We start from the raw sequence: 57,671 nt of genomic DNA, 5'->3' as shown, positions 1-57,671 counted from the left end.
TTCACAGGAAGATGACTTAGTAAAGGTGGATGATAGTTTTGCTGGGGATAAGGATAGAGCTTTCGATTCAAAGGTGAATGACATTATTAAAAAGGTTTTAATAAATAGAGAGCAACGAAGCGGCGACTCCATTATGAGAGGGAATGAAGAAATTAATGAGAATAGAGCTGAAAAGGATAATGTATTGGTTTTTGGGAGACCAGGAAGAATACTTCATATAGATGGTGATCCATCTTATATGGAAACATGTTTAAAGGCATATAAGCAATTAAATTTAAATGCTATAGGAGTGGCAATCTCTGAAAGGGAACAGCCTTTAAAAATTTTATCTCTGGTAAAGGCGTATAATCCAGATATAGTTGTGCTAACTGGACATGATGGTGTTCTTAAAGATTCAAAAGGAATGCTTGATTTAAATAATTATAGAAATTCAAAATATTTTATTGATGCTGTAAAAATTTTAAGAAGCTACAACTCAAGTTATGATGAGCTCGTTATTTTTGCAGGAGCTTGTCAATCTTGTTATGAAAGTATTTTAGAAGCAGGAGCTAATTTTGCAAGTTCGCCTAATAGAGTACTTATACATTGTCTAGATCCAGTTTTAGTTTGTGAGAGAATAGCATATACAAGAATCGATGAAATTGTATCTATAAAAGATGTTATAGAAAATACAATAACTGGGATAAAAGGTATTGGAGGGCTACAAACTAGAGGAAAATATAGAGAAGGTTATCCAAAATCGCCGTATATAAATTAATAGAATAAAAGAAAAGGTTTCTGTTAATACTATAGTTGGATGTTTTAGTTTAAATATAGTATATTTTTGTTGACAACACATGGCTTTATATAGTAAAATAATTTGTTATTGAAAAAACATCCTTTTTAGTGTATAATGTATAATAGAAAGAGGGTGTTAAAATGAGTACCAGACTTACATTGAATTCCATCAGAAAAAGCATAGAGGATCACGTAGGTGAGAAAGTTAAGCTAAGAGCTAATGGTGGAAGAAAAAAGATTTTGGAAAATGAAGGAATACTAGAAAGTGTTCACCCAAGTATTTTTGTAGTTAGATTACAAAAAGACACCCAAAGGAAAGTGACATACAGTTATTCAGATGTACTTACAAAAACGGTTCAACTAGATTTTGTTGGTTAAATAAAAAAGCTAGCTAATTAATTAGCTAGCTTTTTTATTTTTAATTAATAATTACAAAAAAAAAGAAAGATGGTGGGTTTCCATCTTTCAACTATGGTATAAAAGGGTATTGAGAATTTATGAGAGGTTATATGGTCAATAACCATCTTTATAATACGACATTTTTTTTATAGTGTCAACACTTTTTATAAAAAAATGTCGAAAAAAATATTATTTTTTTAATTTTACTTAAAAAAATATGTAAACGTTTATAAAAATATGAAATAAAATAAAAATAAATAAAGTAGTAAGAATAAGAATTATCATAATGCTACTGTCATACATATATATTATAGTAGTAGATTATTTAGGAGGGATACATTTGGTTAATTTAGATATTATTAAAGAAAGTCTTGGATTTGAAAAAATTTTAAGTGAAAATTCATTAGATATACCATTTAGAGAAGAATATTTAATACCAGATACTCAGCCGGATGTTCATCAGGTGCTTTCAGTAGATACTAATGTATGCATACTTAATAGAGAAGTTCAAAGTGATAGAGTTTTATTAGAATATCAAGTTGAATGTAATGTTATGTATTTAGCTAGAGAAGAAGAGGGGTTAGGTATAAATAGTGTTGTTTACAAAGACAAGAATTCTAGCTTTATTGATATAGCTGGTGCCGAACATAGTATGATGTGTGATATGGAGTGTAATTTAGAACATATCGATGCGAACATAATCAATGAAAGAAAGATAAGGGTAGAGGGAAAACTTAAAACTAAATATAGGGTTTATAAGGAAGAAAAAATTGATGTTGTAAAAGAGTTAGATGGCTTAGGAGATTTACAGATAAAGAGAAAACCAGAAAGTATAGAAAAAAATATAACTAGCATGGTTTGTTCAATGAATGGGCAATTACCTATAAATATAGGAATGGATAAACCTCAAATAGGAAAAATAATAAAGTGCGGATATATGCTTCATAGACAAGAAATTAAGTTAGGAGAAGATAAAGTACAAGCATCATGTTTAGCTAAAATAAATGTTTTGTATAGAGCATATGATTCTAGAGATGTAATTTCTTTAGAAGAAGATTTATACTTATCAAAAGAAGAAGAAGTTGTTGGTGTAAATGCTGATATGAATTGCAATGGATATTTTGAAATAAAAGATCATGATGCAAGAATATCTCAAAATGATTTAGGAGAAAGCAGAGTAATAGATATAAGTTTAGCAGTTGATGCTAATGTTAGAGTATCTAAATTAGAACTAACAGAAACTGTTGAAGACTTATACTCTCCAACTCTAAATATAATACCTTTAAAAGAAAATTGTAAAGTTAACATGTTAGTTAGTGAAAATTCAAGTGATTCAACAGTAAAAGGTAATATTAATTTGGGAAAAGATGGTGGAGATGCTACTCAAGTAATAGATTATACTGGTAATATTGTCGGCATGGAAAGTTATTTTGCTGATTCTAGAGTGGTTATAAAAGGTAATTTAGCGGTTGATGTAATATATAGAACAACGGATGAGGAAAAGGGACTTAACAAGGTAAGCGGAGAAATACCTTTTGAATTTGCATTAGAGATGCCTAATTCACAATCAGGAATGACCTTTGACACTAAAGCAAATATAGAAGATTTACAATGTAGCATAGAGGCAAATAACATAGCCGTAAAAGCAATGATGTATTTTTATGCTAAATGCTCAGATATGTTTGACAAAGAATATGTAAAAGATGTTGAACAAAATGATGATAAAGTTGAAAAGAGAGCGTCTGTAACAATATATATAGTACAAAAAGGTGATACTCTATGGAATTTAGCAAAGAAATATAAAACAACAATAGATGATTTAGTTAAGCTAAATAACATTGAAAATCCGGATATTTTATATGCCGGTGAAAAAATTATGATTCCTGGAAGAGCGATATTATAAAAAAGGAGTTTTATGGTTTTATACCATAAAACTCTTTTTTATTATGAATAAATATAATATTTGTGGCAAAAATAAGAAATGCATGATTTGAGGTGAATAGTTTTGAAAAGTAATAGCAAAAAAAACTTAATAATAATAGGTGGAGCAGAAGATAAAAAAGGAGAAAAGATTATATTAAATTTTGTAGCAGATAGATTCAAAGAATCTGATGGAATTATGGTAATAGCAACCATAGCTACAGAATCTCCTAGTATAGTCATAGAACAATATAAAAATATATTTTCAAGTATGGGAATAAGAGATATTAAAGAGCTTCGTGTAGTAGAAAGAGAAGAAGCTTTTGATGAAGAAAATATTAATTTAGTAAATAATGCTTCTGTTATATTCTTTACAGGTGGTGATCAACTAAGAATAACTAGTTTAATAGGAGGAACACCTCTTTATGATACCTTGCAAAAAAGGAGCAATGAAGGTTGTTATTTTGTTGGAACATCAGCAGGAGCATCAGTTATGAGTGATGTAATGATTGTTGGTGGTGAAGAAGAAGAATCACCTAAAAAGAGCACATTAAATATGTCAGCAGGATTAGGTCTTATAAAAAACACTCTTATAGACCAGCATTTTGCTCAAAGAGGAAGAATAGGAAGATTATTATCAGGTGTTTGTCAAAATCCAGAAGTATTAGGCATAGGCATAGATGAAGATACTGCCATAGTAATTAATGATGATGAATTAATGGTTATTGGAAGTGGAGCAGTTTATTTTGTTGATGGAAGGAAAATAGAATATACAAATGTATCTGAAAGACAACAAGATGAAGTTTTTAGTATATTTAATGTTAAGTTACATGTATTAACGTCAGGCAAAAAAATGAATTTATTAACTAGGGTGCCTTTTGAGGAGGAAAGAAATAAAAATGAAGATAAATAATCAGCGTATCTTTGAAGGAAGAAACATTTATTCCCATAGAAGTTGTGTGAGATTAGATGTTGATTTAGAGGGATATTGTGAAACACCTACAAAGGATATTGATGGATTTAATGAAAGACTGCTAAATTACGTTCCAGAATTATATACGCATAGATGTGGAATAGATATAGAAGGAGGCTTTGTAGAACGTTTAAAAGAAGGAACATATTTAGCTCATGTTTGCGAACATACGATAATAGGGCTACATAATAAGTTGGGGATAGATGTAAAGTACGGAAAAGCAAGAGAGATTAAAGATGATTTTTATTATATAATCTTTGAATATAAATTAAAGAAAACAGCTATTTTAATTGCTGAATTAGCAGTAGATTTAATGAACGCTATAATAAACAAGAAAGATATTAATTTTGATGAAAGAATAGAAATAATAAAAAGAGTTATTAGAGAAGAGGGCATAGGACCATCAACAAAGGCAATATGTGATGCTGCTAATGATGTTGGTCTTCCTATTATTTCTATAGGTAATGGAAACTTATATCAAATAGGTTATGGGAAAGCTGGAAAAAGATTTAGTGCTACGATTGGTAGCAATACAAAGGGAATAGCCATAGATATAGCTTGTGATAAGATGCTTACAAAAGAATTATTAGATATTCAAAATTTACCTGTAGCTAAAGGAGAAAAAGTTTTTAGTACATTACAGCTTCTTGAAGTGGTAAATAGAATAGGATATCCAGTAGTATTAAAACCTCAATGTGGAAGTAAGGGAACTGGAGTTTTTGTAAATATAAATAATGAAAAAGAGTTATTAAGAGCATATGCTGAATTAATTAAAGAATGCAAAGAAGTAATGATAGAGGAATATAAAGAGGGAAATGATTATAGAGTTATGCTAGTGGATTACAAGGTTGTAGCAGTATCTTTAAGAAAACCACCTTTCATAACAGGAGATGGTGTAAGAAATATTAGAGATTTAATAGATGCCATGAATGCTAATCCTCTAAGAGGTGAAGGACATGAAAAACCTTTGACAAAGGTTAAAGTAGACGAAGAATTAGTTAATAGATTAGAGAAATTAGGATATTCTTTAAATTCAATTTTAGAATATGGCGAAAAACTTATTTTAAGAGGAAATGCTAATCTTTCTACAGGAGGAAGTGCTGAAGATTATACAGACTTAATATGTAAAGAAAACATTGAAATTTGTGAAAGAGCGGCAAAAGCCATTGGGCTTGATATATGTGGTATAGATATTTGCACAAAATCAATATCGGAACCGTTATATGATACTGATGGAATAATATTAGAAGTAAATGCAGCACCAGGAATAAGAATGCATCATTTTCCTACAGTGGGAAAAGAGAGAAATGTAGGTAAAAAGATTTTAGATAACATGTTTAAGAATGGATATGATAATATTCCTGTTATATCAGTTACAGGAACAAATGGAAAGACCACAACAGTTAGATTGATATCCTATATTTTAAAATTAATAGGATTTAATGTGGGATGTACAACAACTTCGGGAGTAAAGATAGGAGATAAATATATACATAAAGGTGATGATACTGGATATGAAAGTGCAAAATCAGTATTATTAAATCCAGAGGTTGACGTTGCTGTTTTAGAAAGTGCAAGGGGAGGATTAGTAAGAAGAGGATTAGCCTATAACTTAGCAGATGTAGGAGTAATAACAAATATAAGAGAAGATCATTTAGGCATAGATGGGATAAATGATTTAGAAGATTTAGCTTTTGTAAAATCATTGGTAGGAGAAGCTGTAAAAGATACCGGTTATTCAGTCATAAATGCAGATGATCAGTGGAGTATAAAAATTTTAGATAGAATAAAGAAACCTAAAATATTATTCTCTATGGATGAAAATAATAAGTACCTTCAAGATAACCTAAAAAATGGAAATCCTATTGTATTTTATAGAGATGAAACCATATATGTGAAGAATAGAGGGAAGGAATACAAAATAGCTTCTGCTGAAGAAATGAAGTTTACTATGAATGGAAAACTAAAGCATAATATAGAAAATGCGATGGCAGCTTGTGCAGCTTTAGTTGGGATAGAGGTCGATTACTGTATTATCTCAAAAGGGTTAAAACAATTTAAGTCTTGTGAAGAAGATAATAGAGGAAGATTTAATATGTTTGATGTTAATGGAGTAAATGTCATTTTAGACTATGGACATAACATAGATGGATATAAGGTTATAATAGAATCACTCAAAAATATTGGATTTAAAAATATAACTGGGATAATAGGAGTTCCTGGAGATAGAGATTTAAATACAATAAAAACAGTTGGAAAATTAAGTGGTGAATTTTTTGATTCTATAGTAATAAAAGAAGATAAAGATTTAAGAGGCAGAGAAAAAGGCGAAGTTGCAAATATTATGCTAGAAGGAGTAAAGGAAGCTTCTAGAAAAAATTTAAAAATTTCAACAATACTATCAGAAGAAGAAGCACTTAGAGAAACTTTAAAAATAGCTAAAAAAGGTGAGACTATAATAATGTTTTTTGAAGATTATGAGCCACTTTATAATATAATAAATGAATTTAAAAATAGTGGAGTAAAAGGGTTGAAAAGTGCTAATTTATAAAAATAATAGGTTTACAGGAGAAATCTTCTATTAGTAATTTAGAAGATTTCTCTTTATTTTAATTAACTCTTTATGTTTTTGAAAGAAAATAATATAATTATAGTTAGCTTTAATTAATGTAAGAAGGGTGATTATATGAAAATGAAGGCTTATGCAAAAATAAATATAGCCTTAGATGCTATTGGAAAAAGAGAAGATAACTATCATTTACTTAGAATGATAATGCAAACAGTAGATTTATATGATGTTATAGATATTGAGAAAAGTAATGATAGTAGTATAAGTATTTCTTGTAATAAGCACTATGTCCCTACAGATGAAAGAAATTTAGCTTATAAAGCAGCGGTGTTATTTAGAGAAAATTTTAATATAAAAGATGGAGTAAAGATTAGCATTAAAAAGAATATACCTGTGGCTGCTGGAATGGCAGGGGGAAGTACTAATGCTGCTGCAGTTTTAGTTATAATGAATAAACTTTTTAATGTTAATGCTAGTTTAGAAGAGTTAAAGGAATTAGGTCTTAAAATAGGTGCAGATGTTCCTTATTGTATTGAGGGTGGAACCGCTTTATGTGAAGGAATTGGAGAAGTTATAACACCTTTAAAACCTTTTGAAAATAAAATTTTAGTTGTACTGAAACCTAACTTTGGTGTTTCTACTAAAGAGGTCTATACAAACTTAGATATAAATAAGATAAGAAAACATGTTAACATAGAAGAACTAATAGAAGCTATGGAAAATGATGATTTAAACTATGTTGCAAAGAATATGAAAAATGTGTTAGAAAACGTAACTTTAAAAAAACATAGTGTATTAAAAGCAATAAAAGAAGATATGAGAAGAAGTGGTGCTTTAGGAGCTATGATGAGCGGAAGTGGACCTACTGTATTTGCTTTCTTTGATGATATGCTAACAGCTCAAAGAGCCTTTGAATTTTTAAAGGGAAAATATAAGTACGCAGATGTGTACATAACAAGAACTATAAACAGTAATAATTTTTAAGAAAATATTTTTTTATTGTATATAAAAATTACTCCTTGGTAATAATCAAGGTATCAGGGGGTGTTTGTTATGAAAAAAGTATTATCAGTTTTATTTTTAGGAATGTTATCTTTATTTATAGTAGGAAGTTCTTTAAATGATAGACAAGCTTTAGGAGTTACAGAAGAAAATATAGTTGAGGATATAAGTGAAAAGTTAATAAGATTTCATGTTTTAGCTAATAGTGATAGTAATATAGACCAAGAATTAAAGCTGAGGGTTAAGGATGAAGTTTTAAAATATATTTCACCTATGTTAAATGAATCAGAAAGTTTAGAAGAATCTAGAGAAATATTAAAAAGAGAAGATAGTAATATTATAAAAATAGCTGAAAACTATATAAAATCACAGGGATTTAATTATACTGTTGAAACAACGTTAACAAGAGAAAATTTCCCTGTTAAGGAATATGGTAATATAGTTTTACCACAAGGTGAGTATGAGGCTTATAGAATACTAATTGGTGAAGGTAAAGGACAAAATTGGTGGTGTGTTATGTTTCCACCATTATGCTTCATAGATGTTACTAAGGGACAAGTTTCCTATGATGAAACAGAGAAAAAGATGAAGGATGTTTTATCAGAAGAAGAATTTAAAAATGTTAATAAAAAAGAAAATGATGTAAATTTTGAATTAAAGATATTTGATTTATTTAAATAAAAGAATTAACATATGATAATAAAGTGATTTTTAGGAGGAAAAAATATGACTAGAGCATTAGCCATGGTTTCAGGTGGATTAGATAGTATATTAGCAGCAAAGTTAATAAAGGATCAAGGTATAGAGGTAATAGGAATCTGTTTTAGATCTTATTTCTTTAATGAAGAAAATGCAAAAAGAATGTGTAAACAAATAGATATGCCTTTAGAGGTAGTAGATTTCTCAGAAGAACATTTTGAGATGGTAAAAGATCCTAAACATGGTAGAGGAAAAAATATGAATCCATGTATAGATTGCCATGCTATGATGATGAGATATTCAGGAGAATTATTAAAAAAATTCGATGCTGATTTCATAATAACTGGTGAAGTTTTAAATCAAAGACCAATGTCTCAAAATAGACAAGCATTAAATACTGTTAAAAAAGAATCAGGATTCAGTGAAAAAATCTTAAGACCTTTATGTGCTTTAAATTTAGAGCCTACAGAAATGGAATTAAGTGGTTTAGTAGATAGAGAAAGATTATTAAAAATATCAGGTAGAAGCAGAAAAACTCAAATGGAGCTTGCTGAAAAGTGGAATATAGTAGATTATCCATCACCAGCAGGTGGATGTAAGTTAACAGAGCCTGGATATGCAATAAGATTAAGTGATTTACTTGATAATCAAGAAGAAGTAGCTAAAGATGAAATCGGACTTCTTAAATATGGTAGACACATGAGAATTTCACCTAAAAATAAAGCTATAGTAGCTAGAAGTGGTGAAGAGTGGAAAGATATAGTTAAGTTTAAAAGAGAAGATGATATTTTAGTAACATCTAAAAACTCTACTGGAGCTCCTGTTATATTAAGAGGAGAATTTAATCAAGAGGATTTAGAGGTTGCTGCTAGAATATGCGGAAGATATTGTAAAGAAAAAGATAGCGAAGCTGTTGAAATAAATTATGAAAAAGATGGAGAGATTAATACAATAACAATAACTCCATTTAAAGATGAAGAGCTTAAAAAGTACATGATAAATCAATAATTGATTTAGTTAGGAAGGATTATTGTTATGAGTAAAAAAGCTATAATATCAATATGTAGTACTCAAGATATCGGAGAGCAAGAAAAAATAGAAGTTGTTACTGTTGGCGAATTTTCTACTGATGGAGATGAATTTATAGCTACTTATGATGAAACTGAGATATCAGGAATGGAAGGAACAAAGACAACTTTAAGAATAAAAGGTGATAAGGTTGTATTACATAGAGAAGGAACAACAAGTACAAAAATGGAGTTTCAAAAAGATAATACAGCAGTAGCTCTATATAACACTCCTTATGGTATGTTAGAGCTTAAGACCGCAACAAAAGAGTTGGACTTAGATGTTAATGAGAGTGGAGGAAATATATCCATAAAATATCATCTAATAGCTGGCGGACAAGAGCCTATAAAAACAAACCTTGATATGAAAATAAAAGTAGAAGATTAGTCTATAAATAGAAAAAAGGCTGTACCAAAGGGTACAGCCTTTTTTTATATAAAGTATTTATTTCTAAAAATAAAAAAAGCTGAAATTAATTTCAACTTGTAAATTCAAATATTAATAATTAATTATGCTAAAGCTGAGCAAAATATAAATAGTAAACGTTCTATAAATAAAAAAATAAAAAAAACAAAAAAAGTACTAGACTTCTACATTAAGTTTTGATAGAATATCTACTATGTTATTAAAACAAGCAATAAAAAACCCATTCTAAATGAGGTAATTATCATTATAAATGAAATAAAGAACGATGTCAAGCATAAATTTACATTAGGAGGAAAAGATATGAGTAAAAATACTAAGTACGTATTCGTAACAGGTGGAGTTGTTTCTTCATTAGGAAAAGGAATAACAGCTGCTTCATTAGGAAGATTATTAAAAAATAGAGGTTTAAGCGTAAGTATTCAAAAATTTGATCCATACCTAAACATTGACCCAGGTACAATGAGTCCATACCAACATGGAGAAGTTTTCGTAACTGATGATGGTGCTGAAACAGATCTAGATTTAGGTCACTATGAAAGATTCATAGATGAAAACTTAACTCAAAACTCAAATGTTACTTCAGGTAGAGTTTACTGGTCAGTAATATCAAAAGAGAGAAAAGGTGAATATTTAGGAGGTACTGTACAGGTTATACCTCACATAACTAACGCTATAAAAGATAGAGTACATAGAGTAGGAAAAGAAAGAGATGTAGATGTAGTAATCACTGAGATCGGTGGAACAATAGGTGATATCGAATCATTACCTTTCTTAGAAGCTATAAGACAAATCAAGTATGATGTAGGTCAAGAGAATGTTTGTTTTATACACGTTACATTAGTACCTTACTTAGGAAAAGCTGGTGAGTTAAAAACTAAACCAACTCAACACTCAGTTAAAGAGTTAAGAAGCATAGGTATTCAACCAGATATAATAGTTTGTAGATCAGAAAAAGAATTATCAGAAGATATCAAGAAGAAAATCGGATTATTCTGTAACATAAATGCAAATGAAGTTATTCAAAACTTAGATGCAGAACATTTATATGCTGTTCCTCTAATGCTACATAAAGAAGGATTAGATAGATTAGTTTGTGAAAAATTAGGTCTTGGATGCAGAGACATAGACAATGCTGAGTGGATAGACATGGTTCACAGAATAACTCACTTAACTCACACAACTAAGATTGCTTTAGTTGGTAAATATGTTGAGTTACATGATGCATACATATCAGTTGTTGAAGCTTTAAATCACGGTGGATTAAGCAATGATACTAACGTTGAAATAGAGTGGATAAATGCTGAAGATGTAACTAAAGAAAATGTTGATGAATTATTAAAAGGAGTAGATGGAGTTCTAGTTCCAGGTGGATTCGGAGACAGAGGAGTAGAAGGAAAGATTGAAGCTATAAGATGGGCTAGAGAAAACAAAAAACCTTTCTTAGGAATATGCTTAGGAATGCAATGTGCTGTTATAGAGTATGCTAGAAACGTATTAGGCTTAGAGGGAGCTCATTCATCAGAGTTAGATCCAGAAACTCCATTCCCAGTAATCGACTTAATGCCTGAGCAAAAGGATGTTGAAGATTTAGGTGGAACAATGAGATTAGGATTATATCCATGTAAATTAGAAGATGATACATTCTGTAAAGATGTTTATGCTTCAGATTTAATCTACGAAAGACATAGACATAGATATGAGTTCAACAATGAGTACAGAGCTCAATTAGTAGAATCAGGATTAACTATAGCTGGTACTTCACCAGATGGAAGATTAGTTGAGTGCGTTGAAGTTAAGGATCATCCATGGTTTGTAGCAGTTCAATATCATCCAGAATTAAAATCAAGACCAAACAGACCACATCCATTATTCGTAGGATTTGTTGGTGCTGCATTAAACAACAAATAATTAAATTTTGATAAAAGGATATCTAACGAAAGTTAGGTATCCTTTTTTGACTAATTAGTGCTAGAAATAAGTGTTAGAAAAATATACTATATATAGATTAGATTTTATGTGATATGATAATAATATAAATATTTAACATAATTAGTTTATATATTTTAAAAAGAACATTCGAAAGTTTCTATATATTAAAGTCTTAAGGCAATCTAAAACAACTTTTCTTTACCTTATTCCACCAATTTAAAAAGCAGGAGGTGCTTAAATTGAATATAGAACAGTATGAAAATATGACTTTAGTCCAATTAAAAGAAAAGGCTAAAGAATTAGGAATAAAAAATATAAGTAAAAAGAAAAAAAGCGAATTAATTGAAGAATTAAAAGCTGAATTTGATAATCAAAATAGCAATACTAAAGTAATACATAAAGATGGTGTTGTTTTAAGAGAAAAAATATCACAAAAAGAGCAAGGTGGAAGTAGAGAAAATATTTCTAATGAAAGAAATTTTAGAAATAATAGTGGCTATAACAATAATAATAACAATTATAATAATAGCAATGATGAAGGTAAAAAAGAGCAATTAAAGGATATGATAAGTTCATCAGATTCAGCTAAAGGAATACTTGAAATACTAGATAATAATAATTTCGGTTTTTTAAGATGTAGAAACTATTTAACAAGTGAAGATGATATATATGTTTCTCCATCACAAATAAGAAGATTTGGATTAAGAACTGGGGATGAAGTCCAAGGTAAGGTTAGAATACCAAAGGAAGGAGAAAAATTTAAGGCACTACTTTATGTGGAGAAGGTAAATGGTGAGAGTCCGGAAAAAGCAGTTGGAAGAAAAAAGTTTGAAGATTTAACACCAATATATCCATCAGAAAGATTAAGACTTGAAACTGATAATGGAAGAGATTTAAGTTCAAGACTTATGGATATAATTTGTCCAATAGGTAAAGGACAAAGGGGAATGATAGTTGCACCACCTAAAGCAGGAAAAACAACTCTTTTAAAAAGAGTAGCTCAAAATATATCAAGAAATAATCCTGAAGTTAAGCTTATAGTACTTTTAATAGATGAGAGACCTGAAGAGGTAACCGATATGAAGAGAAGTATAGATGGGGAAGTAATCTATTCAACTTTTGATGAGGAACCACAAAACCATGCTAAGGTTTCAAGCATAGTATTAGAAAGAGCTAAAAGAATGGTTGAGCAAGGTAGAGATGTAGTTATTTTAATGGATTCTTTAACAAGATTATCTAGAGCATATAACTTAACTGTTACTCCTTCTGGAAGAACTTTATCAGGGGGATTAGACCCAGGAGCACTTATAATGCCTAAAAAATTCTTTGGAGCAGCAAGAAATCTAGAAGAAGGCGGAAGTTTAACTATACTAGCTACTTCATTAGTAGATACAGGTAGTAGAATGGATGATATGATTTTTGAAGAGTTTAAAGGTACTGGAAATATGGAAGTACATTTAGATAGAAAGCTTCAAGAAAGAAGAATATTCCCAGCTATAGATATTTATAAGTCTGGTACTAGAAAAGAAGATTTATTATTTAATGAAGAAGAAAGAGAAGCTTCATATAAAATAAGAAGAGTATTACAAAAAGAAAATAATATAGAAGATGTAGCTGAAAAGCTTATAAACTTATTATCAAAGACAAAGAATAATAAGGAATTTTTACAAGTTGTATTAAAAAGCAATTTGGAATAATTAAATGCTGATATTTAGAAAGTTTTTAGATTACATCAGATTTTTAATAATTTATTAAAGAATAATATTGTTATAATTGATACAAAAAATAAAAGAAGATATTAAAGTTTTTAACTTTAATATCTTCTTTTATTATAAGAATCATTTAGCATATTAGTACAAAGTTTAACTGTCTCTTCTGGAGAGTATGAACTTAATACTTTTAAAATACTATTTCTCATGCTAATTAATTTATTACTATCTTCATTAAATTCATCAATTATAGTATTTAATTCATCTAAGTGATTAATATGGACTGCACAATTACTTTTTGCTAAGAATTCTCTATTTTCACTTTCTTGACCTGGGATTATGAATGGAATTATCATTGGTAAATGACTTAATAATGATTCTGTTGTAGTTAAACCACCAGGTTTTGTAATGATTAAATCAGAGTTTTTCATTATTTTAGGTATTTCAGTTGTATATCCTAAAATATTTAAAATCTTGTTCCCTTTTAGATGTTCATATTCTTTACATAAATGTTCTTTTAATTCAGTGTTGTTTCCACAAACAATAGTTAAATCTAAAGGGTTCTCATTTTTCATTAGAGTTTTTAAAACTTTAGATATATTGTCTAAACCCATACCGCCTCCCATTAAAAGGAGTTTTAATGGTGGTTTAGTAATATGTTCTATATGATTATGGTAATCTGTTTTATAAAAATCTTTTTTAGCAGGTATACCAAAAGGTGAGATTCTTTCACAAGGTATTCCTTTTGAAGCAAGATTTTTCTTTGTGTATTCGCAAGCAACTATGTAATGATCAATTTGTTTAGAAACATAAGTGTAATGACATTTAAAATCAGTAACTACAGAAATGACAGGTACTGTTATAATTTTTTTTCTCTTTAAATGAGAAAGTACACTTACTGCTAAAGGGTGAGTTGTTATTATTAAATCCGGATTAAAGTTATAAATAAATTTAGCTAATTTATTCGCAACCGGTAAAAAGAACATACAAGCAAGACTATTTATAATTCTAATATTGCTAATTTTATATAGTAGACCATAAAGAGTTCCAAGAGAACTTGCACATAAATCGTATCCATTTACTATTGATTTATCAAAGAAACGGTTCTCCTTAAGAAAATCATGTACAAGAATTTCTGTGTCGTCATTCTTTATAAGTTCCATTAAAGAGTTAGCTGCTTGATTATGACCATAACCAGTAGATGTACTTAAAATAAGAACTTTTTTCATCATATTCACTCACTTTTACTAAAAATATATTTACAAAAATAAACTTTTTTTGAAAAATATGCCTTATAAATAAAAATGGGAAAGATTTGAGTCTTTCCCATAAAGAAATTATTTATTAAGATTAAATCTCTTGTTGAACTTATCAACTCTTCCGCCAACATCAACGATTTTTTGTTTTCCTGTGAAGAATGGGTGGCACTTAGAGCATATTTCAACTTTAAGTTCTGGTTTAACTGAACCAGTTGTGAAAGTGTTTCCACATGCACACTTAACCACTGTATCGTGATGGTATTCTGGATGTATGCCTTGTCTCATGTAATTCACCTCTTTCAAAAATAAAAAAATGTTGCTAAACAACTATTTACAAGTATATCATGGGGTTATTTAATCGTCAATAGTTTAAAAGCGTTCTTATTTAAGTTATAATCATATTTAGAATATTATAAGAGGATAAGGAGTTTAAATTTAATATGAGTAAACTATATTTTAGATACGGAGCAATGAATTCAGGCAAATCTACACATCTTATGCAAGTGGCACATAATTATGAAGAAAGAGGTATGGAAGTTATCATAGTTAAGCCATCAACAGATAAAAAAGGTGGGGACAAAGTAGTTTCAAGATTAGGTGTTGAGAGAGTTGTAGATATTTTAATAGATAATAAAGATAATATTATAGAAATGATTGATGAAAGACTTGAAAAGGGGAGAAAAATAGACTGTATAATAGTTGATGAAGTTCAATTCTTAAAAGCTCATCATATCGATGAATTATTTGAGATTGCAGTTGGAAAAGGCATACCAGTAATTTGTTATGGATTAAGAACAGACTTCCAAATGAATGGCTTTGAAGGAAGTGAAAGACTTTTATTATTAGCACATAGTATTGAGGAAATGAAAACTATATGTAGATGTGGAAGAAAAGCTATATTAAATGGAAGAATGGTAAATGGAAAGTTTACATTTGAGGGAGAACAAGTTGCTATAGACTTAGTTGATAATGTAGAATATCAATCATTATGTGGACAATGTTATTTCAATTATAAATATGGTAAGAATTCTAATAATTAGTTAGTGAAAGGATAGGGTTTAAATTATGAGAAAATGCCAAGTTGGCGGTCAAGCAGTATTAGAAGGCGTTATGATGAGGGGCACAAAAGGAACAGCTACAGCAGTTAGAACTCCAGAGGGTGATATAGAGGTTTCTTTTGAAAAGACAATACCATATACAAAGAAAAATAAAATTTTAGGGTTACCTTTTATAAGAGGATTTGTAACTCTTGTAGAATCTTTAATTGTAGGTTTAAAATCTTTAAATTATTCAGCAAGTTTTTTTGATGATACAGAACCTTCAAAATTTGAAGATTGGTTAAATAATAAATTTGGTGAAAAAGCTAATAATGTAATAATGACTCTTACAATTATGCTTTCTTTTATATTTGCTATAATTCTTTTTGTAGCAATACCAACAGGAATTACTTTTTTACTTAAAAAGCTTAGTTTCCCAGGTTGGACTTTAAGTGCTATTGAAGGGATAATAAGTATTAGTATGCTTTTAGGATATATGTATTTAATGGGGAAATTAGAAGATATAGAAAGAGTGTTTCAATATCATGGAGCGGAGCATAAAACTATATTTTGCTATGAAAATGAAGATGAGCTTACAGTTGAAAATGTAAGGAAATATCCTAGATTTCATCCTAGATGTGGAACAAACTTTTTATTCTTAGTTGCTATTGTAAGTATATTTATATTTTCTTTTACTAATTGGGATTCAGTAGTTCAAAGAACAGCTATAAGAATAGCAATGTTACCAGTTGTAGCAGGGATAACATATGAACTTATAAGATGGCTTGGAAAATCACAGGGAAGTTTCGCTAAAATAATAGCAGCACCAGGTTTACAATTACAAAAATTAACTACAAGAGAACCGGATGATTCTCAGATTGAAGTGGCCATAGCTTCTTTAAGGAGGGCTGAAGGATTGAAAGAACCAAATAAAAAAGTTGGAGAATTATTAAATTTAGGAAATGAAACTTTGAAAGAAGTTGGGATTGATACTTACATATTAGATACTCAACTATTATTAGGTAAAGCTCTTGAAAAAGATAAGATTTGGCTTATTACTAATAAAAATGAAGAAGTTAAAAAATCTGATGAGATACATTTTTTAAATTTATTAGAAAAAAGAAAAGAAAAAATGCCTATGCAATATATTTTAGGAACTTGTGAGTTTATGGGATTAGATTTCTATGTAGAAGAGGGAGTATTAATTCCAAGGGGTGATACTGAAATAATTGTAGAAGAAGTATTAAACAATGTAGATGAAGATTCAAATATAAATATATGTGATTTATGTTGTGGAAGTGGGGCTATAGGACTATCTTTAGCTAATTATAGAAAGAATATAAATGTAGATTTAATAGATGTAGATGATATACCAGAAAAGGTTACAAGAAAAAATATAAGAGAGCTAGAACTATCAAAAAGATGTAATTTTATAAAAAGTGACCTTCTAAGTGAAGTTATAAAAAAAGAAAATAAGTATGATATTTTAGTTTCAAATCCACCATATATAAGAACAGAAGTTATAAATACTTTAATGGAGGATGTCAAAGATTATGAACCTCATTTAGCTTTAGATGGGGGAGCGGATGGTTTAATATTTTATAGAAGAATTATTGACGAGTCTTTACAAGTATTAAAGCAAGATGGTATATTAGCTTTTGAAATTGGACATGATCAAGGTGAAGATGTTAAAAATTTGATGACTAAAAAAGGATACTATGATGTTAAAGTGATTAAAGATTTAGCAGGCTTAGATAGATGTGTTATAGGAAGAGTAAATCTTGAAAGATAATATAATAGTGTGTTATAATTGTAAAATATGAAAATCTGTATACGGAGTGATAATAGATGATACTTGATAGATTAAATTTTATTGAAAATAAATACGATGAACTTTCAGTTAAAATAAGTGATCCTTCAATAATGGCTAACCAAAAAGAATGGAGAAAGCTTTGTAAGGAACATGCAGACTTAGAAATAATCGTTAATAAGTACAAAGAGTACAAAGAAGCAACAGAAGACTTAGAAGCTAACAAAGAGATGCTTTCAGAAGAAAGTGATCAAGAAATGAGAGAAATGATCAACGCAGAAATAAAGGATTTAACAGAGAGAAAGAAAGAATTAGAAGACGAAATACAAATTCTTTTATTACCAAAAGATCCTAACGATGACAAGAACGTATTCGTTGAAATCAGAGGTGGTGCTGGTGGAGATGAAGCAGCACTATTTGCAGCTAACCTTTTCAGAATGTATACTAAGTATGCTGAAAAAAATAGATGGAAAGTTGAACTTATGAGTACAAATGAAACTGATATCGGAGGTTTCAAAGAGGTTGTATTCATGATAAAAGGAGCAGGGGCTTACTCAAAGCTTAAGTATGAAAGTGGAGCACACAGAGTTCAAAGGGTTCCAGATACAGAGAGTTCTGGAAGAATACATACTTCAACTGCTACAGTAGCTGTTTTACCAGAAGTTGATGATGTAGAAATCGAAATAAATGACAAAGATATTAAAATAGACGTATTTAGAGCATCAGGTAATGGTGGTCAGTGCGTTAACACAACTGACTCAGCGGTAAGAATAACTCACTTACCTTCAGGATTAGTTGTTTCATGTCAGGATGAGAAATCACAGCTTAAGAATAAAGAAAAAGCTATGAAGGTATTAAGAGCAAGATTATACGAGCAAGCTGAAGCTGAGAGATTAGCTGGTATTGCTGAAGATAGAAAGAGTCAGGTTGGTACTGGAGATAGAAGTGAAAGAATAAGAACTTATAACTATCCTCAAGGAAGAGTAACTGACCACAGAATAAATATGACTTTATATAAATTAGATAGCTTCTTAGAAGGTGATATAGACGAAATATTAAATGCTCTAATCACTGAAGATCAAGCTCAAAAAATGAAAGCAATGGGTAATACTGAATTTTAATATATAAAGCCTTACATGAATAATGTAAGGCTTTAAAAATACATGGTTTTAATATGTTGATTAAAGAGGAATATACTTATGGATATAGATAAAGCTATAAAAAAACAAAAAAAATCATATAAGAGATTCATGTTTGTTATGGTAATACTTCTAATATTATTACCTCTTTTAGTTTGTTTTTTTGAAGTTTATAAGGATTTTCTAATAGTCTATTTAATCTTTTTAGAAGTTTTTATAGTTATTGTTATGATTAAAAATTTTAATAATATAAGGTTAGAATATACTTGCGAAAATGGAATTTTAAGAATAAAACCTAATGTATTATCTAAATATAAACATATATATTGTGATAGAGTAGCTTTAGTTCATACAGAAAATGAATTAGAGGATATGAAAATAATTATAGTCTTCTCTAACAAAGGGAGAAAAGGTAAGTTTGGAAAGCCTGTAGGAGATTATTTCTGTAAGGCTCATCCAGGATTAAGCAATGACTATAAAAAGATGATTAGATTAAATAAACAAACACAATGGTATTACATAATAATAAAAAGAGGGGCTTTAAAGAAATTTAAGCTTTTAGATGATATATATAAAAGTTGTGTTACAGCAACCTATACAAGTGATAGTATTGAAAATATAAAGATTGCTAGAGGTCAGAAGAATTTATAAAAGATGAAGGTGATATTGTTTTATGAAAACAAAAATACAATTCATAAAAGATATAGATAAAGATATAAAACATTTAGAGGAAGCTGCTGAAATTATAAAACTAGGTGGAATAGGTGCTTTCCCAACTGAAACTGTTTATGGCTTAGGTGCAAATGCTTTAGATGGAGAAGCTGTTAAAAAAATTTTTGAGGCGAAAGGAAGACCTCAAGATAATCCTTTAATAATACATATAGCAAAAAAAGAAGATATTAATAAATATGTTGATGAGGTACCAAAGTTTGCCGAAGAGTTAATGGAAAAATATTGGCCGGGTCCTCTAACTATTATCTTAAAGAAAAAAAATATAGTTTCAGATATTACATCAGCAGGGTTAGATACTGTTGGAGTAAGAATGCCAGATAATGATATCGCATTAAAATTAATTGAATTATCAGGAGTTCCTATTGCAGCACCATCAGCTAATATATCAGGAAGACCTAGTCCAACTGATATAGAAAGGTGTGAAGAAGACTTAAATGGAAGAGTTGACTTCATAGTTGGATCTGAAAAAAGTAAAATAGGGGTAGAATCAACAATAGTAGATGCAACAGGAGAACATTTATGTGTTCTAAGACCTGGTGGAATAACTTTAGAAATGTTAAAAGAAATTGATGAAGGTGTATATATAGATAAAGCTATATTAACAACTTTAGATAAAAATACAAAACCTAAAGCCCCTGGAATGAAGTATAAACATTATGCACCAAAGGCTAAAGTTAAGATGGTTCAAGGACCAATAAATAAAATGGTTGAAAAAATCAGAGAAATGGTGCATAATTACATAGACGAAGATTTAAAGGTTGGAATTATGGCAACTGATGAAACAATTTCTATGTATGATGAAGGAATAGTTAAATCACTAGGAACTAGAGAGGATTTAACTTCTGTAACAAAGAACTTGTTTGAAATGCTTAGGTCCTTTGATGATTTAGGAGTAGATGTTATAATAACTGAGGCTTTTGAAGAAAAAGGTTTAGGTGTAGCCATAATGAATAGATTAAAGAAATCTTGTGGGTTTGATATAACAATAGTTTAAGAAAATATATGGAAGGAGCTGGATAAGGATGATGCTTTTGAAAAAAAGGAATTACTTTGAATTTACATTTTTAAAAAATTCTATATTTGTTTTTTTTGAAGGTTTGATATCTTTATTTAGTGTTCTTCCAGTTAATAAAAAAAAGTGCTTTTTTATTTGACTTACTATTTAAATTTTTATTTTAAGTAGTGTTATTAGTCATTGAAAAAGCACTTTTTTTAGAATAATATATTTAAAACAACTATTTATTGGAGGTTAGTGAAATGAAAATAGCAATTGGTTGTGATCATGGTGGATTTAATTTAAAAAACACAGTGATAAAACATTTAAAAGAAAAAGGTATTGAGTTAAAAGATTTTGGCACATATGGCACAGAGTCTTGTGATTATCCAGATATAGCTATACAAGTTGCAGAAGCAGTTGCTTCAAAAGAATTTGATTATGGAATATTAATTTGTGGAACTGGTATAGGAATTTCTATAGCAGCAAACAAAGTTTCAGGAATAAGAGCAGCATTATGTTCTGATACATTTAGTGCACACGCAACAAGACAACATAATAATGCAAATATTTTAGCTATGGGTGAGAGAGTAATAGGCCCAGGATTAGCTTTAGATATAGTTGATGCTTTCTTAGGTGCAGAGTTTGAAGGTGGAAGACATCAAAAGAGAATAGACAAAGTAACTGCTATTGAAGAAAAGTATTCAAAATAATTTAGTAAAAATATTTTATATATAGATTTTAGGAGGAAGATACAATGAGTAAAGTAACAGAAATAACACATCCACTTATATTACATAAGTTAGCGTTCATAAGAGATAAAAATACAGGTTCTAAGGATTTTAGAGAATTAGTAAGTGAAGTTTCTATGCTTATGGCTTATGAAGTAACAAGAAATCTTCCAATGGAAGAAATCGATATAGAAACTCCAGTATGTAAAACTAAATGTAAAGTTTTAGCTGGTAAAAAGGTTGCTATAGTTCCAATATTAAGAGCTGGATTAGGTATGGTAGATGGTATGCTACAACTTATACCTGCTGCAAAAGTAGGGCATATTGGACTATATAGAGATGAAGAAACTCTTCAACCAGTAGAGTACTTCTGTAAATTACCACAAGATATAGCAGAAAGAGATATAATCGTTGTTGATCCAATGTTAGCTACAGGCGGTTCAGCAGCAGATGCTATAACTCTTTTAAAGAAAAGAGGAGCTAAACAAATAAGACTTATGTGCTTAATTTCTTCACCAGAAGGAATAGAATTTGTACAAAAAGCTCATCCAGATGTTGATATATATGTTGCATGTATTGATGAAAAATTAAATGATCATGGATATATAGTTCCTGGATTAGGTGATGCAGGAGATAGACTATTTGGCACAAAATAGTTATAATTTAAATAGCTACTTAATAAATAAGTAGCTATTGATTATTTTTGGAGGTAAATGATTCATGGAAAAGATAAAAGTTTTAACTATCTTTGGAACAAGACCGGAAGCTATAAAAATGGCACCGTTAGTAAAAGAATTAGAAAAAAGAACGGAAATAGAATCAAAGGTTTGTGTAACTGCTCAACATAGAGAAATGTTAGACCAAGTTTTAGAACTATTTGATATAAAACCTGACTTTGATCTAGACATAATGAAAAATCGTCAAACTCTTACTGGAATAACAAACAGAGTTTTAGAAGGATTAGAAAAAGTATTCACTGAAGAAAAACCAGACATGATACTTGTACATGGTGATACAACTACAACTTTTGCTGGTGGATTAGCAGCTTTCTATCAACAAATAAGAGTAGGTCATGTTGAGGCTGGACTTAGAACTTTCGATAAATATTTCCCATTCCCAGAGGAAATGAATAGAAAATTAACAGGTGCTTTAGCTGATTTACACTTTGCTCCTACTAAAGGTTCAAAAGCTAATCTTTTAAGAGAAGGAATAAATGAAAATGACATAAAAATTACAGGTAACACTGTAATCGATGCTATGGAACATACTGTTGAGGATGATTATGTTTTTGAAAATGAAGAATTAAATAACATAGATTTCGAAAACAAAAAAGTTATAATGATAACAGCTCATAGAAGAGAGAACTGGGGAGAAGGCATAGAAAACATCTGTGCAGCATTAAACAAAATAGTTGAAGATAATAAAGATGTTGAATTAGTTTATCTTGTTCACTTAAATCCAGTTGTAAAAGATGTTGTTTACAAAAATCTTGATGGAAAAGAAAGAGTACATCTTTTACCACCACTTGATACAAAAGAAACTCATAACTTAATGAATAAATGCTTCATGGTTATGACTGATTCAGGTGGGTTACAAGAAGAAGCTCCTCACTTAGGAAAACCAGTATTAGTTTTAAGAGATGTAACAGAAAGACCAGAGGCTGTTCAATCAGGTACAGTTAAGTTAGTTGGTACTGATATAGAAAAAATATTAGAAGAAGCTAACTCATTAATAAATGATGAAAAAGCTTATGCAGAAATGAGTAAAGCTATAAATCCATACGGAGATGGTAAAGCTTCAGAGAGAATAGTTTCAGCTATATTAAACTATTTTGGAAAAAGTGATGAAGTTGTAGAAGAATTTATAAGTAAATAAGACTTTGTTAAAAAGTTTAATAAATATAATTTGAATAATTGGAATAAATAGACAGATATTTAGAATAATATAGAAATTTTAATAAGATATTTCTATAGTGAAGCTAAAATATCTGTCTTTTTTTATAAAAAGCCAAAAAATAATTAAAAAGATTGTTTAAAATTTAACAAAATATATTGAAAGCTAGTAAATTTATGGTTATAATTAAATCAGTTAGAAAAAATATAGATTTTTGATAAATTTTTACCTAAATGGGAGGTTTTTGATATGAGAGAGGTAGTTATTGCAAGTGCAGTAAGAACAGCATTAGGATCATTTGGGGGTTCATTAAAGGATGTTCCAGCTGTAGATTTAGGAGCTTTAGTTATTAAAGAAGCTTTAAATAAAGCAGGGGTAAAACCAGAAAATGTTGATGAAGTTTTAATGGGTAATGTAATCCAAGCTGGATTAGGACAAAATACTGCAAGACAAGCAGCTGTAAAAGCTGGTTTACCAGTTGAAGTTCCTGCAATGACAATAAACAAAGTTTGTGGTTCAGGTTTAAGATGTGTAGCTTTAGCGGCTCAAATGATAAAAGCAGGAGATGCTGATGTAATAGTAGCTGGTGGTATGGAAAACATGTCACAAGGACCATACGTTTTAAAAACTGCAAGATTTGGTCAAAGAATGGGCGATGGAAAAATGATAGATACTATGGTTAATGATGCTTTAACAGATGCATTCAATGGATACCATATGGGTATAACTGCTGAAAATATAGCAGAACAATGGGGATTAACTAGAGAAATGCAAGATGAGTTTGCTGCAAACTCTCAAGCAAAAGCAGAAGCTGCTATAAAAGCAGGAAAATTCAAAGATGAAATAGTACCAGTTGTAATACCACAAAGAAAAGGTGATCCAATAGTATTTGATACTGATGAATTCCCAAGATTCGGAACAACAGCTGAAAAGTTAGCTAAATTAAGACCAGCATTCAAAAAGGATGGAACAGTTACAGCTGGTAATGCATCAGGTATCAATGATGGTGCGGCTGCATTAGTTGTTATGAGTGCTGAAAAAGCAAAAGAATTAGGAGTAACTCCAATCTGTAAAATAGTTTCTTATGGTTCAAAAGGATTAGATCCTTCAATAATGGGATATGGACCATTTTATGCTACTAAAAAAGCATTAGAAGGAACTGGATTAACAGTTGCAGACCTTGACTTAATAGAAGCAAACGAAGCTTTCGCAGCTCAAAGCTTAGCAGTAGCTAAAGATTTAGATTTTGACATGAACAAAGTTAACGTAAACGGTGGAGCTATAGCTTTAGGACATCCAGTTGGAGCTTCAGGCGCTAGAATATTAGTTACATTACTTCATGAAATGATGAGAAGAGATGCTAAAACAGGATTAGCAACACTTTGCATAGGTGGAGGAATGGGAACAGCTTTAATCGTAGAAAGATAATAAGTTTACCATTATTATATATATATTTTTTAAGATGCTATCCATTTAATAGGATAGCATCTTTTTATTTTTTTAATTAAAGCAACATATTAATATATAAGAATATATTGAAAAATATGCACAAAAGTAATAATAAAAATTCATCTTACTAAATATATATGTTTTATTTAAATTTTATATAAAAAGTATGAATAATAGGATGAAGAATAGAAAAAAATAGGGTTAAAGTGCAGAAAAATATTAAAAAAGAAAGATTTTTAAAAAAAAATCAAAAAAAATGTGAATAAATATTAAAAAGGTTATTCAAAACCTTTTAAGTTGTATATTTTATTCTAAATAATGGTTTGAAATTTTTTTTATGAAAAAGCTACTAAAATATATGATTTTACATCAAAAACTTTCAAAAAAGGATTTCAAAATCGAAAATAGTAATCGAAATTTAACTCAAGATTATGAGTAATAATTGAAAAATTCAGAAAAATGAAACTAAGTATTCAAAAACATTCAAAAATAATTGGAAAAAGAGTAAATGAGAGTTTTTAAGAGTAAAAATGAAGGAAATGCTTAAAATTACTTTAAAATATCAGAATATTAATAAATTCAACCAAAATTTAAATTTTATTAATATTAAATTCAGGAATATAATTAGTAAAGTAACATTGCGGAACTATGGAGGTTATACGTGAACGCTAAAATCAAAGGTTTAGTTTTTTCAGTAATGAAAACTAATATTTTATTGACGATAATAGCAACCCTGGTAATTAGTTTAGTTAATTTTAGATTTGGGGTGGCTTTTTTAGTTGGAAGTATAGTTGCGACAATTAATTTCACAGTTAATGCAATTGTAATCCATAAGGTTATAAATAAAAGAAGAGGAGCTTTAAAAATACAATTAAGCTTCGTATTAAGAATGATTTTGATTCTTTTATTTACAGTAATATTTATGAAAGATGTTAAGGAATTAGCATTTTATCTAATAGGATTTATTTCACATCAGATATCAATATTTATTTATACTAAAAAGAATAAGGCCTTATCAAAAAATAAATAAATATTTATATACATATATAAATTAATACTAAGATAGAAAGGGAGTGATTCCGTGGATATCTTTGCACCAATGTTTACAGTTAAGGTTGGTAGTTTGACAATTAGTAGTACAATTATTTTTCAATGGGCAGCAATGCTTGTTATAACAATATTTGCTATAGTTTCAACTAAAAATCTTAAAAATAAACCAGGCAAGTTACAAGTTGTTTTAGAGTCACTTTATCAAACAGTTTATAACTTGGTAAAGAGTAACATGGGGGAAAGTTATATTGGCTTTGTACCTTATATAGGAACATTAGCAATATTCCTACTTGTCTTAAACCTTTATGGATTAATAGGGCTTGCACCTCCAACTCAAGATTTAAGTGTTGCAGTAGCATTAACAATTACTTCCTTTGTTGTTGTTCATGCCAATGCATTATACAGATGTCATCTTGGAGGATATATCAAAGGATATTTCAAGCCATATCCAGTAATGTTACCTTTAAACATAATGGAGAGAATTATTTTCCCAGTATCTCTTGCACTACGTTTATTTGGTAATATGCTAGCAGCCACTCTATTAATAGATTTAATGTATTCAGGTCTAGCTCATATAGGATGGATTGCTCAAATAGGTGTGCCAATACTAGCACATGGTTTCTTCGATGTATTTGATGGAACAATACAAATGATAGTATTTACAATGCTAACAATGGTAAATATTAAAATGTTAGCAGATCACTAAGAAAAATTAAAGGAACAAATCAAAATAACTTTAGTTTGATTTAAAAAAGGAGGAATTTTTAATGGATATGAAGTTATTAGCAGCAGGTATAGCTGTATTAGCAGGTATAGGAGCCGGAATAGGTATAGGAATTGCAACAGCAGGAGCAATAGAAGCAACTGCAAGACAACCAGAAGCATCAGATAAAATTCAAAGTTTATTCATCATGGGAGCTGGTCTTTCAGAAGCAACAGCTATATATGGTTTAGTAATTTCAATAATCTTATTATTCGTTGTTTAATATCAAATTGCGTACTTTTTATTAAGAACTTGTAGTAATTAATAAATAAAGATAATAGAGTTAATATAATTGACTCCGAAGGGAGGCTGTGATTGATATATGGAATTAGATTTTATGAGAATATTAGCTACAATCATTAACTTTATAATCTTAATTCTTATACTAAAACATTTTTTCTGGGACAAAATCAAGAGAGCCATCGACGCAAGACAAGAGGCTATAGATGAAACAATCTTAAAAGCTGATGAAGATGCAGAAAAAGCAAGAAGATTAAGATTAGATAATGAAAGAATTCTTAAATCTGCGAAAGAAGAAGGCAGAAAGCTTAGAGAAGAACAGAAAAAAGAAGCTGATAGAATTTATAAAGAAATAGTTGATGATGCTCATAGAGAAGCTGAGGCTATATTAAATAGAGCTAATATTGAAATTCAAAGAGAAGAAGAAAAAGCTAAATACGAATTAAAGCAACAAGTAGTTGATATTTCTGTAATGCTTTCAGAAAAAGCACTTGGAGAATCTATCGATGAAGCTAAACATAGAGAATTAATAAATGACTTTATTGAAAAGGTAGGTATCTAATTATGTATGAATATTTAGATCGTAGATATGCCTTAGCTCTATATGAAGTTGCAGAAGAAAAACATAAAGTTGAAGAATATTTAAATGATTTAAGAGAAATTTGTGATATAGTTTACGGTAATAAAGAACTTTATGAAATCATAAAACATCCTCAAATAAGTACTGTAAGAAAGAAGAAAACTTTCAGAAATATATTTGAAGGAAAAATAGATGATGAATTACTTTCATTTTTAATGGTTCTTATAGAAAAAGATAGAATACTTTATCTAAAAGAAAAATTAAAAGAAATGGAAAAAATTCATTTAGAAAGAAACAATACTTTATTAGCTGAAGTAAAAAGTGTTGTTCAACTAACAGAAGATGAAGTTAAAAGACTTGTAGAAAAGTTAGAAAATAAATACTCAAAGAAAATATTATTAAAGCAAGAGATAGATAAGAGTATCATTGGCGGACTTTTTGTTAGAGTTGGCGATGATGTTATAGATGGTACTGTTAAATCTAGACTTGATGATATGAAACTTATAATGCTTAAGAGAGAATAGAGGTGAGTCTATGCATATTAAACCAGAAGAAATAACTTCTATAATCAAGAATGAAATAAAAAACTACGAAAAAGAGTTAGAAACTGTTGATTCTGGTACTATCATACAGATAGGTGACGGAGTTGCTAGAGTTTACGGATTAGAAGAATGTATGGAAGGTGAACTTCTAGAATTCCCTAATCAAGTTTTCGGTATGGCTATTAACTTAGAACAAGATAACGTTGGTTGTGTTCTTTTAGGATCTGAAGAAGGTATAAAAGAAGGAGACATCGTTAAAAGAACTGGAAAAATAGTTGAAGTACCAGTAGGTGAGGACTTAATAGGTAGAGTTGTTAATTCATTAGGTCAACCTATAGACGGAAAGGGTCCTATAAAAAATGATGGATACAGAGCTATAGAAGTACCAGCACCAGGTATACTTGAAAGAAGTTCTGTTAATGAGCCTCTACAAACAGGTATCAAGGCAATCGACTCAATGATACCAATAGGTAGAGGACAAAGAGAGTTAATTATAGGAGATAGACAAACAGGTAAAACTGCTATAGCTATAGATACTATAATTAACCAAAAAGGTAAAGATGTTATATGTATATATGTTGCTATTGGACAAAAACAATCAACAGTAGCTAATATAGTTAACACTTTAACTGAAGAAGGAGCTATGGACTATTCAATAGTTGTAACAGCATCAGCATCAGAATCAGCTCCATTACAATACATTGCACCATATTCAGGATGTACAATGGGTGAATACTTCATGAATAAAGGTAAACATGTATTAATAATATATGATGATTTAAGTAAGCACGCAGTTGCTTATAGAACAATGTCACTATTAATTAGAAGACCACCAGGAAGAGAAGCTTATCCAGGGGATGTATTCTACATTCATTCAAGATTACTTGAAAGAGCTGCTAAGTTATCAAAAGAAAATGGTGGAGGCTCATTAACAGCACTTCCAATAATAGAAACATTAGCAGGAGACGTAACAGCATACATTCCAACTAACGTTATCTCAATAACAGATGGACAGATATTCTTAGAAACTGAGTTATTCAACGCAGGACAAAGACCAGCTGTTAACCCTGGTATATCAGTTTCAAGGGTTGGAGGAAACGCACAAATAAAAGCAATGAAACAAGTTTCTGGTACATTAAGACTAGAACTTGCTCAATATAGAGAGTTAGCATCATTTGCTCAATTTGGTTCAGACCTTGATAAAGATACTCAAGCAAGACTTGAAAAAGGTAAGAGACTTATCGAGATTTTAAAACAAGACCAATATAAGCCAATGGCAGTTGAAAAACAAATTATGATAATATATGCTGCAGTTAACAATTTCTTATTAGATATTAAAGTCTCAGATATTAAGAGATTTGAGAAGGAATTCTTAGAATTCATGGATACTCATCATAGAGAAATTAGTAAAGCTATATTAGATAAGAAAGTTTTAGATGATGAAATAAAATCTGCTTTAGAAAGCGCTATAGTAGAATTTAAAAAAATATTCTTAATGTAAAATAAGAGCATAGCTTTTTAACTAAAGCTATGCCCACATTTTTAAGAATGGAGGTGGAGCTTAAATGGCAGGTGCAGGACTTTTAGAAATTAAAAGAAGAATAAAAAGTATCAAAAACACAAGAAAAATAACAAAAGCTATGGGACTTGTTGCCACTTCTAAGTTAAGAAAAGCTAGACAAAAGTTAAGTGAAAATAACCAATATTTTAGTAGTCTAGATGAAATTGCTAGAGAATTAATCGGATCATTAAATAGCAATAATAATCCTTTACTTAAATCCAATGATAACCCTAAAAAGTTAATAATATTATTAGCATCAGATTCAGGATTATGTGGTGGATTTAATGGTAATACTGCCGCTTTTGTAAGAGATGAATATGAAAATAATATTGACAACATAGAAGCAATAGTAGTAGGTAAAAAAGGTATCCATTATGTTAAGAAAAACAAGATTTCTACTTTAGCAGAATATGTTGATTTAGGAGATACACCAAACGTTGGTGATGCATCAACTATAGTAAATAGAGCTGTTAAAGAATTTACTGATGGAAATTTTGGAGAAATAAATTTAGTTTATACTAAATTCTTTTCACCTGTTAAACAAGAGGTCGTTGAAGAGAAATTATTACCACTAGATTTAACTGGAGAAAAAGGTAAGGTTTCTTTTGTAATTGAACCTGATGAAGATGAAATAATAGATTCATTAGTTTCATCATACTTAAAAGGTAAATTCATGAATGCTATGTTTAATTCAAAAGCTAGTGAACAAAGTGCTAGAATGCAGGCAATGGACGGAGCAACTAAAAACGCCGATGATTTATTAAACTCATTAGATGCTAAGTACAATAGAATAAGACAAAGTATTATAACTCAAGAGATATCAGAAATTGTTGGTGGAGCAGAAGCACAAAAATAAGGAGGTACTCAAAATGTCTAATAATATAGGTAAAGTAGTTCAGGTTATTGGACCAGTTGTAGATATAAAGTTTGCAAATGATGAACTTCCTAATATATTTAATGCAATACACATTAAAATGGACGATGGAAAAATCTTAGTTTGTGAGGTAGAGCAACACGTAGGAGATGACATAGTTAGAACTATAGCTATGGAAGCTACTGAAGGATTAAGAAGGGGTGTAGAAGCTGTTGATACAGGAGCACCTATATCAGTACCAGTTGGTGAATGCGTATTAGGAAGAATATTTAACGTATTAGGTAAACCACTAGATAGTGGAGCAGAAGTTAATAATGAAGAAAAATATCCAATTCATAGACCAGCTCCATCATTTGAAGAGCAATCAGTTGTTCCTCAAATGTTTGAAACTGGAATAAAGGTTATAGACCTTTTAGCACCTTACCAAAGAGGAGGTAAGATTGGTCTATTCGGAGGAGCCGGTGTTGGTAAAACAGTTCTTATCCAAGAGCTTATCAACAATATAGCTAAAGAGCACGGTGGACTTTCTGTATTTACAGGGGTTGGAGAAAGATCAAGAGAAGGTAATGACCTTTACTACGAAATGAAGGATTCAGGAGTTATAAAAAATACTGCACTAGTATTTGGACAAATGAACGAACCACCTGGAGCAAGAATGAGAGTTGCGTTAACAGGACTTACAATGGCTGAGTACTTCAGAGATCAAGGTCAAGACGTGTTATTATTCATAGATAATATATTCAGATTCTCACAAGCTGGATCAGAGGTTTCAGCTTTATTAGGAAGAATACCATCAGCTGTTGGTTACCAACCAACACTTGCTACAGAGATGGGTGCTCTTCAAGAGAGAATTACATCAACTACTCATGGATCAATCACATCAGTTCAAGCAGTATACGTACCTGCCGATGACTTAACTGACCCAGCTCCAGCTACAACATTCAACCACCTTGATGCTAAAACAGTTTTATCAAGAGGTATAGCTGAGATTGGTATTTACCCAGCAGTTGATCCACTAGATTCTTCATCAAGAATACTAGATCCAAGAATTGTTGGAGAAGAACACTATGAAGTTGCTTCAAAAGTTAAGCATATATTAGAAAGATATAAAGAACTTCAAGATATAATCGCTATCCTTGGTGTTGATGAACTTGCTGACGAAGATAAACTTATCGTTGCTAGAGCAAGAAGAATACAAAAATTCTTATCACAACCATTCACAGTAGCAGAACAATTCACTGGAATGCAAGGTAGATATGTTCCAATAAAAGAAACTATAAGAGGTTTCAAAGAAATATTAGAAGGTAGACATGATAATGTTCCAGAATCAGCTTTCTTATTCGCTGGATCAATAGATGAAGTACTAGAAAAAGCTAAAGAAATAGCCCAATAAAAGGGGTGAATAAAAATGAATAAATTCAAGTTAACTATAACAACACCAGAAAAGGTTCTTATTTCAGGTGAAGTTACAAGAGTTTTATGTAAAAATGCTCTTGGTGAGTTTGAAATATTAGCTGGTCACCAACCTTATATAACAGCTACTACTCCAACAGTTACAAGAGTAGATGATGAAAATGGTGAAAGTAAGTACTTATTTACTTCAACAGGATTAATAAAGGTTCAAGATAATGAAGTTACATTTTGTGTAGATTCTGCAGAATGGCCAGAAGAAATAGATCAAGCAAGAGCTTTAGAGTCTAAGCAAAGAGCAGAGGAAAGATTAAAAAATAAGACTGATGAGATAGATGTAAAGAGAGCTAAATTAGCTTTAGCGAGAGCTATGTCTAGATTAAAGTTAAAAGAAATGTAGATTATTTAAAGCATACAGGAAACTGTATGCTTTTTTTTGGTGTAATAAATGTTTTTATGTAATTTAATAGAACTTTTTTTTATGATTTTAATATATTGATAATATGAAAGGCAATTATTGTATAAAAAAACTATCCCTGACAATAATTAAGAAGAAGGGTGGGGATAGTGATGAATAAAAATATTTTTACAATGATAATGTTTTGTTTCTCGTTTATTTTTTGTCCAAGCATTAGTAATTTAGAAAATGAGATTTATACTAAAGTATCAGAAGAACTTTGTGATATAGAAGAGTATGGAATGAAAATAGAATATTTAATTAATGAAAATATCAATAAAGAATTAAATAATTTATGTAATTCTCTTAAAATTAAAGATTTCATTATTGTAGAAGAAAAAGAAGATAGTTTATATTTAGAAAATTCTAATGATGAAATTAAATTAAATGTTAGTTTAATAAAAGAAAATAAAAAAAATAGAGTTCAAATAGAAATTATTTCTAAGTATAGAGTTGATTTTAATTATATTAAGGAATATTTTCAAGTTATTCATAATAAAAACATATCAAATATAAAGTATTACACTTATATAAAAGGTGATATTAGAGAAAATAATAATATAGATGAAATTGAAGAAAAACTTATAGAATTAATTAATAATAAATATGTAATAGGAATACAAAAGATAAATTTAGAGAATGGAACTACAGGAATAATTAATCTTAAGAGTGATTATCAGTTTAATTACTCCATTATGACATATGAGGAAGATAGGAAGTTGATTTTAGGAACACCTATCATATTCACAACATATTAAAATAATTTTAATGGAGGATAATATGGATAAAATAGTAATACAAGGTGGAAAAAAACTAAATGGAGAAGTAAAGATTAGTACAGCTAAAAATTCAGTTTTACCAATAATTGCAGGTTCTATATTAGCTAATGATATTGTAACTATAAATGAATTACCAATGTTAGAAGATGTGTTTACTATTTGTGATGTTATGGAACAATTAGGTTATGAATTAAATATAGATAAGAAAAATAATAAATTAATTGTACCACCGTTGCAAAGAGAACCTTTAATACCAAATGAGAATTTAGTAAAAAAAATGAGAGCTTCATTTCTTATAATGGGGCCAATGATAGCTAAATATGGAGAATTTAAACTAGCTAGACCAGGTGGATGTAATATTGGTTCAAGACCTATAGAATTGCATTTAAAGGGCCTTAGAGCTTTAGGTGCAGAAGATAAAAATTGTGGTAATGGATTTGTATGTATTCAAGCTAAAAAGTTAATTGGAAATAAGGTGTATTTAGACTTTCCTTCTGTTGGCGCAACAGAGAATATAATGATGGCAGCAACTATGGCTAAGGGAACTACAGTTATTGAAAATGCTGCACAGGAACCAGAAATAATTGATTTAATTAAATTTTTAAATTCTATGGGAGCAAAAATTTATACTGAAAAACCAGGAGAAATAGTAATAGAGGGTGTAGAAGCTTTAACTTCAACAAAATATACACCGATATATGATAGAATAGAAGCAGGTACATTCATGGTTGCAGCAGCAATAACAGGGTCAAAAATAAAATTAAATGGAGTAAATACAGATCATTGTTCAGCAGTAATTTCTAAATTAAGAGAAACTGGAGTAGAATTTTTAAAAATTGATAATGAGCCAAATAGCATAATAGTAAAAGGAAATGAAGATATAAGACCAATTAATATTAAAACAATGCCTTATCCTGGATTTCCTACTGATATGCAATCACAAATGATGAGTTTATTAAGTATAGCAAATGGAAGTAGTATTATAACAGAAAGTGTTTTTGAAAATAGATTCATGAATGTTGATGAATTAAGACGTATGGGTGCCAACATACAAGTTGAAGGAAGAACAGCTTTAGTTGATGGTGTAAAAGCACTTACAGGATGTGAAGTTAGAGCAACAGATTTAAGAGCAGGAGCAGCCTTAGTTTTAGCAGGACTTGTAGCTAAAGGGAAAACAATAGTTACAGACATACACCATATAGATAGAGGTTATGTTGAAATAGAAAATAAGTTCAGAGCTTTAGGCGCTGACATAAATAGAGAGTAAAATCAACAGCATTTGCTGTTGATTTTTTTATTTTTAAATAATTTTAATATGAGTTCGAGATTTTAAAGAATTAGCATATATATAGACTGTATTAATAGTTTTTGGAGGAGTTATGAGGATTAAAAGAAATTTAGAGGTAGTAATTTTTATTGGTTTTGTTATATTAAGTATATTCATTATACCTATATTATTTGGGTTTTTATCAAGTTCTAGTATTGCTGAAAGTAAGGATACAGATATAAAGAAAAATCAAAAGTTAACAGAATTAGTTAATATAAAAGAAGTTGAAGTTTACATATCTAAAGAAAATAAAGTTGAAAAGGTGCCTTTAGAGGATTATGTTTTATCTGTAGTTTCAAGTGAAATGCCTGCTTCTTTCCATGAAGAAGCTTTAAAAGCTCAGGCAGTTTTAGCTAGAACTTTTGTCATAAATAAAATGATTTCTGGATGTAGTAATATTAAGGAAGGAGATATTTGTGATACAACTCATTGTCAGGCGTATTTAGATATTAATAAAAGAAAAGAGTCTTGGGGAGAAAATGGAGAGGAGTATTTAAAAAAGATACAAGAAGCAGTGAAAAAAACTGAGGGTGAAATTTTATCTTATAATCAAGAATTAGTAAGATATCCACAATATTTTTCTACTAGCTCTGGAAATACGGAAGATGCAATTGCTGTATTCTCAGAAGATGTACCATATTTAAAATCAGTTGAGAGTCTTGGAGAAGAGATATCACCAAAGTATGAAAGTGAAGTTAGTATTCCAATAAATGATTTTAAGAATAGAATTAAAGAATCGATTCCTACTAGTAATTTAGGAGATAATATAAAAGAAGAAATAGAAATTTTAAATAGAAATACAGGGGGAACTGTAGATGACATAAAAATAGGGAAGGCTATAATTAAAGGAAAGGACTTTAGAAAAATATTTTCTTTAAATTCAGCCAATTTTACATTAGAGTTTTCAGAGAGTGTAGTAAGTATAAAGTGTTTAGGATATGGTCATGGGGTTGGAATGAGCCAGTGGGGAGCTAATGTAATGGGGAAGAATGGGAAAAAATATGATGAGATATTAGAACATTATTTTAAAGGAAGTAAGATAGAAAAAATTAATAAGGTTTTTATGTATAATTAATTAAAATCAACAAGCAAATATTTATTTGCTTGTTGATTTTTTTATGAAAAAAGATTTTTATATGTGTATTAATTTAGGATAAATGGACAGAATTAGTAACGGAGGTGTTGAAAATGAATAAAAAAGACCAATTTAAGAGATTTATTAAAAAGGATGGATTTTATGTAGTTTTATTTGTTTGCCTATGCTTAATAGCAACGGTTGGAGTAGTGGTAGCAAATAAGAGCGCGAATAACACAGGAGATGAAAGTATAGCAGAAAATAGTATAGAAAATACAGAGGATAATAGTGCTGCAACTGGTAATACATTTGATGATGCAGAGCTAGTTGAAGGAAAAACAGAGGATGTTGGTGATTCAGAAGAACATGCATCTAATGAAGAGAATGTAGAAGAAAAAGCTGAAGGAAACAATACAGATGAATCTGTGGCTACTTCAAACCAAAGCCAAAGTTTTATATCACCAGTTAAAGATGGAGTTATAACAAGAGTATATAACTTAGAGCCTAGATTAAATGAATCAGGTCAAAGTGCATCTGTTTATAAAGGTATAGATATTGAAGTTGCTGAAGGAACAGAGGTTTTAGCTATTAGTGATGGGAAGGTTGTAGAAGCAGGAAAAGGAAATTCAAAAGAAGGATGCTTTGTTAAGATAGAGCATCAAAATGGTGTTGTTGGATTTTATGGCAACTTAGATCCTGAAATAAAAGTTAAAGAGGGAGATACTGTTAAAAAAGGAGATTCTATAGGTAAAGTTGGAAGAACTATTCAAAATAGCCCAAGTGATAGAGTTTCTGAAACTTATTTAATGTTCCATATGGAAAATTCTAAAGAACCAGTAGATCCACAAAAATATTTAAAGGATATTCCAGTAAGAGAATAATTTAAGAGATAATCAGCTGCCCTTTAGGCAGCTGATTAAATAATAGTAATATTTTTAAGGAGGTAAGGTTCTTGAAAGATTATATTGAGGAAAGAGTTTTAGAAGTAGCTCAGTACATTATTCATTCAAGAGCTACTATACGGAAAACAGCTAAGGTTTTCGGAGTAAGTAAGAGTACTATACATAAAGATATGACTGAAAGGTTGCCTAAAATAAATCCAGATATAGCTGAAGAGGCAAAAAGTATATTGGATTTAAATAAGGCTGAAAGACATATAAGAGGTGGAAAAGCTACCAAGTTAAAGTATAAAATTGTTGAATGATAAAAATATTCCTTATATAATAAAAGTTAGTATTTATGTATAATTTTACGACAAAATAATGATTTTATTATATATTAGGGAGTGTAAGTATGTGGTTTTGGAGAAAAGGTACAGATATGGGCATAGATCTTGGGACAGCAACAGTTCTTGTCTATATGAAGGATAAAGGTATAGTCTTAAAAGAGCCATCAGTGGTAGCAATAGACAAAAATAAAAACAAAGTTTTAGCAGTAGGAGAAGCTGCAAGACAAATGATTGGTAGAACACCAGGAAATATAGTAGCATTAAGACCTATGAGAAATGGTGTAATATCAGATTATGAAATGACAGAAGCTATGTTAAAATATTTCATTAAAAAAGGTGTTGGAAATAGAAGAATATCAGCGCCAAAGGTTATGGTGTGCATACCTTCTCAAGCAACTGAAATAGAGAAAAGAGCAGTTATAGATGCTGCTAAGAATGCAGGAGCTAAAAATGTATATCTTATAGAAGAACCATTAGCTGCTGCAATAGGAGCTGGATTAGATATATCAAAGGCTAGTGGGCATATGGTTGTTGATATAGGTGGAGGAACTGCAGACATTGCTATAATATCTTTAGGTGGAATTGTTATTAGAGAATCTGTAAAGGTCGCTGGTGATAAATTTGATGAAGCTATAATTAAGTTTGTTAGAAATAAATACAGACTTATGATTGGTGAGAGAACTGCTGAAGAACTTAAAATAAATGTTGCAACAGTTGTAAAAGGCAATAGAAATGAACTAATGGAAGTAAAAGGGAGAAATTTAATAACTGGTCTGCCTGGAATTATAAAGGTAGATAGTGAAGAGCTTAGAGTAGCATTAAAAGATGAGGTAGGTATAATTGGTGAAGCTGTACATTCTGTTCTTGAAAAAACACCACCAGAATTAGCTGCTGATATAATTGAAGAAGGAATTCTTATGACTGGTGGAGGAGCTTTACTAAATGGTTTAGATAAATTCATTGAGCAAAGAACTGGTGTTAAGGTTAATGTAGCAGAAGATGCTGTAAGATGCGTAGCTGAGGGAACTGGAAAGGTTCTTAAATCTTTCGAAAAAATAAACTTAAGTATGGACGATTTAGAAGTAAAATTAATTGATGAATAAAATTAACCATATATCTCTTAATATTAAGAGATATATGGTTAATTTTTTTTTGTGCTTAAATAATAAGCGTGTATCAAAGCATCAACGATAACTTTAGCCATGTCTAAGATGAAGCTTAATCTAATAGGTCTACTAGTAAATAAATCTATATTTTCAGATGAATCAACTATTGCAATAATAGAAGTGTCGCCAACGCTTCTAAGAGTTTTTCCAACACCTTTTCCAGGGTGTATTGGTTCGTTTCTAGTATGAATTTCTCCAATAGATTTTGAATCTCCTAAACAGGCATCTATAGCTACTATTTTATATCCAGGATAATTTTTTAATATTTCAGTTATTTTTTTATCGAGATTAAGTGCATGTATAGGAGATTCAAGTGTTCCAAATACATTTAAGGGAAAGAATTTTTCTTTTAATAGAGTCCCAACTAGAGGTCCTAAACAATCACCTATACATTTATCTGTACCTATACATACTATTAATGTTTTTTCATCTATATAATCTTTTAAAAAATTTGAAATTTCATAATATGCTAAATAATGTTCGTAATAAGTTTTTATTTTTTTCAAGGCTTCACCCCCTGATTAATTATATGAAGGGATAATTAGAAATATTAAAGAGAAGTATAAAAAAGATTTTAGGTGGCAATTATTAAAAGAGGAGGTGAATGTATTAATGAATAGAGGGGTTTTAAGTTTTTTAATACTTTTTTTTACTACAATTACAATGGGGATTATGTTGTACCTTGTTAATTTAAATTTTGAACACAATCAAAAATTTGAAGTTAATAGGATAGAAGAAGAAAGCAAGAATTATTTAGATGAAAACAGTAATAAAAATAAAGAGTATAATAAAATTGAAGAAAAAAAAGAAAAAGAAGATAATAATAATAAATTGGATGAAAATAATAATTATGATGCAAAAGAAAGAGATATTTTTGATGAGTATGAATCTGAAATAGAAAAAAAAGAAGAGGCTATAGAAGAAAAAATTGAAGAGTCTGTAAAGGAGATTGAGAAAAATAAAGGTAATAAAGGTAAGGATAATTTTAATGTAGAGAGTTCTTTGGAAGAAGAAAGCGAAGAGGTTTTTAAAATGGATAAATTCTCAATTCCAAAAAAAATAGCAAAATCGGATAAATTTAAACTAATATCTATAGCTAAAAATTTATCTATATCAGACTATGGAATATTATTAGAGCACATTAAAAGAAGCGATGAGCTTGATGCTGCGGTTGATATATTTAGAATCTTAAAGGATAAATTGGAAGAGAAAGAATACAAGGAAATGAAAGATATATTGAGTCCATATATAAATATTGAATTGATTGAAGAAAATATACAATTAAAAAAGAAGTAAATAAAAGATATATTGAGAAAATCGAAAATAACTTAACATAATTGCTGGAAATGACCTGAAATTGAGTTTGAAATAAAAAGCATAACAATATATACTAAGTCTTGTCGATTGGCGATGAGCCAAAACGACAAAGAAAAACAATAAATGTGCTGGTGTGGCTCAATTGGCAGAGCAGCTGACTTGTAATCAGCAGGTTATCGGTTCAAGTCCGATCATCAGCTCCATAAGTGGTGGAATTCCCGAGTGGCCAAAGGGGGCAGACTGTAAATCTGTTGTCGGACGACTTCGAAGGTTCGAATCCTTCTTCCACCACCAATAAGGTCGCATAGCTCAGCTGGGAGAGCACCTGCCTTACAAGCAGGGGGTCACAGGTTCGATCCCTGTTGCGACCACCATTAAAAATTAATAAATGTGCTGGTGTGGCTCAATTGGCAGAGCAGCTGACTTGTAATCAGCAGGTTATCGGTTCAAGTCCGATCATCAGCTCCACATGTGGTGGAATTCCCGAGTGGCCAAAGGGGGCAGACTGTAAATCTGTTGTCGGACGACTTCGAAGGTTCGAATCCTTCTTCCACCACCATTTATTTAAAACAAAATATTGATATGCTGGTGTGGCTCAATTGGCAGAGCAGCTGACTTGTAATCAGCAGGTTATCGGTTCAAGTCCGATCATCAGCTCCATATGTGGTGGAATTCCCGAGTGGCCAAAGGGGGCAGACTGTAAATCTGTTGTCGGACGACTTCGAAGGTTCGAATCCTTCTTCCACCACCAGCAAGAGACACTTGAGAATAGTGTCTCTTTGTTTAAAATAATATCTTAATAAAATAGAATATTTAGTATTTATATACTCTTATCCAGAGAGGTGGAGGGAAAAAGGCCCTATGAAACCCGGCAACCAGTGAGAAGTCACCACGGTGCCAATTCCGGTAAAGAATTTTCTTTACAAGATGAGAGAAGATAAATTTAGTGTATAACTAGAATCTCTTCTTAAATCTTTTAAAGGTTTAGAAGAGATTTTTTTGTTAATAAAATATATCTTAAAAGCGCGCATTAAGATATATAACTTTTTTAAATAAAAGATTAAAGATATTATTTTAGATAGTTGGAAAGAATAATTTAATGAATAATTAAAAAAACAGGGTTGAAATAAATAAAAAGTGAAAGGGGTGAATCGGCTATCTTATTTAAGATAGTAAGATAGCGTTATAGCCATGAGAAGATTATTTACATCAGAATCAGTTACTGAAGGACATCCAGATAAAATATGTGACCAAATTTCAGATGCAGTTTTAGATGCTATATTTGAAAAAGATCCAAATGCAAGAGTTGCTTGCGAAACAGCTGTTACTACAGGATTAGTAATGGTAATGGGAGAAATAACAACTAACTGTTATGTTGATATTCCTAAAATAGCTAGAGAAACTATAAAAAACATAGGATATGATAGAGCCAAGTATGGTTTCGACTGTGAAACTTGTTCAGTTATGACTACAATAGATGAGCAATCATCAGACATAGCTATGGGAGTTGATGAAGCTCTAGAATCAAGAGCTGGTGAAAAAATAGATATAGACGCAGTAGGAGCAGGAGACCAAGGAATGATGTTTGGTTTTGCTACTAATGAAACTGAAGAATATATGCCAGCACCAATTGCTATGGCTCATAGATTATCAAGAAGATTAACAGAAGTAAGAAAGAACGGAACTTTACCTTACTTAAGACCAGACGGAAAAACACAAGTTACTGTTGAATATGAAAATGATAAACCAGTTAGAATAGATGCAATAGTAATTTCAACACAACATGGTCCAGAAGTATCTCAAGAGCAAATACAAGCTGATTTAATGGAACATGTTATAAAAGCTGTTATACCAGCAGAGTTATTAGATGAAAATACTAAGTATTACATAAATCCAACAGGAAGATTCGTTATCGGTGGACCTCAAGGTGATGCTGGATTAACAGGAAGAAAGATCATAGTTGATACTTATGGTGGATATGGAAGACACGGTGGTGGTGCTTTCTCAGGAAAAGATCCAACTAAGGTTGATAGATCAGCTGCATATGCTGCTAGATGGGTGGCTAAAAACTTAGTTGCTGCAGGCGTGGCAGATAAATTAGAAGTTCAAGTTGCGTATGCTATTGGTGTTGCTAGACCAGTATCAATTATAGTAGATACTTTCGGAACTGGAAAAGTATCAGATGAAGAAATAGTTAATATAATAAATAAAGTATTTGATTTAAGACCAGGTGCTATAATAAGAGACCTAGACTTAAGAAGACCTATCTATAAGCAAACAGCTGCTTATGGACATTTTGGAAGAACAGACTTAGATCTTCCATGGGAAAAATTAGATAAAGTTGAGGAAATAAAAAAATACCTTTAATACAAATAAAAGCTTAGGATGTTCTTCCTAAGCTTTTTAATTTTTATAGAATTTATTTTATAATATATTTAAATATTTAAAATTAAGAAATAAAAACACTTTGGTATCCCAAAGTGTTTTTTTATTAAGCTTTATGAACTAATTTTCCATTAACTATTACATATTTTATATCTATGTTTTCATCAAAAAGAATTAAGTCGGCGTCGTAACCTTCTTTAATTAGTCCTTTTCTATCAGCAACTTTGCAATGTTTAGCACCATTGAAAGTAGCCATTTTTATAACTTCATTAAGTGAATAATCAGTGTTGTTAAAGATATTTTTAACTGCCACATCTAGAGTTAATATTGATCCTGCTAAAGATCCACTTAATAGTCTTGCAGCTCCATCTTTAACTTCAACATCTTGACCACCTAAAGAATACATTCCATCAGGCATACAGCAAGCCATCATGGCATCAGTTATTAATAAAACTTTATCTGTTCCTTTTTGTTTGTATGCAACTCTTAAACTTGGGTATGATATATGAATACCATCTGAGATTGTTTCTGTAGTTATTTCACTATCAAAAACAGCACCTACAACCCCAGGTTCTCTATGAGTGAATGGTGTCATGGCATTAAATAAGTGAGTAGCATGAGAACATCCACATTTTATTCCTTCCATAGCTTCTTCATAAGTAGCTTTTGTGTGTCCCATTGAAACAACGATACCTTTTTCACTTAAGAATTTAGTAAGTTCTTTAGCACCATCTACTTCTGGAGCAAGAGTTATTGAAACAACGTCATCTTCATTTTCTCCAACTAACTTATAGAAGTTTTCCTTTGTTGGAGGTATTAAGAAGTCTGGGTTTTGAGCTCCGATAGCACTTGGGCTTATGAATGGTCCTTCTAAGTGAGCTCCTAAAACATTAGCTCCATCTGTACCTTCAGTTTTTGCTTTATGGATAGCTTCCATTGATTTGCACACATCTTCAGCAGCTACTGTCATTGTTGTTGGTAAGAATGAAGTAGTACCATGTTTAACTATAACTTTTGAAATTTCATTAATAGCTTCATAAGTACCATCCATAGTATCGTGTCCGCCAGCTCCATGTATATGAACATCTATAAATCCAGGAGATACATAAAGTCCTTGTCCATCTAGTATTTCACAATTAGTTTCTTCTTTTGGGTTTATAGCTTTAATCTTTCCATTTTCTAATAGTATATTTCCAGGTTCAATTCTATCTAAATATACTATGTTACAATTTTTTATTAACATACGAATCACCTTCCTCATAATAATCTTAAGATTTAAATTTGACTAAGTCAATAAAATGAGCTTCATGATTTAAAATAAATAATTGTGATATAATTAATAGTAATAATAATTTAAGAGAAACCTTTTAGGAGGTAATATGGAAGCATTAAATGGAATAGTTGAAAGTATAGTATTTAAAAGCTCTGATACAGGGTATACAGTTATAAAGTTTAGAGAAAATAATAATATTCATACGGCAGTTGGTGTATTACCACATGTGAGAGAAGGACAAAATTTAAAACTTTCAGGAAGTTGGGTTAATCATTCTCAGTTTGGAAAGCAGTTTAAGGTGGAAGAATGTGAAGAGATATTGCCGACTTCGAAGGATGGAATAGAGAAGTATTTATCTTCTGGAATAATACAAGGAATAGGTCCAGTCACAGCTAAAAAGATAGTAAATACATTTGGAGAAGATACGCTTAATATTTTAGATAATAGTATAGAAAGATTAAAAGAAATAGAGGGAATTGGTAAGAAAAAGTTAGAGACAATAATTGAATCTTATCAAGAGCAGAGAGAGCTAAAAAATATAACTATATTTTTACAAACTCACGGATTAAGCGTAAATCAATGCTTAAAAATTTATAAAAAATATGGTTCTAGTTCAGTTGAGACAGTTAAGAATAATCCTTACGTACTTTGTGATGAAATTTCAGGAATAGGATTTAAAACATCTGATAAAATAGCTAGAAGTTTAGGAGTAGAGATTGATTCTCATTTTAGAATTCAAAGTGGTATAAGATATGTAATAAATGAATTTTGTGCAAATGGGCATACTTTCATGCCTAAGGATGAACTTATAAAGGAAGCAAGCAATGTGTTAACTGTAAGTGGAGATATAATAGAAGAAAATATAAAGAATGCAGCTTTAGATAGAAAAATAAAGTTAGAGAAGGTTAATAATAAAGAAGGTGTTTTCACAATACCTAACTATTATTGTGAACTTGGAATAACTAATAGAATTTTAACCTTAGCTATAAGCAATTTTCAAAATATAAATGTAGATGTAGATCACTTAATAGCTCAGTTTGAAAATAAAAATAATATAACTTTTGCAGAATCTCAGAAAGATGCTATAATAAGTGCTTTTCAAAATGGAATAGAGATAATAACTGGGGGACCAGGAACAGGAAAAACTACTATAATAAAGTGTATAATTGAAATTTTTGAAACTTGCGGATTAAAAGTTCTTTTGGGAGCACCTACTGGAAGAGCTGCAAAGAGAATGAGTGAGTCTACAGGAAAAGAAGCAACGACAATACATAGAATGCTTGATATGGGAGTTTTTGAAAAAGAAGAAAGTGTTTTTGTCACGAATACAGAAGAACATTCATTAGAAGCAGATGTAGTAATAATAGATGAGGCATCCATGATTGATATAACACTTATGAATGCTTTGCTTAAATCTATTAAAGTTGGAACTAGACTTATAATAGTTGGTGATGTTGATCAGCTTCCATCAGTAGGGGCTGGAAATGTTTTAAATGACTTTATAGAGAGTGGATTTACTAAGGTTGTACGTTTAAAAGAAATTTTCAGACAGGGAAAAGAAAGTATGATTGTTGTGAATGCACATAAAATAAATAAGGGAGAAATGCCTAAATTAAATGAAAAAGGTACTGATTTCTTTTTTATAAAAAATGATATTCAAGAAGGAATATTAAATACAATAATAGATTTAATAAACACTAGATTGCCTAAGTTTAATTCAAATTGGGATAAGTTAAAAAGTATTCAGGTTTTAGTTCCTATGAAAAAAGGTGTTTTAGGAGTTACAAATTTAAATGAAAAAATACAAAGTGTCTTAAATCCAAAAGCTCCATATAAAAAGGAAAAAGAGTTTAGAAGTATGATATTTAGAGAGGGAGACAAGGTTATGCAAATAAAAAATAACTACTCTCTAAAGTGGACTAGAATAGCTGGAAAAGGGGAACATGAAGGTGCTGGAGTATTTAATGGAGATATGGGATTTATAGAAAGCATAGATTTAGAAGGGAAAAAATTATCTATAATATTTGATGATGAAAGAAAAGTTATTTATGATTTTATGTATTTAGATGAATTAGATTTAGCCTACGCAATTACTATACATAAAAGTCAAGGAAGTGAGTTCCCAGTAGTAATAATACCAGCTTATATGGGAGCACCATTACTTATGAATAGAAATTTATTATATACAGGAATAACAAGAGCGAAAGAAATGGTAGTAGTTGTTGGAATACCAAAAGCATTAAAATATATGGTTGATAACACAAGGAGTATGGAACGTTATTCTTCTTTAAATTGGAGAATAAAAGAAGTAATATCAAATGATGTTTTTGAACAAGATTAAATTAGGAGGATTTTGATGTGAGTTTATATGGTGATAATTTCAAAATTGAGAATAGGTATGGCAATACATTGAAAAAGTGGTATGTGAAAAGTGATGAAAGATTTATAAATTTAATATGTGAACCATATCAAAGTTTAAATTTTATATATGATTTAGTTAATGAATGTTTAAGAAATAGTGAAAAAGTATTATATGTAGGGAAAAGCAGAAAAATCTGTAGTAGTGAAGAAGTAAATTCAATCAATTTTGAGTTTGAATCATTTAATAATATTTTTAATATTAAAAAGAAGTTTGATTTAATAATATATGATGATGTAAGTTCTTACTCAAGTAAAAGTAGTATAGAATGTAGTGAGGATTTAATATATTTAAAACGTTTATCCCAAAAGATAATAATATGTTCAGTGGATAAGATTTTTAATAATATAAATCACATGGAGATATTAAACCAAGAAAGAAAAACTCATTTTTTAGAACCAAGATTAATAACAACTAGATTAAACTTAATAAATTCAATGCCTTATGCCTTATATAGTTATATTGAATGGTTTATAAGAGAAAAAAGAGTTTTAGTTGTGTATGTGCCAAATGAAGTTAATTTAAATAAAATATATGAATATTACACAGAGGATTTAAATTTAGGAAATAAGGTTAAAATAGTAAAAGAGGATAAAAAAAATTCTCTTTTACAAGTAATAAATGAAAGTATATTTAAAAAAGAGGGAATTATTTTTATAACAGACTCATTGCATGAATATTTTGATTCTATTCCTAATTGTGATTTAATTATTTATTCTTTTGAACAAGAATTTATTGATTACAAAAAAATAATATTTGCATGTGGTGCTTTATGTAAAAATAAGTGTATAGGAAAAGAAATAATATTATTAAGCAATGATGAAAATGAAAATATAGAAACTGCTAGGAGGTTAGCAAGAAGCTTTAATGAAACTTTATGGAGACATGCAAAAATAAGGTGAATTATTTTTTTCAATGCTTATTAGAAGCTATTTATCCAACAGAAGAAAAATGCTACATATGCAATAAAGAAAGTAAAAAAATAATTTGTGATAAATGTAAAGGAGAAATACCAAAGATAAAAGATATATTGATTATTGAAGGATGCACAGTGATGGTGTGTTCCTATTATTCTTTTATAGTTAAAGATTTAATATTAAGATTTAAATATAAAGGTGATTTTCATGCCGGAGAAATATTAGTGCTACTCTTAGAAGAAAAGATTAAAGAAACAAATTTGAGTATTGACTTTATAACATATGTTCCAGTAGCGAAGGATGCACTTAAAAAGAAAGAATTCAATCAATGTGAATTTTTAGCTAAGGAATTAGCTAAGAGGTTAGATGTTAAAGCTATAGAAACATTAAAAAAGAAAAATAAAATTAAAGAACAAAAATCACTATCTAAAGAAGAAAGAGAAAAAAATATAAGAGATGCCTTTAAACTTAAGGAAAATGAAAGTTTACAAGGAAAGAGTATTTTGCTTTTAGATGATGTTATGACAACAGGTGCCACTCTGAAATCTTGTATAAGAGAATTAAAAAAAATAAAAGATATTAAAATTTTTTTATTGACTATTGCAAAAAGTAATATATAATATTAATGTAGCTAGGTTTGTGGTTGAAAGTCGATGCCAGTCGCAGGCGAAACGATCCACGTAAGTTAAACAAAGTTTTAATGAGCATGGTGCGGCTTAGAAGTAAGACCTACCAGCCAATAAAGGCTGAGAGGGTTAGTAGTGAGAGGTTGATTCCGGGTAGCGAAAGCTCCAGTAGGCGAGTGTGGGGTCAAAGACCAGGTCAGCTAGCTATAAAAAAGGACTATGATTTTCATGGTCCTTTTTTAATTTTTGTCAAGTTGCATTAACCATAAAAAATTTAAGCAAAGCGAAGATTTAATAAGAGATGTATTCACTAGATGTTAAAATTTTCAGTAAATTAAGAAAATTTAAGCTTGTATAAATAGCTATAAGAGAGTACAATTATATTATAAAATTAAAACCTTTACATTAATTAAGGTTATCTGTTTTTGAAAGGGGCTGACAATATGAAAGTAACAGTATATGCTAAAAATATAGAGTTAACAAATGCTTTAAAGGATTCCGTAGAGAAAAAGATATCCAAGCTAAGCAAGTATTTTGAACCAGGAGTTGAAGCAAAGGCCACTTTAAGCGTAGAAAAAAATAAGCAAATCATAGAAGTTATGATTCCTTTTAATGGAATATTATTAAGAGGTGAAGAATCTACTGATGATATGTATAAGTCAATAGACTTAGTTGAAGAAAAAATCGAAAGACAAATAAGAAAACAAAAAACTAGATTATCAAAGAAAAATAGATATGATTCATTAAGATTTGCTCATATAGATCCAATAGAAGATTTAAAAGGAGAAAAAGAATCAACAATAGTTAAAACTAAAAGATTTGATGTTAAACCAATGGGAGCTGAAGAGGCAGTCTTACAAATGGAACTTATAGGACATGATTTCTTTGTTTTCCAAGATGCAGATACCAATCAATTAAATGTAGTTTATAAGAGAAAAGACGGAAACTATGGATTAATTGAACCAGGATTAGGAGAAGATTAAATATTAATATAAGAAAAGATGTAGGTTTACGCCTACATCTTTTTACTTTTATGTAAAAGTTTTATCTAAATTATTACATTTATTGAAAATTGGTTATTATAAATGTTATAATCTAATAAGAATTATTTTAAATATTTTCTTAGGAAAAGTTAGAATATTGTATATATATGTTATAATTAAATAATTATTAGAATATTAAGCATATAAGAAAGTAGAATTGAGGGATAGTATAATGGGATTATTTGATAAAATATTTGGAAGTTATAGCGATAGAGAAGTTAAAAGAATAACACCTATTGTAGACAAAATAGATTCGCTTGGACCTGAAATGGAAAAACTATCTGATGAAGAATTAAAGCAAAAAACATTTGAGTTTAAAGATAGATATGCTAAAGGAGAAAGCTTAGATGATATGCTTCCAGAAGCTTTTGCTGTTTGTAGAGAGGCATCAACAAGAGTTTTAGGAATGAAACACTATAGAGAGCAATTAATTGGTGGTACAGTATTACACCAAGGAAGAATAGCTGAGATGAAAACTGGTGAAGGTAAAACATTAGTTGCTACTTTACCTGTTTATTTAAATGCTTTAGCTGGCAAAGGTGTTCATGTAATCACAGTCAATGACTACTTAGCAACAAGAGATAAAGAGTGGATGGGGCAATTATATGAATTCTTAGGATTAACTACTGGGGTTATAGTTCATGGATTAACTAATGATCAAAGAAGAGAAGCATATAATGCAGATATAACTTATGGAACAAATAATGAGTTTGGATTCGATTATTTAAGAGATAACATGGTTATTTACAAGGAAGAAAGAGTTCAAAGACCATTACACTACTGTATAGTGGATGAGGTTGACTCAATTCTTATAGATGAAGCAAGAACTCCTCTTATAATATCAGGAGCTGGAAGTAAATCAACAGATCTTTATAAGATAGCTGATTTCTTTGTTAAGAAATTAAGAGAAGAAGAAGATTATACAATAGATGAAAAAGCACATGCTGCAATGCTTACTGATAAAGGGGTTGCAGAGGCAGAAAAAGCTTTTGGAATAGAAAACTACGCAGATGCTAATAACATGGAGTTACAACACCATATTACTCAAGCATTAAAGGCTAACTATGTAATGAAGAGAGATAAAGATTACATGGTTAAAGATGATGAAATAGCTATAGTTGATGAATTTACAGGAAGACTTATGGAAGGTAGAAGATATTCAGATGGTCTTCACCAAGCTATTGAAGCTAAGGAAGGTGTTAAAGTTCAAAGAGAATCTAAGACTTTAGCAACTATAACATTCCAAAACTATTTCAGAATGTACACTAAATTAGCAGGTATGACAGGTACTGCTCTTACTGAGGAAACTGAGTTTAGAGAAATATATGGATTAGACGTTGTGGTTATTCCAACTCATAGACCAGTTCAAAGGGAAGACCACTCAGATTTAGTATTTAAAACTGCTAAAGGAAAATATGATGCTATAGTAGAAGAAATTATAGAAACTCATAAAACTGGTCAGCCAGTTCTTGTTGGTACAACAAGTATAGAAAAATCAGAGTATCTTTCTGCTTTATTAAAAAGAAAAGGTGTTCCACATAAAGTCTTAAATGCTAGATACCATGAGCAAGAGGCTGAAATTGTATCTCATGCAGGTGAATTAGGTAACATAACAATTGCAACTAATATGGCAGGTAGAGGTACTGATATTAAGCTTGGAGAAGGCGTTTTAGAAGTTGGTGGTTTAAAAATCATAGGAACTGAAAGACATGAGTCAAGAAGAATAGATAACCAGTTAAGAGGACGTTCTGGTCGTCAAGGAGATAAGGGTCATTCAAGATTCTACATCTCTTTAGAAGATGATTTAATGAGAATATTTGGTTCAGAAAAGCTTCAATCTGTTGTTGATAGATTAGGATTAGAAGAATCAGAAGCTATTGAAAGTAAAATGGTTACTAAATCAATAGAAAATGCTCAAAAGAAAGTAGAAGGTAATAACTTTGATATAAGAAAGACATTATTAGGATATGATGATGTTATGAATAAGCAAAGAGAAGTTATCTACAAACAAAGATCTCAAGTTTTAGAAGGTGAAAACTTAGAAGATAGCGTTCAGGCTATGATTGAGGATGTTATAACTAATGCGGTTCAATCTCACTTAGCAAATGTAGATGAGATGGAATTTGAAAAAGAACTTGGTGATTTAATCAAGTACTTAGAAGATATAATGTTACCACATGGTAGATTTACTGTGGAAGATTTAAAAACTTCATCAGATGAAGAAATAACTAGAAAATTCATTGAATGTGCTAGGGAAGTTTACAAAGAAAAAGAAGACTTCGTTGGTGCAGAACAAATGAGAGAAATCGAAAGGGTTATAATATTAAGAGTTGTTGATACTAAATGGATGGATCACATAGATGATATGGATCATTTAAAACAAGGTATTGGTTTAAGAGCTTATAAGCAACAAGACCCAACTCAAGCATATCAAATGGAAGGTAGTGCTATGTTTGATGAAATGATAAATAACATCAAAATAGACACAGTAAGATACTTATTCCATGTAAAAGTTGAAGCTGAGAAACCACAAAGAGAAAGAGTTGCTCAAGAAACAGGGGCAAGTCATGGTGGAGACTCATCTGAAGTTAAGAAAAAACCAATTAAAAAAGAGCCTAAAGTAGGTAGAAATGATTTATGCCCATGTGGAAGTGGTAAGAAATATAAATCATGTTGTGGAAGAGAAGTAGTTTAATATATAAAAAGCCTTTGCAATTAGTGCGAAGGCTTTTTGTTTTAAAATTACATTTTATTATTTTATAAATATGAGAAAGAAAAAAATTAAGTTTTAATAGCCTAAAATTAAAAAATATTAGCGTAACTAGATAAAGTGAATTGAATTTAGGAAATAAAACTATTTTTAAAACAAATATCATTTTATTGTTTTAAAGAACAATAAAATGATATACTCTATAATATGAAAAATAATTAAAGATAGAGGTGAAGTTTTTATGATTATGGAACTTGAAAGTCAATTATCAAAGTTGCATGAACTAAAAAATAATTTAAAGGAAATGGGGGCTTCACTTTGACTTAGCATCTTTAGAGAAGAAGAGTGAAGAACTTGAGTTAAAGATGCAAGAGACGGGATTTTGGGATGATGTCCAAAAGGCTCAAGAAGTAACCCAAGAAGCAAAAAGAGTAAAGGATAAAATAGATAAGTTTAAAAGTTTAAATCAGAGAATAGATGATGTAGAAGTTTTAAAAGAACTTATGGAAGAAAATGATCAGGAAACAGCTCAAGAAATAATAAGTGAAGTTAAAGCTTTAAGTAAAGAGATAGATGCATTAAAAATAGAAACTATATTATCAGGTGAATATGACAGAAATGATGCCATATTAACTTTACATACTGGAGTCGGTGGAAGTGATGCTAATGACTGGACTGAAATGCTCCTTAGAATGTATACAAGATGGTGTGAAAAGAAAGGATATTCATTAGAAACTATTGATTATCTTCCAGGTGATGAAGCAGGTGTTAAAAGTGTTACTTTAAAAGTTAAAGGTGAGTTTGCTTATGGTTATTTAAAAGCAGAAAAAGGAATACATAGATTAGTTAGAATATCTCCTTTTAATGCTAATGGAAAAAGACAAACTTCCTTTGCTTCAGTAGAGGTTTTACCAGAATTAACATCAGATCAAGATATTGAAATAAATCCAGTTGATTTAAGGATTGATACTTATAGAGCAGGTGGTGCTGGAGGTCAGCACGTAAATAAAACGGAATCAGCAGTAAGAATTACTCATATTCCAACTGGGATAGTGGTTCAATGTCAAAATGAAAGAAGTCAGTTTTCAAATAGAGATACTGCCATGGCAATGTTAAAATCCAAGCTTATAGAGCTTAAAGAGAGAGCGCATAAGGAAAAAATAGAAGATTTAACAGGTGAGCTTAAAGATATGGGATGGGGTAGTCAGATAAGAAGTTATGTTTTCCATCCATATTCAATGGTTAAGGATCATAGAACTAATGTTGAAACATCAAACGTAAATGCTGTTATGGATGGGGATATAGATAACTTTATAATTGCATACTTAAATTCATAATAGAATTAAAAAGAACTAAAAGCTAACATAGTTTCATAAAAGCTTTTAGTTCTTTTAATTTTGGCGCTGTTTTAAAATAGTGCTGATTTTTCTATAGAACAGTAGCACTATATTAATGAGCTGCTAATATTACCTTTCTTTAAAACGGAGATTTTATCTTGAAGTTAAATTTTAAGCTTTAGTACTATACAAATTAGGATTGATAATACTAAAAGTATAAGAATTTTTGAATCTAATAAAAATAAGCCTGCTGATGAATAGGATGAGGAAAAGATTTCACTCCATACTACAGAGAAACTTCTATCTATAGCTGTAGGACTTATATACTCAATGGTATCCTCAGGAGTATGAATTCTTGTAATATCTCCATCATTCATCGTTATTGAATCAAAGCCTTCCTTAATAAAACTAGCGTGATCAGAAGAATCTTTATTTTCTATTATGTTAGTTATTTTTTTTTGATTACAAATTTCACAAAGTCTATCTAGAAGAGGACTATGAATACAATTGTCTTCACCACTCATAAAAGTAAGAGGGACGTTTTTATCGCTACCTATCATATCGAAATTGATAACTGTTGCTCCTTTTAATGAAGATTTATTTTCTTCGGCAAAGTTTTTAGAACCTAATAATCCAAATTCCTCTGCATTTAATGAGACAATAATAATATCTCTTGATGGCTGAGGTAATGAAGCTAGGAAAGAGCCTAATTCTAATAAGAAGGAAGCACCAGAGGCATTATCTAAAGCTCCTCTATAGATTTCCCCGGAAATACCTTTACCCATATGATCAAAGTGAGCTGTTAGGACTAAAGGTGGTAAAAATGGATTCTTACCTTTTATAACTCCAGCAACATTATTTACCTCTTTTTCTTCAACCTTATAAGGAAGAAAACAGTCAATTCTGTATCCTTTATCTAAATAGAGCTCTAATTCTTTTATAAGATCTGGAGCAACTAATACATATAAATCACAAGGTGTATTTTCAATAAAAGAGCTTCTAAAATTAAAGGAATCTATTGGTGATGAAAGAAAGACAACACTGTCATTTGAAGACGAGGTTCCCTTTATTGCAGAAGAAATTACTTTAAATTCATTGGTGTTATCAAAGCTTATATTATTTACTCTAAAATTTATAAATGCTTCTTTAAAATCTACTCCGTACTTATAAGAAACTATTAAATTGTTATTCTTATCATAAACTTTAAGATAGGGCTCACCTTCAATCAATATAGGAGCTTTTACCTTAAAATCTTGAAGATAAGTAGAATTAAATTCTTGTATATTAGACTCAATAAAAGATTTTTCAATAAAATCTTGAGCTAAATAGTTTCCTTTATTTCCACAAAGTCTACCTTCCAGTTCATCAGAAGTTAAATATTCTATATTATTTAAAACTTCTTTTCTTTCAAAGGGATTAAATTTATTTCTGTAAACTAAAGAGAAATTTATCATAAGAATAAGTGCACAAAGAAGCACATTTATAATTGCTATATATAATTTTTTCATATTTGCCTCCATAAAGATTAGGTTATAATTAAAGGTATGAAATAGAAATTATGTTTATTCAAAAAATTACCATTAATCTTGAATTAATAATTGGAAGTAATATAATAATAAAATAAGGTTTATTAAAAAAAGAGAATAAGCGTGCAGAGTATAGGAGGCCATTATGAATAATATAAATGAGATTTTATCAAAAGAACTTGGTATTTCTTTAAAGCAAGTAGCAAGTGTTATAGAGATGTTAGATGAAGGTAATACAGTACCTTTTATAGCTAGATATAGAAAAGAGAGAACAGGTGGATTATCAGATGAGGTCTTAAGAAAGTTTAATGAGAGATTAACTTATCTAAGAAATTTAGATAGTAGAAAAGAAGACGTTTTAAGAATCATTGAAGAACAGGATAATTTAACACCAGAATTAAAGTTGAAAATTGAAAAAGCAACTACACTTACAGAGGTGGAGGATATATATAGACCTTTTAAACCTAAAAAGAGAACAAGAGCGACTATGGCTGTTGAAAGAGGTTTAAAACCTTTAGCAGAACTTATATTATCAGGTGATTTTAAGGGTGATATAATTGCTGAAGCTAGTAAATACATAAACGAAGATAAAGAAGTTAAAAGTGTAGAAGAAGCTCTTCAAGGAGCAATGGATATAATAAGTGAAATAATATCTGATAATGCTGATTATAGAAAATGGATAAGAAGTTTTGTACAAAGAGATGGAATTTTAGAAGTTAAGGGTGGAAGTGAGGAACAAACACCTTATGAGATGTATTATGACTATAAGGAGCCAGTAAGAACTATTCCATCACATAGAATATTAGCTATTAATAGAGGAGAAAAAGAAAAGATTCTGTCTGTTAAGGTAACGTGTAATGAAGAGGTTATTATAGACTTTTTAAATAGAAAAGTTCTAAAAAATAATAGTGTTACTGATAAGTATTTAGAAGAAAGCATAAAAGATTCTTTAAAGAGACTTATTTACCCATCAATAGAAAGAGAGATTAGAAGTGAGTTAACCTCAAAAGGAGAAGAGGGTGCTATTGATATATTTAAAGCAAATTTAAAGGCTTTATTAATGCAAGCTCCTATAAAGGGGAAGGTTGTAATGGGATTTGACCCTGGATTCAGAACAGGGTGTAAAGTTGCTATTTTAGATGAAACAGGAAAGTTTGTTGAAAACACAACAGTTTATCCAACAGCTCCTCAAAATAGAATTGAAGAAACAATAAATACATTAAAAAATCTTATTAAGAAACATGGTGTAGATGTTATATCTTTAGGAAATGGAACAGCTTCAAGAGAATCAGAAGAAGTTATAGCTAAAATGCTTAAAGAAATAAAAGATGAAACAGGAAAAGAATTATTTTATGTTATAGTATCAGAGGCTGGAGCATCTGTTTATTCTGCATCAGAGCTTGCTAACAAGGAATATCCTGATTTAGATGTAACAGTAAGAGGAGCAATATCTATTGGAAGAAGACTTCAAGATCCATTAGCTGAACTTGTAAAAATTGATCCAAAGGCTATAGGGGTTGGACAATATCAACATGATGTAACTCAAAAGAAATTAGATGAATCTTTAGCAGGAATAGTTGAGGATTGTGTTAATAATGTTGGAGTAGATTTAAACATAGCCACTCCATCTTTATTGAGTTATATATCAGGAATAAATGCTACAATAGCTAAGAATATAGTTGATTATAGAGAAGAAAATGGTAAGTTTAAAAGTAGAAAAGAGTTATTAAAAGTTAAAAGATTAGGACAAAAAGCTTATGAACAGTGTGCTGGTTTCTTAAGAGTTATGGAAAGTAAGGAGCTTTTAGATAATACTTCTGTGCATCCAGAATCATATTGTGTAGCAAAGGAACTTATAAAAATATTAGGTTACAAGGACTCAGATTTAAAAAATGGAAATTTAGGAGACATTGATGAGAGAGTAAAACTTAAAGGGATAAGTAATTTAGCAAATGAATTGGAAGTTGGAGAGCCTACTTTAAATGATATTATAAAAGAAATCAAAAAGCCTGGAAGAGATCCAAGGGAAGAATTACCTAAACCAATATTTAAGTCTGGAGTAATAGATATGAAAGATTTAAAACCTGGAATGATTTTAATGGGAACAGTTAGAAATGTTTCAGACTTTGGTGCCTTTGTAGATATTGGAGTTCATCAAGATGGCTTAGTTCATAAGAGTCAAATGGCTGATAGGTTTGTTAAGCATCCGCTTGATATAGTTAAAGTTGGGGATGTTGTGGAAGTAAGAATTTTAGATGTTGATTTAAAAAGAAAAAGAATTTCTCTTTCAATGAAAAAAGAGAGTTAAGATAAAAGTTAACTAAAAAAGTTTAAATTTTAATATATTAAGATATTTAATATATTGAATTTTTAAGAGAAAAGAGTTAAAATTATAACAAATAAAATAAAAAAGTCTTCAGGGCGGGGTGTAAGTCCCCACCGGCGGTAAAGCCCGCGAGCTAATTTTTAGCATGATTCGGTGAAATTCCGAGGCCGACAGTATAGTCTGGATGAAAGAAGATAAGTGTTTAATGATTTAAATTCTGAATTTATATGCCCTGATATAACTGCGTATCAGGGCTTTTTTATGCTTGAATGAAGTCATTAAAGACTTAATAGCCCCAGAGGAATTAACTTTTGGGAGGGGACAAAATGAAAACCAAAACTTTAAACACAAACAAATTTATTAAATTATCACTTTTATCTGCTATTGCAGTGGTACTTATGTACATTGATTTTCCAGTAATACCTATATTTCCATGGTTAAAGATCGATTTAAGTGATGTGCCTGCACTTATGGGAGCATTTGCTTTTGGTCCATTATCTGGAGTAATAATAGAACTTATGAAAAACTTATTAATTCTAATAGTAAAAGGAACTGGAACAGCCTTTGTTGGAGAACTTGCTAATTTCTTAGTTGGAGTAGCATTAGTATGGCCAGCAGCTATGATTTATAAGAGAAACAAAACTAAAAAGACTGCTATATTAGGAATGCTAGTAGGAATATTAGCTGTGGAGATAGTAGGAATATTAGCTAATGTATATTTATTACTTCCAGCTTACGGTATGGCTATGTCAAAGGCAGAATTAATGCAGTATGTAACAGTTGGATTAATTCCATTTAACGGAATTAAAGCGATTTTAGTATGTGGAATAACATATGTACTATATAAAAAGATGTCTGTATCAGTGTTTAAAGTTGAACCTATGCTAGACAAACCTATGAAAGAAAAGTTAGGATAATAAAAAAGAGCTCTGTTTTAGAGCTCTTTTTGTGTTTAAATATTATGTCTCCACATTATAATTGCGTTTTCTTTGGGATTATCATAGAAGTTTTTTCTTATTCCTTCTTCAGTAAACTCATGTTTTTTATAAAGGTTTTGAGCTGGAAGGTTTGATTCTCTTACTTCTAAAGTAAGAGAAGTAATATTATTTTCCTTACATAAAGCAATCAGACTATTCATTAGTAGATTTCCAATTCCTTGTTTTCTATAGTCAGGATGAACAGCTATGTTTGTTATATCACCCTCGTCAAAGACAATCCACATTCCAACAAATCCAATAACCGTGTTACCATCTAAAGCAACAAGATATTTTGCTAGCTTGTTTGAAAGTTCTTTTTCTATAGATTCTATATTCCAAGCTTCAGGAAGACTAAGTTTACTTACTTCAAAAATACCTTCTACATGAGAAGCGTTCATAGGTTCTATTTTATATGAACTCATTATTTTAATCTCATTCTTTCTTCATATTCTCTTTCAGCTTGAGACTTTCTTAAATAAACTGGAGCGTATGTATTTAAATCATGAGAAATTCCATTTTCTAATAATTTTAATCCTAACTCACCAACTGATGCCGCTCTTGGGTAAGCTGAATGATTTGGTGCGAAAGAGCAGTTAGGAAGAGCTTCTTTTAAGAAATTTTTATGTTTAGTTATTCCATCTCCAACAAAGATAACATCTTCATTTCTTTCTTTGATTTTTTCAACTAAATCGTTTAAAGAGATACATTCTTTTTCACTAAGAGAAGTAAGTTTATCTTCTTCTTTTCTATAAAGAGAAGAGTATACATTTCCTCTAAGTGCATCTATAATTGGACATATTATTCCTTTAAAGCCTGATATGTTATAAGCTAAGGCATCAAGTGAGGAAATACAAACAGAAGGCTTTTTACTTCCAAAGCTTAACCCTTTAACAGTTGCCATTCCTATTCTAAGACCAGTAAATGAACCAGGTCCTTCGCTAATAGCAAACCCATCTAAATCTTTGATTTTTAAGTTGTTATATTTAAGTAAATCATCTATTAAATCCATTAATAAAACGGAGTGTTGTTTTTTATCATTTAAGTTTATTTCTCCTAGAACTCCCTTTTCATTTACTAAGGCACATGTAGCAGTGCTAGAAGAAGAGTCAATGGCTAATACTAACATTCTTTTATCTCCTTTATGTAATTATATCTATTTCCATAACCGTCAATAGTTATTTTTCTAAAGTTCTCACCCATATCAGGTAATTTTTCAATTTTAATATGTATATATTCTTCTGGTATAAG

General features: G+C 29.9%; 53 protein-coding genes, 7 tRNA genes and 2 riboswitches (2 of these 62 cut by a window edge). Of the genes, 52 read left to right on the top strand and 8 right to left on the bottom strand.

Annotation, left to right across the window (positions count from 1 at the left end; genetic code table 11):
- The 11 genes from yabG to rho all read left to right on the top strand — a co-directional run.
- Nucleotides 1–757, top strand: partial view of a sporulation peptidase YabG gene (gene yabG, locus AC2JAQ_RS13435; RefSeq protein WP_488456889.1) — the 3' portion only. Its footprint begins 131 nt before the window's first position; the window shows 757 of its 888 coding nt (coding positions 132–888); the start codon falls outside the window, past its left edge; its stop codon occupies nucleotides 755–757.
- 161 nt (nucleotides 758–918) lie between these two features.
- Complete coding sequence (locus AC2JAQ_RS13430) at nucleotides 919–1,155, top strand: Veg family protein (protein ID WP_003462688.1); 237 nt, start codon at nucleotides 919–921, stop codon at nucleotides 1,153–1,155.
- A gap of 361 nt (nucleotides 1,156–1,516) precedes the next feature.
- Nucleotides 1,517–3,079, top strand: a complete 1,563-nt coding sequence (locus AC2JAQ_RS13425) for a DUF3794 and LysM peptidoglycan-binding domain-containing protein (RefSeq protein ID WP_488456888.1) — start codon at nucleotides 1,517–1,519, stop codon at nucleotides 3,077–3,079.
- Between the two features lie 102 nt (nucleotides 3,080–3,181).
- Nucleotides 3,182–4,009, top strand: a complete 828-nt coding sequence (locus AC2JAQ_RS13420; RefSeq protein WP_488456887.1) for a cyanophycinase — start codon at nucleotides 3,182–3,184, stop codon at nucleotides 4,007–4,009.
- A complete protein-coding gene (gene cphA / locus AC2JAQ_RS13415) occupies nucleotides 3,996–6,620 on the top strand; it encodes a cyanophycin synthetase (protein ID WP_488456886.1) in 2,625 nt (874 codons plus the stop codon). Before AC2JAQ_RS13420 ends, cphA begins: the two co-directional genes overlap by 14 nt.
- Nucleotides 6,621–6,755: 135 nt before the next feature.
- On the top strand, nucleotides 6,756–7,622 hold the full coding sequence (gene ispE, locus AC2JAQ_RS13410; RefSeq protein ID WP_488456885.1) for a 4-(cytidine 5'-diphospho)-2-C-methyl-D-erythritol kinase: 867 nt from the start codon (nucleotides 6,756–6,758) through the stop codon (nucleotides 7,620–7,622).
- Nucleotides 7,623–7,691: 69 nt separating this feature from the next.
- The gene (gene spoIIR / locus AC2JAQ_RS13405) at nucleotides 7,692–8,321 is read left to right on the top strand and encodes a stage II sporulation protein R (RefSeq protein ID WP_488456884.1); all 630 of its coding nucleotides are present in this window, start codon (nucleotides 7,692–7,694) and stop codon (nucleotides 8,319–8,321) included.
- A 45-nt stretch (nucleotides 8,322–8,366) separates the two neighbouring features.
- On the top strand, nucleotides 8,367–9,347 hold the full coding sequence (locus AC2JAQ_RS13400) for a tRNA 4-thiouridine(8) synthase ThiI (protein WP_488456883.1): 981 nt from the start codon (nucleotides 8,367–8,369) through the stop codon (nucleotides 9,345–9,347).
- 27 nt (nucleotides 9,348–9,374) lie between these two features.
- Nucleotides 9,375–9,794, top strand: coding sequence for a YwiB family protein (locus AC2JAQ_RS13395; protein WP_488456882.1), 420 nt, complete (start codon nucleotides 9,375–9,377; stop codon nucleotides 9,792–9,794).
- Between the two features lie 339 nt (nucleotides 9,795–10,133).
- Nucleotides 10,134–11,741, top strand: a complete 1,608-nt coding sequence (pyrG, locus tag AC2JAQ_RS13390; protein ID WP_423240176.1) for a CTP synthase — start codon at nucleotides 10,134–10,136, stop codon at nucleotides 11,739–11,741.
- A gap of 260 nt (nucleotides 11,742–12,001) precedes the next feature.
- On the top strand, nucleotides 12,002–13,459 hold the full coding sequence (rho, locus tag AC2JAQ_RS13385) for a transcription termination factor Rho (RefSeq protein ID WP_488456881.1): 1,458 nt from the start codon (nucleotides 12,002–12,004) through the stop codon (nucleotides 13,457–13,459).
- Between the two features lie 116 nt (nucleotides 13,460–13,575).
- Here the strand turns inward: rho and AC2JAQ_RS13380 are convergent, their stop codons facing one another.
- Nucleotides 13,576–14,700, bottom strand: coding sequence for an MGDG synthase family glycosyltransferase (locus AC2JAQ_RS13380; protein WP_488458805.1), 1,125 nt, complete (start codon nucleotides 14,698–14,700; stop codon nucleotides 13,576–13,578).
- Nucleotides 14,701–14,808: 108 nt separating this feature from the next.
- A complete protein-coding gene (gene rpmE / locus AC2JAQ_RS13375; RefSeq protein WP_003452406.1) occupies nucleotides 14,809–15,015 on the bottom strand; it encodes a 50S ribosomal protein L31 in 207 nt (68 codons plus the stop codon).
- Between the two features lie 155 nt (nucleotides 15,016–15,170).
- On the opposite strand from rpmE, the gene AC2JAQ_RS13370 reads away from it, so the two are divergent.
- The 24 genes from AC2JAQ_RS13370 (at nucleotide 15,171) to mreB (ending at nucleotide 37,504) form a co-directional block, all read left to right on the top strand.
- A complete protein-coding gene (locus tag AC2JAQ_RS13370; protein WP_423240174.1) occupies nucleotides 15,171–15,770 on the top strand; it encodes a thymidine kinase in 600 nt (199 codons plus the stop codon).
- A 25-nt stretch (nucleotides 15,771–15,795) separates the two neighbouring features.
- On the top strand, nucleotides 15,796–17,559 hold the full coding sequence (gene prmC, locus AC2JAQ_RS13365; protein WP_488456880.1) for a peptide chain release factor N(5)-glutamine methyltransferase: 1,764 nt from the start codon (nucleotides 15,796–15,798) through the stop codon (nucleotides 17,557–17,559).
- A 56-nt stretch (nucleotides 17,560–17,615) separates the two neighbouring features.
- Entirely contained in the window at nucleotides 17,616–18,698 is a 1,083-nt protein-coding gene (gene prfA / locus AC2JAQ_RS13360) for a peptide chain release factor 1 (protein ID WP_423240172.1), read from the top strand.
- Nucleotides 18,699–18,776: 78 nt separating this feature from the next.
- A complete protein-coding gene (locus AC2JAQ_RS13355; protein WP_488456879.1) occupies nucleotides 18,777–19,367 on the top strand; it encodes a hypothetical protein in 591 nt (196 codons plus the stop codon).
- Nucleotides 19,368–19,389: 22 nt separating this feature from the next.
- A complete protein-coding gene (locus AC2JAQ_RS13350; protein WP_488456878.1) occupies nucleotides 19,390–20,442 on the top strand; it encodes an L-threonylcarbamoyladenylate synthase in 1,053 nt (350 codons plus the stop codon).
- Nucleotides 20,443–20,705: 263 nt separating this feature from the next.
- A complete protein-coding gene (rpiB, locus tag AC2JAQ_RS13345; RefSeq protein ID WP_488456877.1) occupies nucleotides 20,706–21,155 on the top strand; it encodes a ribose 5-phosphate isomerase B in 450 nt (149 codons plus the stop codon).
- Between the two features lie 44 nt (nucleotides 21,156–21,199).
- A complete protein-coding gene (gene upp, locus AC2JAQ_RS13340) occupies nucleotides 21,200–21,829 on the top strand; it encodes a uracil phosphoribosyltransferase (RefSeq protein WP_322503202.1) in 630 nt (209 codons plus the stop codon).
- Nucleotides 21,830–21,893: 64 nt separating this feature from the next.
- On the top strand, nucleotides 21,894–23,048 hold the full coding sequence (wecB, locus tag AC2JAQ_RS13335; RefSeq protein WP_488456876.1) for a non-hydrolyzing UDP-N-acetylglucosamine 2-epimerase: 1,155 nt from the start codon (nucleotides 21,894–21,896) through the stop codon (nucleotides 23,046–23,048).
- A gap of 267 nt (nucleotides 23,049–23,315) precedes the next feature.
- Entirely contained in the window at nucleotides 23,316–24,494 is a 1,179-nt protein-coding gene (locus AC2JAQ_RS13330) for an acetyl-CoA C-acetyltransferase (protein WP_488456875.1), read from the top strand.
- A gap of 682 nt (nucleotides 24,495–25,176) precedes the next feature.
- Nucleotides 25,177–25,545 (top strand): ATP synthase subunit I, encoded by a 369-nt coding sequence (locus tag AC2JAQ_RS13325; RefSeq protein ID WP_488456874.1) that lies wholly within the window; start codon nucleotides 25,177–25,179, stop codon nucleotides 25,543–25,545.
- Between the two features lie 51 nt (nucleotides 25,546–25,596).
- The gene (locus AC2JAQ_RS13320; RefSeq protein ID WP_423240164.1) at nucleotides 25,597–26,271 is read left to right on the top strand and encodes a F0F1 ATP synthase subunit A; all 675 of its coding nucleotides are present in this window, start codon (nucleotides 25,597–25,599) and stop codon (nucleotides 26,269–26,271) included.
- 61 nt (nucleotides 26,272–26,332) lie between these two features.
- Complete coding sequence (gene atpE / locus AC2JAQ_RS13315) at nucleotides 26,333–26,551, top strand: ATP synthase F0 subunit C (protein WP_011592986.1); 219 nt, start codon at nucleotides 26,333–26,335, stop codon at nucleotides 26,549–26,551.
- Nucleotides 26,552–26,650: 99 nt separating this feature from the next.
- Nucleotides 26,651–27,130, top strand: a complete 480-nt coding sequence (locus AC2JAQ_RS13310; protein WP_488456873.1) for a F0F1 ATP synthase subunit B — start codon at nucleotides 26,651–26,653, stop codon at nucleotides 27,128–27,130.
- 2 nt (nucleotides 27,131–27,132) lie between these two features.
- Nucleotides 27,133–27,672 (top strand): F0F1 ATP synthase subunit delta, encoded by a 540-nt coding sequence (locus tag AC2JAQ_RS13305; RefSeq protein ID WP_423240162.1) that lies wholly within the window; start codon nucleotides 27,133–27,135, stop codon nucleotides 27,670–27,672.
- A 10-nt stretch (nucleotides 27,673–27,682) separates the two neighbouring features.
- Nucleotides 27,683–29,191 (top strand): F0F1 ATP synthase subunit alpha, encoded by a 1,509-nt coding sequence (atpA, locus tag AC2JAQ_RS13300; protein ID WP_488456872.1) that lies wholly within the window; start codon nucleotides 27,683–27,685, stop codon nucleotides 29,189–29,191.
- Between the two features lie 64 nt (nucleotides 29,192–29,255).
- Nucleotides 29,256–30,107: an ATP synthase F1 subunit gamma gene (gene atpG / locus AC2JAQ_RS13295; RefSeq protein ID WP_488456871.1), complete on the top strand. Its 852-nt coding sequence runs from the start codon at nucleotides 29,256–29,258 to the stop codon at nucleotides 30,105–30,107.
- 13 nt (nucleotides 30,108–30,120) lie between these two features.
- Nucleotides 30,121–31,518, top strand: a complete 1,398-nt coding sequence (atpD, locus tag AC2JAQ_RS13290) for a F0F1 ATP synthase subunit beta (protein ID WP_488456870.1) — start codon at nucleotides 30,121–30,123, stop codon at nucleotides 31,516–31,518.
- A 15-nt stretch (nucleotides 31,519–31,533) separates the two neighbouring features.
- Nucleotides 31,534–31,935, top strand: a complete 402-nt coding sequence (locus AC2JAQ_RS13285; RefSeq protein WP_488456869.1) for a F0F1 ATP synthase subunit epsilon — start codon at nucleotides 31,534–31,536, stop codon at nucleotides 31,933–31,935.
- Between the two features lie 170 nt (nucleotides 31,936–32,105).
- Nucleotides 32,106–32,750, top strand: a complete 645-nt coding sequence (locus tag AC2JAQ_RS13280) for a hypothetical protein (protein WP_488456868.1) — start codon at nucleotides 32,106–32,108, stop codon at nucleotides 32,748–32,750.
- A gap of 22 nt (nucleotides 32,751–32,772) precedes the next feature.
- A complete protein-coding gene (gene murA, locus AC2JAQ_RS13275) occupies nucleotides 32,773–34,038 on the top strand; it encodes a UDP-N-acetylglucosamine 1-carboxyvinyltransferase (protein ID WP_488456867.1) in 1,266 nt (421 codons plus the stop codon).
- A gap of 112 nt (nucleotides 34,039–34,150) precedes the next feature.
- Nucleotides 34,151–35,173 carry a stage II sporulation protein D gene (gene spoIID, locus AC2JAQ_RS13270; RefSeq protein WP_488456866.1) on the top strand — a complete coding sequence of 341 codons (1,023 nt, stop codon included), beginning with the start codon at nucleotides 34,151–34,153 and terminating at the stop codon, nucleotides 35,171–35,173.
- A 113-nt stretch (nucleotides 35,174–35,286) separates the two neighbouring features.
- Nucleotides 35,287–36,054, top strand: a complete 768-nt coding sequence (locus tag AC2JAQ_RS13265) for a peptidoglycan DD-metalloendopeptidase family protein (protein WP_488456865.1) — start codon at nucleotides 35,287–35,289, stop codon at nucleotides 36,052–36,054.
- 71 nt (nucleotides 36,055–36,125) lie between these two features.
- Nucleotides 36,126–36,377 carry a sporulation transcriptional regulator SpoIIID gene (spoIIID, locus tag AC2JAQ_RS13260; protein ID WP_423240153.1) on the top strand — a complete coding sequence of 84 codons (252 nt, stop codon included), beginning with the start codon at nucleotides 36,126–36,128 and terminating at the stop codon, nucleotides 36,375–36,377.
- 89 nt (nucleotides 36,378–36,466) lie between these two features.
- Nucleotides 36,467–37,504 (top strand): rod shape-determining protein MreB, encoded by a 1,038-nt coding sequence (gene mreB, locus AC2JAQ_RS13255; protein WP_488456864.1) that lies wholly within the window; start codon nucleotides 36,467–36,469, stop codon nucleotides 37,502–37,504.
- 38 nt (nucleotides 37,505–37,542) lie between these two features.
- On the opposite strand, the gene yyaC is transcribed toward mreB, so the two are convergent.
- Nucleotides 37,543–38,073 (bottom strand): spore protease YyaC, encoded by a 531-nt coding sequence (gene yyaC / locus AC2JAQ_RS13250; protein ID WP_488456863.1) that lies wholly within the window; start codon nucleotides 38,071–38,073, stop codon nucleotides 37,543–37,545.
- Between the two features lie 106 nt (nucleotides 38,074–38,179).
- On the opposite strand from yyaC, the gene AC2JAQ_RS13245 reads away from it, so the two are divergent.
- From AC2JAQ_RS13245 to metK, 9 genes are all read left to right on the top strand, one after another.
- Entirely contained in the window at nucleotides 38,180–38,863 is a 684-nt protein-coding gene (locus tag AC2JAQ_RS13245) for a hypothetical protein (RefSeq protein ID WP_488456862.1), read from the top strand.
- A gap of 148 nt (nucleotides 38,864–39,011) precedes the next feature.
- Nucleotides 39,012–39,087, top strand: a tRNA-Thr gene (locus tag AC2JAQ_RS13240).
- 5 nt (nucleotides 39,088–39,092) lie between these two features.
- Nucleotides 39,093–39,178: transfer RNA gene (locus AC2JAQ_RS13235), tRNA-Tyr, on the top strand.
- Between the two features lie 4 nt (nucleotides 39,179–39,182).
- Nucleotides 39,183–39,258: transfer RNA gene (locus AC2JAQ_RS13230), tRNA-Val, on the top strand.
- An 18-nt stretch (nucleotides 39,259–39,276) separates the two neighbouring features.
- Nucleotides 39,277–39,352: transfer RNA gene (locus AC2JAQ_RS13225), tRNA-Thr, on the top strand.
- Between the two features lie 5 nt (nucleotides 39,353–39,357).
- Nucleotides 39,358–39,443: transfer RNA gene (locus AC2JAQ_RS13220), tRNA-Tyr, on the top strand.
- Between the two features lie 25 nt (nucleotides 39,444–39,468).
- Nucleotides 39,469–39,544 (top strand) — tRNA-Thr (locus AC2JAQ_RS13215).
- Between the two features lie 5 nt (nucleotides 39,545–39,549).
- A tRNA-Tyr gene (locus AC2JAQ_RS13210) sits at nucleotides 39,550–39,635 on the top strand.
- Nucleotides 39,636–39,711: 76 nt separating this feature from the next.
- Nucleotides 39,712–39,818, top strand: a riboswitch (SAM riboswitch).
- 257 nt (nucleotides 39,819–40,075) lie between these two features.
- The gene (gene metK / locus AC2JAQ_RS13205; protein ID WP_488456861.1) at nucleotides 40,076–41,251 is read left to right on the top strand and encodes a methionine adenosyltransferase; all 1,176 of its coding nucleotides are present in this window, start codon (nucleotides 40,076–40,078) and stop codon (nucleotides 41,249–41,251) included.
- A 124-nt stretch (nucleotides 41,252–41,375) separates the two neighbouring features.
- On the opposite strand, the gene nagA is transcribed toward metK, so the two are convergent.
- Entirely contained in the window at nucleotides 41,376–42,512 is a 1,137-nt protein-coding gene (gene nagA, locus AC2JAQ_RS13200) for an N-acetylglucosamine-6-phosphate deacetylase (protein ID WP_488456860.1), read from the bottom strand.
- A gap of 136 nt (nucleotides 42,513–42,648) precedes the next feature.
- Between nagA and recD2 the strand changes: the two genes are divergently transcribed.
- The 6 genes from recD2 to prfB all read left to right on the top strand — a co-directional run bounded on the left by recD2 (nucleotide 42,649) and on the right by prfB (nucleotide 51,594).
- Nucleotides 42,649–44,883 (top strand): SF1B family DNA helicase RecD2, encoded by a 2,235-nt coding sequence (recD2, locus tag AC2JAQ_RS13195; RefSeq protein WP_488456859.1) that lies wholly within the window; start codon nucleotides 42,649–42,651, stop codon nucleotides 44,881–44,883.
- Nucleotides 44,884–44,900: 17 nt separating this feature from the next.
- Complete coding sequence (locus tag AC2JAQ_RS13190) at nucleotides 44,901–45,863, top strand: hypothetical protein (protein WP_488456858.1); 963 nt, start codon at nucleotides 44,901–44,903, stop codon at nucleotides 45,861–45,863.
- Nucleotides 45,860–46,498, top strand: a complete 639-nt coding sequence (locus tag AC2JAQ_RS13185) for a ComF family protein (protein WP_488456857.1) — start codon at nucleotides 45,860–45,862, stop codon at nucleotides 46,496–46,498. Before AC2JAQ_RS13190 ends, AC2JAQ_RS13185 begins: the two co-directional genes overlap by 4 nt.
- Before the next feature lie 449 nt (nucleotides 46,499–46,947).
- Complete coding sequence (hpf, locus tag AC2JAQ_RS13180) at nucleotides 46,948–47,487, top strand: ribosome hibernation-promoting factor, HPF/YfiA family (RefSeq protein WP_488456856.1); 540 nt, start codon at nucleotides 46,948–46,950, stop codon at nucleotides 47,485–47,487.
- A gap of 232 nt (nucleotides 47,488–47,719) precedes the next feature.
- Nucleotides 47,720–50,242, top strand: coding sequence for a preprotein translocase subunit SecA (secA, locus tag AC2JAQ_RS13175; RefSeq protein ID WP_488456855.1), 2,523 nt, complete (start codon nucleotides 47,720–47,722; stop codon nucleotides 50,240–50,242).
- Nucleotides 50,243–50,498: 256 nt separating this feature from the next.
- Nucleotides 50,499–51,594 (top strand): peptide chain release factor 2 gene (prfB, locus tag AC2JAQ_RS13170; protein ID WP_488456854.1). Its coding sequence is split into 2 segments (ribosomal slippage): nucleotides 50,499–50,576 and nucleotides 50,578–51,594, totalling 1,095 coding nucleotides; the frame shifts between segments, so codons are not numbered across the junction.
- 164 nt (nucleotides 51,595–51,758) lie between these two features.
- Here the strand turns inward: prfB and AC2JAQ_RS13165 are convergent.
- Complete coding sequence (locus AC2JAQ_RS13165; protein ID WP_488456853.1) at nucleotides 51,759–53,102, bottom strand: M28 family metallopeptidase; 1,344 nt, start codon at nucleotides 53,100–53,102, stop codon at nucleotides 51,759–51,761.
- Between the two features lie 163 nt (nucleotides 53,103–53,265).
- On the opposite strand from AC2JAQ_RS13165, the gene tex reads away from it, so the two are divergent.
- Nucleotides 53,266–55,428 (top strand): RNA-binding transcriptional accessory protein Tex, encoded by a 2,163-nt coding sequence (tex, locus tag AC2JAQ_RS13160; protein ID WP_488456852.1) that lies wholly within the window; start codon nucleotides 53,266–53,268, stop codon nucleotides 55,426–55,428.
- 100 nt (nucleotides 55,429–55,528) lie between these two features.
- Nucleotides 55,529–55,646: riboswitch (FMN riboswitch) on the top strand.
- Between the two features lie 126 nt (nucleotides 55,647–55,772).
- A complete protein-coding gene (locus AC2JAQ_RS13155) occupies nucleotides 55,773–56,363 on the top strand; it encodes an ECF transporter S component (protein ID WP_488456851.1) in 591 nt (196 codons plus the stop codon).
- 35 nt (nucleotides 56,364–56,398) lie between these two features.
- Here AC2JAQ_RS13155 and rimI read toward each other — a convergent pair whose 3' ends face one another.
- The 3 genes in view from rimI to tsaE are tightly spaced (each overlapping or abutting the next) and all read right to left on the bottom strand, a layout consistent with a single transcriptional unit that may run on beyond the window.
- Entirely contained in the window at nucleotides 56,399–56,845 is a 447-nt protein-coding gene (rimI, locus tag AC2JAQ_RS13150; RefSeq protein WP_488456850.1) for a ribosomal protein S18-alanine N-acetyltransferase, read from the bottom strand.
- Entirely contained in the window at nucleotides 56,845–57,549 is a 705-nt protein-coding gene (gene tsaB / locus AC2JAQ_RS13145) for a tRNA (adenosine(37)-N6)-threonylcarbamoyltransferase complex dimerization subunit type 1 TsaB (protein ID WP_488456849.1), read from the bottom strand. Before tsaB ends, rimI begins: the two co-directional genes overlap by 1 nt.
- Nucleotides 57,543–57,671 carry the end of a tRNA (adenosine(37)-N6)-threonylcarbamoyltransferase complex ATPase subunit type 1 TsaE gene (tsaE, locus tag AC2JAQ_RS13140; protein ID WP_488456848.1) on the bottom strand. The gene runs 336 nt beyond the window's last position, so the window shows 129 of its 465 coding nt (coding positions 337–465); the start codon falls outside the window, past its right edge — the gene reads right to left on this strand; the stop codon is at nucleotides 57,543–57,545. Before tsaE ends, tsaB begins: the two co-directional genes overlap by 7 nt.

The organism is Clostridium sp. LIBA-8553 (assembly GCF_057782465.1).
This window is presented reverse-complemented; position numbering and strand designations above follow the sequence as displayed.

What these genes read in the sequence shown, in the direction of transcription:
- AC2JAQ_RS13430 (WP_003462688.1), top strand. Translation starts at nt 919, where the DNA reads ATGAGTACCAGACTTACATTGAATTCCATCAGAAAAAGCATAGAGGAT.
- cphA (WP_488456886.1), top strand. Translation starts at nt 3,996, where the DNA reads ATGAAGATAAATAATCAGCGTATCTTTGAAGGAAGAAACATTTATTCC.
- ispE (WP_488456885.1), top strand. Translation starts at nt 6,756, where the DNA reads ATGAAAATGAAGGCTTATGCAAAAATAAATATAGCCTTAGATGCTATT.
- spoIIR (WP_488456884.1), top strand. Translation starts at nt 7,692, where the DNA reads ATGAAAAAAGTATTATCAGTTTTATTTTTAGGAATGTTATCTTTATTT.
- AC2JAQ_RS13400 (WP_488456883.1), top strand. Translation starts at nt 8,367, where the DNA reads ATGACTAGAGCATTAGCCATGGTTTCAGGTGGATTAGATAGTATATTA.
- AC2JAQ_RS13395 (WP_488456882.1), top strand. Translation starts at nt 9,375, where the DNA reads ATGAGTAAAAAAGCTATAATATCAATATGTAGTACTCAAGATATCGGA.
- pyrG (WP_423240176.1), top strand. Translation starts at nt 10,134, where the DNA reads ATGAGTAAAAATACTAAGTACGTATTCGTAACAGGTGGAGTTGTTTCT.
- AC2JAQ_RS13380 (WP_488458805.1), bottom strand. Translation starts at nt 14,700, where the DNA reads ATGAAAAAAGTTCTTATTTTAAGTACATCTACTGGTTATGGTCATAAT.
- rpmE (WP_003452406.1), bottom strand. Translation starts at nt 15,015, where the DNA reads ATGAGACAAGGCATACATCCAGAATACCATCACGATACAGTGGTTAAG.
- AC2JAQ_RS13370 (WP_423240174.1), top strand. Translation starts at nt 15,171, where the DNA reads ATGAGTAAACTATATTTTAGATACGGAGCAATGAATTCAGGCAAATCT.
- prmC (WP_488456880.1), top strand. Translation starts at nt 15,796, where the DNA reads ATGAGAAAATGCCAAGTTGGCGGTCAAGCAGTATTAGAAGGCGTTATG.
- prfA (WP_423240172.1), top strand. Translation starts at nt 17,616, where the DNA reads ATGATACTTGATAGATTAAATTTTATTGAAAATAAATACGATGAACTT.
- AC2JAQ_RS13355 (WP_488456879.1), top strand. Translation starts at nt 18,777, where the DNA reads ATGGATATAGATAAAGCTATAAAAAAACAAAAAAAATCATATAAGAGA.
- AC2JAQ_RS13350 (WP_488456878.1), top strand. Translation starts at nt 19,390, where the DNA reads ATGAAAACAAAAATACAATTCATAAAAGATATAGATAAAGATATAAAA.
- rpiB (WP_488456877.1), top strand. Translation starts at nt 20,706, where the DNA reads ATGAAAATAGCAATTGGTTGTGATCATGGTGGATTTAATTTAAAAAAC.
- upp (WP_322503202.1), top strand. Translation starts at nt 21,200, where the DNA reads ATGAGTAAAGTAACAGAAATAACACATCCACTTATATTACATAAGTTA.
- wecB (WP_488456876.1), top strand. Translation starts at nt 21,894, where the DNA reads ATGGAAAAGATAAAAGTTTTAACTATCTTTGGAACAAGACCGGAAGCT.
- AC2JAQ_RS13330 (WP_488456875.1), top strand. Translation starts at nt 23,316, where the DNA reads ATGAGAGAGGTAGTTATTGCAAGTGCAGTAAGAACAGCATTAGGATCA.
- atpE (WP_011592986.1), top strand. Translation starts at nt 26,333, where the DNA reads ATGGATATGAAGTTATTAGCAGCAGGTATAGCTGTATTAGCAGGTATA.
- AC2JAQ_RS13310 (WP_488456873.1), top strand. Translation starts at nt 26,651, where the DNA reads ATGGAATTAGATTTTATGAGAATATTAGCTACAATCATTAACTTTATA.
- AC2JAQ_RS13305 (WP_423240162.1), top strand. Translation starts at nt 27,133, where the DNA reads ATGTATGAATATTTAGATCGTAGATATGCCTTAGCTCTATATGAAGTT.
- atpA (WP_488456872.1), top strand. Translation starts at nt 27,683, where the DNA reads ATGCATATTAAACCAGAAGAAATAACTTCTATAATCAAGAATGAAATA.
- atpG (WP_488456871.1), top strand. Translation starts at nt 29,256, where the DNA reads ATGGCAGGTGCAGGACTTTTAGAAATTAAAAGAAGAATAAAAAGTATC.
- atpD (WP_488456870.1), top strand. Translation starts at nt 30,121, where the DNA reads ATGTCTAATAATATAGGTAAAGTAGTTCAGGTTATTGGACCAGTTGTA.
- AC2JAQ_RS13285 (WP_488456869.1), top strand. Translation starts at nt 31,534, where the DNA reads ATGAATAAATTCAAGTTAACTATAACAACACCAGAAAAGGTTCTTATT.
- AC2JAQ_RS13280 (WP_488456868.1), top strand. Translation starts at nt 32,106, where the DNA reads ATGAATAAAAATATTTTTACAATGATAATGTTTTGTTTCTCGTTTATT.
- murA (WP_488456867.1), top strand. Translation starts at nt 32,773, where the DNA reads ATGGATAAAATAGTAATACAAGGTGGAAAAAAACTAAATGGAGAAGTA.
- spoIID (WP_488456866.1), top strand. Translation starts at nt 34,151, where the DNA reads ATGAGGATTAAAAGAAATTTAGAGGTAGTAATTTTTATTGGTTTTGTT.
- AC2JAQ_RS13265 (WP_488456865.1), top strand. Translation starts at nt 35,287, where the DNA reads ATGAATAAAAAAGACCAATTTAAGAGATTTATTAAAAAGGATGGATTT.
- mreB (WP_488456864.1), top strand. Translation starts at nt 36,467, where the DNA reads ATGTGGTTTTGGAGAAAAGGTACAGATATGGGCATAGATCTTGGGACA.
- AC2JAQ_RS13245 (WP_488456862.1), top strand. Translation starts at nt 38,180, where the DNA reads ATGAATAGAGGGGTTTTAAGTTTTTTAATACTTTTTTTTACTACAATT.
- metK (WP_488456861.1), top strand. Translation starts at nt 40,076, where the DNA reads ATGAGAAGATTATTTACATCAGAATCAGTTACTGAAGGACATCCAGAT.
- nagA (WP_488456860.1), bottom strand. Translation starts at nt 42,512, where the DNA reads ATGTTAATAAAAAATTGTAACATAGTATATTTAGATAGAATTGAACCT.
- recD2 (WP_488456859.1), top strand. Translation starts at nt 42,649, where the DNA reads ATGGAAGCATTAAATGGAATAGTTGAAAGTATAGTATTTAAAAGCTCT.
- hpf (WP_488456856.1), top strand. Translation starts at nt 46,948, where the DNA reads ATGAAAGTAACAGTATATGCTAAAAATATAGAGTTAACAAATGCTTTA.
- secA (WP_488456855.1), top strand. Translation starts at nt 47,720, where the DNA reads ATGGGATTATTTGATAAAATATTTGGAAGTTATAGCGATAGAGAAGTT.
- AC2JAQ_RS13165 (WP_488456853.1), bottom strand. Translation starts at nt 53,102, where the DNA reads ATGAAAAAATTATATATAGCAATTATAAATGTGCTTCTTTGTGCACTT.
- tex (WP_488456852.1), top strand. Translation starts at nt 53,266, where the DNA reads ATGAATAATATAAATGAGATTTTATCAAAAGAACTTGGTATTTCTTTA.
- AC2JAQ_RS13155 (WP_488456851.1), top strand. Translation starts at nt 55,773, where the DNA reads ATGAAAACCAAAACTTTAAACACAAACAAATTTATTAAATTATCACTT.
- rimI (WP_488456850.1), bottom strand. Translation starts at nt 56,845, where the DNA reads ATGAGTTCATATAAAATAGAACCTATGAACGCTTCTCATGTAGAAGGT.
- tsaB (WP_488456849.1), bottom strand. Translation starts at nt 57,549, where the DNA reads ATGTTAGTATTAGCCATTGACTCTTCTTCTAGCACTGCTACATGTGCC.